General features: G+C 70.8%; 51 protein-coding genes (1 of these 51 running past the window's edge). 19 read left to right on the top strand and 32 right to left on the bottom strand.

Annotation, left to right across the window (positions count from 1 at the left end; all coding sequences use genetic code 11):
• Nucleotides 1-11 precede the first annotated feature (11 nt).
• The gene (locus tag OG623_RS03060; protein ID WP_406144033.1) at nt 12-953 is read left to right on the top strand and encodes a cation diffusion facilitator family transporter; all 942 of its coding nucleotides are present in this window, start codon (nt 12-14) and stop codon (nt 951-953) included.
• Between the two features lie 215 nt (nt 954-1,168).
• Nucleotides 1,169-1,762, top strand: a complete 594-nt coding sequence (gene idi / locus OG623_RS03065) for an isopentenyl-diphosphate Delta-isomerase (RefSeq protein WP_406144035.1) — start codon at nt 1,169-1,171, stop codon at nt 1,760-1,762.
• Nucleotides 1,763-1,789: 27 nt separating this feature from the next.
• On the opposite strand, the gene OG623_RS03070 is transcribed toward idi, so the two are convergent.
• Entirely contained in the window at nt 1,790-2,245 is a 456-nt protein-coding gene (locus OG623_RS03070) for an ATP-binding protein (RefSeq protein WP_362894501.1), read from the bottom strand.
• A gap of 224 nt (nt 2,246-2,469) precedes the next feature.
• Between OG623_RS03070 and OG623_RS03075 the strand changes: the two genes are divergently transcribed.
• Nucleotides 2,470-3,267 carry an enoyl-CoA hydratase/isomerase family protein gene (locus OG623_RS03075; protein ID WP_406144036.1) on the top strand — a complete coding sequence of 266 codons (798 nt, stop codon included), beginning with the start codon at nt 2,470-2,472 and terminating at the stop codon, nt 3,265-3,267.
• Here OG623_RS03075 and OG623_RS03080 read toward each other — a convergent pair.
• On the bottom strand, nt 3,254-3,889 hold the full coding sequence (locus OG623_RS03080) for a DJ-1/PfpI family protein (RefSeq protein WP_406144038.1): 636 nt from the start codon (nt 3,887-3,889) through the stop codon (nt 3,254-3,256). The two genes, OG623_RS03075 and OG623_RS03080, sit on opposite strands and share 14 nt — an antisense overlap.
• Nucleotides 3,890-3,916: 27 nt before the next feature.
• Nucleotides 3,917-4,870 (bottom strand): GlxA family transcriptional regulator, encoded by a 954-nt coding sequence (locus OG623_RS03085; protein ID WP_406144040.1) that lies wholly within the window; start codon nt 4,868-4,870, stop codon nt 3,917-3,919.
• Between the two features lie 134 nt (nt 4,871-5,004).
• Between OG623_RS03085 and OG623_RS03090 the strand changes: the two genes are divergently transcribed.
• Both OG623_RS03090 and OG623_RS03095 read left to right on the top strand, forming a co-directional pair.
• A complete protein-coding gene (locus OG623_RS03090; RefSeq protein ID WP_406144042.1) occupies nt 5,005-5,868 on the top strand; it encodes an SCO6745 family protein in 864 nt (287 codons plus the stop codon).
• A 136-nt stretch (nt 5,869-6,004) separates the two neighbouring features.
• Nucleotides 6,005-8,503, top strand: coding sequence for a Tex family protein (locus OG623_RS03095; protein ID WP_406144043.1), 2,499 nt, complete (start codon nt 6,005-6,007; stop codon nt 8,501-8,503).
• Nucleotides 8,504-8,578: 75 nt separating this feature from the next.
• Here OG623_RS03095 and OG623_RS03100 read toward each other — a convergent pair whose 3' ends face one another.
• Nucleotides 8,579-10,219, bottom strand: coding sequence for an ABC-F family ATP-binding cassette domain-containing protein (locus OG623_RS03100; protein ID WP_406144045.1), 1,641 nt, complete (start codon nt 10,217-10,219; stop codon nt 8,579-8,581).
• Nucleotides 10,220-10,324: 105 nt separating this feature from the next.
• Here OG623_RS03100 and OG623_RS03105 point away from each other — a divergent pair, with 105 nt between their 5' ends.
• Nucleotides 10,325-11,257 (top strand): FAD-dependent oxidoreductase, encoded by a 933-nt coding sequence (locus tag OG623_RS03105; protein ID WP_406151656.1) that lies wholly within the window; start codon nt 10,325-10,327, stop codon nt 11,255-11,257.
• A gap of 24 nt (nt 11,258-11,281) precedes the next feature.
• On the opposite strand, the gene OG623_RS03110 is transcribed toward OG623_RS03105, so the two are convergent.
• Nucleotides 11,282-13,021 carry a BCCT family transporter gene (locus OG623_RS03110; RefSeq protein WP_406144047.1) on the bottom strand — a complete coding sequence of 580 codons (1,740 nt, stop codon included), beginning with the start codon at nt 13,019-13,021 and terminating at the stop codon, nt 11,282-11,284.
• Nucleotides 13,022-13,279: 258 nt separating this feature from the next.
• Between OG623_RS03110 and OG623_RS03115 the strand changes: the two genes are divergently transcribed.
• Nucleotides 13,280-14,329, top strand: coding sequence for a LacI family DNA-binding transcriptional regulator (locus OG623_RS03115; protein ID WP_406144048.1), 1,050 nt, complete (start codon nt 13,280-13,282; stop codon nt 14,327-14,329).
• Here OG623_RS03115 and OG623_RS03120 read toward each other — a convergent pair.
• Complete coding sequence (locus tag OG623_RS03120; protein ID WP_406144050.1) at nt 14,292-15,191, bottom strand: oxygenase MpaB family protein; 900 nt, start codon at nt 15,189-15,191, stop codon at nt 14,292-14,294. The two genes, OG623_RS03115 and OG623_RS03120, sit on opposite strands and share 38 nt — an antisense overlap.
• Nucleotides 15,192-15,340: 149 nt before the next feature.
• Between OG623_RS03120 and OG623_RS03125 the strand changes: the two genes are divergently transcribed.
• On the top strand, nt 15,341-16,300 hold the full coding sequence (locus OG623_RS03125) for an oxygenase MpaB family protein (RefSeq protein WP_406144052.1): 960 nt from the start codon (nt 15,341-15,343) through the stop codon (nt 16,298-16,300).
• An 18-nt stretch (nt 16,301-16,318) separates the two neighbouring features.
• On the opposite strand, the gene OG623_RS03130 is transcribed toward OG623_RS03125, so the two are convergent.
• Together OG623_RS03130 and OG623_RS03135 are read right to left on the bottom strand one after the other, a co-directional pair.
• Nucleotides 16,319-16,951 carry a TetR/AcrR family transcriptional regulator gene (locus OG623_RS03130; RefSeq protein ID WP_406144054.1) on the bottom strand — a complete coding sequence of 211 codons (633 nt, stop codon included), beginning with the start codon at nt 16,949-16,951 and terminating at the stop codon, nt 16,319-16,321.
• 50 nt (nt 16,952-17,001) lie between these two features.
• Nucleotides 17,002-17,478 (bottom strand): macro domain-containing protein, encoded by a 477-nt coding sequence (locus OG623_RS03135; protein WP_406144055.1) that lies wholly within the window; start codon nt 17,476-17,478, stop codon nt 17,002-17,004.
• Nucleotides 17,479-17,610: 132 nt separating this feature from the next.
• Between OG623_RS03135 and OG623_RS03140 the strand changes: the two genes are divergently transcribed.
• Nucleotides 17,611-18,351, top strand: a complete 741-nt coding sequence (locus OG623_RS03140) for a MerR family transcriptional regulator (protein ID WP_406144057.1) — start codon at nt 17,611-17,613, stop codon at nt 18,349-18,351.
• A gap of 25 nt (nt 18,352-18,376) precedes the next feature.
• On the opposite strand, the gene OG623_RS03145 is transcribed toward OG623_RS03140, so the two are convergent.
• From OG623_RS03145 to OG623_RS03160, 4 genes are read right to left on the bottom strand one after another with little or no spacing between them, the layout of a single operon-like run.
• The gene (locus OG623_RS03145; protein WP_406144059.1) at nt 18,377-20,548 is read right to left on the bottom strand and encodes a 3-hydroxyacyl-CoA dehydrogenase NAD-binding domain-containing protein; all 2,172 of its coding nucleotides are present in this window, start codon (nt 20,546-20,548) and stop codon (nt 18,377-18,379) included.
• A gap of 30 nt (nt 20,549-20,578) precedes the next feature.
• Nucleotides 20,579-21,793, bottom strand: coding sequence for an acetyl-CoA C-acetyltransferase (locus tag OG623_RS03150; protein WP_406144061.1), 1,215 nt, complete (start codon nt 21,791-21,793; stop codon nt 20,579-20,581).
• A gap of 28 nt (nt 21,794-21,821) precedes the next feature.
• Entirely contained in the window at nt 21,822-22,964 is a 1,143-nt protein-coding gene (locus OG623_RS03155) for an acyl-CoA dehydrogenase family protein (protein ID WP_406144063.1), read from the bottom strand.
• 37 nt (nt 22,965-23,001) lie between these two features.
• The gene (locus tag OG623_RS03160) at nt 23,002-24,153 is read right to left on the bottom strand and encodes a CaiB/BaiF CoA transferase family protein (protein WP_406144064.1); all 1,152 of its coding nucleotides are present in this window, start codon (nt 24,151-24,153) and stop codon (nt 23,002-23,004) included.
• A 205-nt stretch (nt 24,154-24,358) separates the two neighbouring features.
• On the opposite strand from OG623_RS03160, the gene OG623_RS03165 reads away from it, so the two are divergent.
• Nucleotides 24,359-25,549 carry a saccharopine dehydrogenase family protein gene (locus tag OG623_RS03165; RefSeq protein WP_406144066.1) on the top strand — a complete coding sequence of 397 codons (1,191 nt, stop codon included), beginning with the start codon at nt 24,359-24,361 and terminating at the stop codon, nt 25,547-25,549.
• 28 nt (nt 25,550-25,577) lie between these two features.
• Here OG623_RS03165 and mmpA read toward each other — a convergent pair whose 3' ends face one another.
• The 3 genes from mmpA to OG623_RS03180 all read right to left on the bottom strand — a co-directional run bounded on the left by mmpA (nt 25,578) and on the right by OG623_RS03180 (nt 27,262).
• On the bottom strand, nt 25,578-25,724 hold the full coding sequence (gene mmpA / locus OG623_RS03170; RefSeq protein WP_406144067.1) for a morphogenic membrane protein MmpA: 147 nt from the start codon (nt 25,722-25,724) through the stop codon (nt 25,578-25,580).
• An 81-nt stretch (nt 25,725-25,805) separates the two neighbouring features.
• Nucleotides 25,806-26,468: an endonuclease V gene (locus OG623_RS03175; RefSeq protein ID WP_406151658.1), complete on the bottom strand. Its 663-nt coding sequence runs from the start codon at nt 26,466-26,468 to the stop codon at nt 25,806-25,808.
• Nucleotides 26,469-26,539: 71 nt separating this feature from the next.
• The gene (locus OG623_RS03180) at nt 26,540-27,262 is read right to left on the bottom strand and encodes an SDR family oxidoreductase (protein WP_406144069.1); all 723 of its coding nucleotides are present in this window, start codon (nt 27,260-27,262) and stop codon (nt 26,540-26,542) included.
• Nucleotides 27,263-27,375: 113 nt separating this feature from the next.
• On the opposite strand from OG623_RS03180, the gene OG623_RS03185 reads away from it, so the two are divergent.
• From OG623_RS03185 to OG623_RS03205, 5 genes are all read left to right on the top strand, one after another.
• Nucleotides 27,376-28,224: a LysR family transcriptional regulator gene (locus OG623_RS03185; RefSeq protein WP_406144071.1), complete on the top strand. Its 849-nt coding sequence runs from the start codon at nt 27,376-27,378 to the stop codon at nt 28,222-28,224.
• Between the two features lie 191 nt (nt 28,225-28,415).
• On the top strand, nt 28,416-28,829 hold the full coding sequence (locus OG623_RS03190) for an SsgA family sporulation/cell division regulator (RefSeq protein ID WP_406144073.1): 414 nt from the start codon (nt 28,416-28,418) through the stop codon (nt 28,827-28,829).
• Between the two features lie 228 nt (nt 28,830-29,057).
• On the top strand, nt 29,058-30,704 hold the full coding sequence (locus OG623_RS03195) for an ABC-F family ATP-binding cassette domain-containing protein (protein WP_406144074.1): 1,647 nt from the start codon (nt 29,058-29,060) through the stop codon (nt 30,702-30,704).
• 164 nt (nt 30,705-30,868) lie between these two features.
• The gene (locus tag OG623_RS03200) at nt 30,869-31,846 is read left to right on the top strand and encodes an acyl-ACP desaturase (protein ID WP_406144076.1); all 978 of its coding nucleotides are present in this window, start codon (nt 30,869-30,871) and stop codon (nt 31,844-31,846) included.
• 158 nt (nt 31,847-32,004) lie between these two features.
• On the top strand, nt 32,005-32,895 hold the full coding sequence (locus OG623_RS03205) for a chitosanase (RefSeq protein ID WP_406151660.1): 891 nt from the start codon (nt 32,005-32,007) through the stop codon (nt 32,893-32,895).
• 76 nt (nt 32,896-32,971) lie between these two features.
• Here OG623_RS03205 and OG623_RS03210 read toward each other — a convergent pair whose 3' ends face one another.
• Together OG623_RS03210 and OG623_RS03215 are read right to left on the bottom strand one after the other, a co-directional pair.
• Nucleotides 32,972-33,223 carry a WhiB family transcriptional regulator gene (locus OG623_RS03210; RefSeq protein ID WP_406144078.1) on the bottom strand — a complete coding sequence of 84 codons (252 nt, stop codon included), beginning with the start codon at nt 33,221-33,223 and terminating at the stop codon, nt 32,972-32,974.
• A gap of 116 nt (nt 33,224-33,339) precedes the next feature.
• Complete coding sequence (locus tag OG623_RS03215) at nt 33,340-34,131, bottom strand: VOC family protein (protein WP_406144079.1); 792 nt, start codon at nt 34,129-34,131, stop codon at nt 33,340-33,342.
• A 226-nt stretch (nt 34,132-34,357) separates the two neighbouring features.
• On the opposite strand from OG623_RS03215, the gene OG623_RS03220 reads away from it, so the two are divergent.
• Complete coding sequence (locus OG623_RS03220) at nt 34,358-36,523, top strand: DEAD/DEAH box helicase (RefSeq protein ID WP_406144081.1); 2,166 nt, start codon at nt 34,358-34,360, stop codon at nt 36,521-36,523.
• A gap of 1 nt (nt 36,524) precedes the next feature.
• On the opposite strand, the gene OG623_RS03225 is transcribed toward OG623_RS03220, so the two are convergent.
• On the bottom strand, nt 36,525-37,508 hold the full coding sequence (locus tag OG623_RS03225) for a multicopper oxidase domain-containing protein (RefSeq protein WP_406144083.1): 984 nt from the start codon (nt 37,506-37,508) through the stop codon (nt 36,525-36,527).
• Nucleotides 37,509-37,747: 239 nt separating this feature from the next.
• On the opposite strand from OG623_RS03225, the gene OG623_RS03230 reads away from it, so the two are divergent.
• Together OG623_RS03230 and OG623_RS03235 are read left to right on the top strand one after the other, a co-directional pair.
• A complete protein-coding gene (locus tag OG623_RS03230; RefSeq protein ID WP_406144085.1) occupies nt 37,748-40,243 on the top strand; it encodes a ThuA domain-containing protein in 2,496 nt (831 codons plus the stop codon).
• The gene (locus OG623_RS03235; RefSeq protein WP_406144087.1) at nt 40,240-42,480 is read left to right on the top strand and encodes an OmpL47-type beta-barrel domain-containing protein; all 2,241 of its coding nucleotides are present in this window, start codon (nt 40,240-40,242) and stop codon (nt 42,478-42,480) included. The genes OG623_RS03230 and OG623_RS03235 overlap by 4 nt, the downstream gene beginning before the upstream one ends.
• Nucleotides 42,481-42,497: 17 nt before the next feature.
• On the opposite strand, the gene OG623_RS03240 is transcribed toward OG623_RS03235, so the two are convergent.
• On the bottom strand, nt 42,498-43,580 hold the full coding sequence (locus OG623_RS03240; protein WP_406144089.1) for an ABC transporter permease: 1,083 nt from the start codon (nt 43,578-43,580) through the stop codon (nt 42,498-42,500).
• A complete protein-coding gene (gene ligD, locus OG623_RS03245) occupies nt 43,577-44,587 on the bottom strand; it encodes a non-homologous end-joining DNA ligase (protein ID WP_406151662.1) in 1,011 nt (336 codons plus the stop codon). Before ligD ends, OG623_RS03240 begins: the two co-directional genes overlap by 4 nt.
• A 95-nt stretch (nt 44,588-44,682) precedes the next feature.
• On the opposite strand from ligD, the gene OG623_RS03250 reads away from it, so the two are divergent.
• The gene (locus OG623_RS03250; RefSeq protein WP_406144090.1) at nt 44,683-45,744 is read left to right on the top strand and encodes an ATP-dependent DNA ligase; all 1,062 of its coding nucleotides are present in this window, start codon (nt 44,683-44,685) and stop codon (nt 45,742-45,744) included.
• Between the two features lie 4 nt (nt 45,745-45,748).
• Here OG623_RS03250 and OG623_RS03255 read toward each other — a convergent pair whose 3' ends face one another.
• The 12 genes in view from OG623_RS03255 to OG623_RS03310 are tightly spaced (at most 33 nt apart) and all read right to left on the bottom strand, a layout consistent with a single transcriptional unit that may run on beyond the window.
• On the bottom strand, nt 45,749-46,966 hold the full coding sequence (locus OG623_RS03255) for a lytic transglycosylase domain-containing protein (protein WP_406144091.1): 1,218 nt from the start codon (nt 46,964-46,966) through the stop codon (nt 45,749-45,751).
• A gap of 19 nt (nt 46,967-46,985) precedes the next feature.
• Nucleotides 46,986-47,681 carry a hypothetical protein gene (locus OG623_RS03260; protein WP_406144092.1) on the bottom strand — a complete coding sequence of 232 codons (696 nt, stop codon included), beginning with the start codon at nt 47,679-47,681 and terminating at the stop codon, nt 46,986-46,988.
• 33 nt (nt 47,682-47,714) lie between these two features.
• On the bottom strand, nt 47,715-48,245 hold the full coding sequence (locus OG623_RS03265; RefSeq protein WP_406144094.1) for a nuclear transport factor 2 family protein: 531 nt from the start codon (nt 48,243-48,245) through the stop codon (nt 47,715-47,717).
• Between the two features lie 12 nt (nt 48,246-48,257).
• Entirely contained in the window at nt 48,258-48,842 is a 585-nt protein-coding gene (locus OG623_RS03270) for a hypothetical protein (RefSeq protein WP_406144096.1), read from the bottom strand.
• Nucleotides 48,839-49,360, bottom strand: coding sequence for a hypothetical protein (locus tag OG623_RS03275; protein WP_406144097.1), 522 nt, complete (start codon nt 49,358-49,360; stop codon nt 48,839-48,841). The genes OG623_RS03270 and OG623_RS03275 overlap by 4 nt, the downstream gene beginning before the upstream one ends.
• Nucleotides 49,357-50,595, bottom strand: coding sequence for an MCE family protein (locus OG623_RS03280; RefSeq protein WP_406144098.1), 1,239 nt, complete (start codon nt 50,593-50,595; stop codon nt 49,357-49,359). Before OG623_RS03280 ends, OG623_RS03275 begins: the two co-directional genes overlap by 4 nt.
• Nucleotides 50,595-51,728, bottom strand: a complete 1,134-nt coding sequence (locus tag OG623_RS03285; RefSeq protein ID WP_406144100.1) for an MCE family protein — start codon at nt 51,726-51,728, stop codon at nt 50,595-50,597. The genes OG623_RS03280 and OG623_RS03285 overlap by 1 nt, the downstream gene beginning before the upstream one ends.
• Nucleotides 51,725-52,870 (bottom strand): MCE family protein, encoded by a 1,146-nt coding sequence (locus tag OG623_RS03290; RefSeq protein ID WP_406144101.1) that lies wholly within the window; start codon nt 52,868-52,870, stop codon nt 51,725-51,727. The genes OG623_RS03285 and OG623_RS03290 overlap by 4 nt, the downstream gene beginning before the upstream one ends.
• 1 nt (nt 52,871) lies before the next feature.
• Nucleotides 52,872-53,888 (bottom strand): MCE family protein, encoded by a 1,017-nt coding sequence (locus OG623_RS03295; protein WP_406144103.1) that lies wholly within the window; start codon nt 53,886-53,888, stop codon nt 52,872-52,874.
• Nucleotides 53,885-54,916: an MCE family protein gene (locus tag OG623_RS03300; protein ID WP_406144104.1), complete on the bottom strand. Its 1,032-nt coding sequence runs from the start codon at nt 54,914-54,916 to the stop codon at nt 53,885-53,887. Before OG623_RS03300 ends, OG623_RS03295 begins: the two co-directional genes overlap by 4 nt.
• The gene (locus OG623_RS03305) at nt 54,913-56,238 is read right to left on the bottom strand and encodes an MCE family protein (RefSeq protein WP_406144105.1); all 1,326 of its coding nucleotides are present in this window, start codon (nt 56,236-56,238) and stop codon (nt 54,913-54,915) included. Before OG623_RS03305 ends, OG623_RS03300 begins: the two co-directional genes overlap by 4 nt.
• A protein-coding gene (locus OG623_RS03310; protein ID WP_406144108.1) for an MlaE family ABC transporter permease crosses the window boundary here: on the bottom strand, nt 56,238-56,302 show its 3' portion. The gene runs 739 nt beyond the window's last position; 65 of the gene's 804 nt are visible here — the last part of the coding sequence; its start codon lies off the right edge, out of view; the stop codon is at nt 56,238-56,240. The genes OG623_RS03305 and OG623_RS03310 overlap by 1 nt, the downstream gene beginning before the upstream one ends.

Here is a 56,302-nt window from a genome sequence, read left to right on the forward strand (position 1 = left end):
GAGGCGTTCACATGGGGGCTGGCCACGATCACGGGCACACGCACCACGGCCCGCCCCCGACGGGGACGGCCGCCGCCGCGTACCGGGGCCGGCTGCGCGTCGCCCTGGGCATCACGCTCGGCGTCATGGTCATGGAGATCGTGGGCGGGCTGCTCGCCGACTCCCTCGCCCTGATCGCGGACGCGGCCCATATGGCCACGGACGCCCTGGGGCTCGGCATGGCGCTGCTGGCCATCCACTTCGCGAACCGGCCGGCGGGCCCCAACCGCACCTTCGGCTTCGCCCGCGCCGAGATCCTCGCGGCGCTGGCCAACTGTCTGCTGCTCCTGGGCGTCGGCGGCTATCTGGTCCTCGAGGCCGTCGAGCGCTTCATCACCCCGGCCCAGACCAGGGGTGGACTGGCCATCGCGTTCGCCGCCGTCGGCCTGGTCGCCAACGTGGTCTCGCTCTCGCTGCTGATGCGCGGGCAGCGGGACAGCCTCAATGTGCGCGGGGCCTATCTCGAGGTCGTCGCGGACACACTCGGTTCGGTGACGGTGCTCGTGTCGGCGGGCGTCATCATGGCGACCGGCTGGCAGGCCGCCGACCCCATCGCCTCGCTGCTGATCGGGCTCATGATCGTCCCCCGTACGGTCAAGCTCCTGCGGGAGACGCTGGACGTGCTGCTGGAGTCGGCGCCCAAGGGGGTCGACATGGCCGAGGTACGCGCCCACATCACGGCACTGCCCGGGGTGCTGGACGTCCATGACCTGCACGCCTGGACGATCACCTCCGGCATGCCCGTCCTGTCCGCCCATGTGGTCGTGCACCAGGAGATGCTGGACTCGATCGGCCACGAGAAGCTCCTGCACGAGCTGCAGGGCTGCCTCGGCAGCCACTTCGACGTCGAGCACTGCACCTTCCAGCTGGAGCCCAGCGGGCACGCGGAGCACGAGGCTCGGCTCTGCCACTGAGCCCGCCGCCCGACTGCCTGGCCTGTCGTACGTCGGCGGGATCCGGACGATTCCGTGCCGATTCGGAAGGGCATGATCCACTCTTCGGATGCCCTCGGGGTCGAACGACGGACATGCCAGCACCCGCAGTGCGGACAAGCGGCTTTTGTACGGCAGACTTGACCGGACTCGAGGGCTCCGGCCCCAGAGGCCGGGAACCAAAGCGAAGGATGGGTATGCCGACCACACCAGCCACCGCGGCGAACAGCTCGTCGAACGGCACAGCAGACGCGATCATGCTCGAACTGGTCGATGAGGACGGCACCACCATCGGTACCGCGGAGAAGCTGGCCGCGCACCAGGCCCCCGGCCAGCTGCACCGCGCCTTCTCCGTCTTCCTCTTCGACGAGCAGGGGCGGCTGCTGCTCCAGCGCCGCGCGCTCGGCAAGTACCACTCCCCCGGTGTGTGGTCGAACACCTGCTGCGGCCACCCCTACCCGGGCGAGGCGCCGTTCGCTGCGGCCGCCCGGCGTACGTACGAGGAGCTGGGGGTCTCGCCCTCGCTGCTCGCCGAGGCGGGCACGGTCCGCTACAACCACCCCGATCCGGTGTCGGGCCTGGTGGAGCAGGAGTTCAACCACCTGTTCGTCGGAATGGTGCAGGAGCGGCTGCGGCCGGACGAGGAAGAGGTCGGCGAGACGGCCTTCGTGACCGCCGGTGAGCTCGCGGAGCGGCACGCCGCCGCACCGTTCTCGGCGTGGTTCATGACCGTGCTGGATGCCGCGCGGCCCGCCGTCAGGGAGCTGACGGGGCAGTCCGCCGGCTGGTGAAGCCGTGACGCCGCGTGGCGGGGGCGGTCAGAGCTGCGGCTTCAGGGGCAGCGCCGCCCAGATGATCTTGCCGCCGCCCGCGGTGTGCTCCACATCGCAGGTACCGCCCGCCTCGGCGGTGATCTCGCGCACCAGGAGCAGCCCGCGACCGCCGGTCTGGGCGTAGTCGGTGACCAGCGCCGTGGGGCGGTAGGGGTGGTTGTCCTCGACCGAGACCCTGACCCATTCCGCCCCGATGGCCACCTCGACGGCCAGCTCGGGCGAGAGCAGGGCTGCGTGCTTGACCGCGTTGGTGACCAGCTCCGACACGATCAGCAGCAGGCCCTGGAGGATGTCGTCGTCGACGGGTACGCCCTGCCGGCCGATCAGATCGCGGACCGCGTGCCTGGCCTGCGGCACCGAGGCGTCGACTGCGGGGGCGCTGAAGCGCCACACCCCCTCGTACGACACGGGATGGGCCGGAACACTCCCACGGCTCTCCATGGACCGCCACCCGCTCTCGGCTCGTACGTCACTGACTCTCGCACGTCACTGACTATCGAGTAATAAGTGTCGGGAAGCGCGTGGTCCGGACCGCCGCTCTGACCGTAAATGGCCTCTTCTTAAAGCGATTTGATCGTTTGAGTATGACAGCGTCAGGTGATTGGACACTTTCTCACCTTCTTCCGGCGCCATCTGGTCCAGGCCGTCCGGATAGCATCCGACGCATGGACCTCAGGGAGCAGACGGCACGCACACCGGCGCGGCTGGAGCACGCGGTCGTGGACGGCGTCGCCACCCTCGTCATCAGCAATCCCGCCAAGCGCAACGCCATGACCTCGGACATGTGGCGGGAGTTGCCGGTGCTGCTGGAGGGACTGGCCGCCGACCCCGGCGTACGCGTCCTCGTCCTCACCGGCGCCGGTGACACCTTCTGCGCCGGTGCGGACATCGCCTCGCTCCAGGACCCGGGCGGGCGGACGCAGGCGCTCGCCGTCCAGGCCGAGGAGTCGCTCGCGGCCTTCCCCCGGCCCACGCTGGCCGCCGTGCGCGGATACTGCGTGGGCGGCGGCAGCCAGCTGGCCGCAGCCTGCGATCTGCGGTTCGCCGAGGAGGGCGCCTCCTTCGGCATAACGCCGGCCAAGCTCGGGATCGTCTATCCCTCGTCATCGACACGTCGGCTGGTCACCCTGGTCGGCCCGGCGACCGCGAAGTTCCTGCTGTTCTCGGGTGAACTGATCGGCACGGAACGGGCCCTGCGCACGGGGCTGGTGGACGAGGTCCTGCCGGAGGGCGGGCTGGCCGGGCGGGTGTCCGCGTTCGCCCGTGTCCTGGCATCGCGTTCGCAGCTGACCCAGGCCGCGGCGAAGGAGTTCGCCGACGGCCGGGAGGACCGCGACGCCCACTGGGCACGGCAGGCGGACGGCAGCGGCGACACCGCCGAGGGGGTCGCCGCCTTCCTGGAGCGCCGTACCCCCCGCTTCACCTGGACGACGGGGAGCCCCGGGGCGCCTACCGCAGGATGAACCGGCTCCTGGCCCGCCACTTCTCGACCATGGCCGCCGGGGCCTTGTCCGGTGCTCCGCAGTCGTAGGGCGGCTGGGGGTCGTACTCCGTCAGCAGCTGGACGCTCCGCGCGTGGTCGTCGCCCGCGATCGTGCCGAGCAGGGTGAGGCCCATGTCGATGCCGGACGAGACTCCGGCGGCGGTGACGTACTTGCCGTCGACGACCACCCGCTCGCCCGTCGGCTCGGCCCCGAAGGTCTTCAGTACGTCGAGGGCGAGCCAGTGCGTGGTGGCTCGTCTGCCGGTGAGCAGTCCGGCGGCTGCGAGCAGCAGGGAGCCGGTGCACACCGAGGTCGTCCAGGTGCTGGTGGCGTCCGCCGCCCGCAGCCAGCCGAGCAGCGTCCCGTTCTCCATCTGGTCGCTCTGTCCGGGGCCGCCCGGCACGATCACCAGGTCGGGGGCGGGTACGTCGGCGAGCGCGCGGTCGGCGACGAGCGAGAGACTGCCGCTGTCGTTGCGCACGGCGCCCGGCCGCTCGGCGACGAGGACGGTCTCGGCGCCGGGGGCCCGGCTGAGCATCTCGTAGGGGCCGACGGCGTCGAGCGCGGTGAAGCGGTCGAAGAGCACGATGGCGATCTGCATGGAGGTCCTCACATGGTCGGTGGGTCGTTACGGCTGGGCGCGGAAGCGGCGCCGGTATTCGGCGGGTGCCGTGCCCAGGGTTTTGACGAAGGCCCTGCGCATCGCCTCGGGTGTGCCGTAGCCGCTGGCACGGGAGACGCCGGTGACACCGTCGGCCGTGTCCTCCAGCAGCCGGCGGGCGTGTTCGAGGCGTACGCGCTCGACGTACCGGCCGGGGGCGAGCCCGGTCTCGGTCCTGAAGGCGCGGGCGAAGTGGCGGGGCGAGAGCCTGGCTCGGGCCGCGAGCGCGTCCACCGAGAGGTCGGCGTCCGGATGCTCGGTGATCCAGAGCTGCACCGCGCGCAGGGGTTCACGGACGGCGGTCTGAGCGGTGAGCTGAGCGCTGAACTGGGCCTGGTTGCCCGGGCGTCGCAGGAACACGACGAGATGGCGGGCGACGGTGAGCGCCACGTCCCGGCCGTGCTCCTCCTCGACCAGGGCGAGCGCGAGGTCGATGCCCGCGGTGACGCCGGCCGATGTGGCAAGGCGTCCGTCGCGTACGAAGACGGGGTCCGGGTCCACGCGCACCGCCGGATACGTCCGGGCGAGCGTCTCGCAGACGGACCAGTGGGTGGTCACCCGGTGGCCGTCGAGCAGGCCGGCCTCGGCGAGGAGAAGAGCGCCGGTGCACACCGACACCAGCTGCCGGGCGAGCGGGCCGTGCGTGCGGAGCCAGTCGACGAGACCGGGCTCGGGTGCCCTCGTGCCGGCGCCTCCCGGCACCAGCAGCAGATCAGGCGCGGGAGCGTCCGCGAGCGTGCCGTCGGGGACGAGGGTGAGGCCGCTGGAGCAGCGGACCGGCGCACCGTCCAGTGAGGCGGTGCGCAGCTCGTAGGCGATCCCGGGGAAGCGGGACGCGCCGGCGAAGACCTCCACGGGGCCGCTCACATCGAGGCTCTGGACGCCATCGAAGAGGACGACGAGTACGGATCGCTGCTTCATGTCCGCCATCCTGGGCGGGCTGCCCGATGGCCGCAATGACGAGTTCCCCACCTTTCCTGCCATAAGGACTCCGGGAGCCGTCGGCGGAGGCCCCGGGGCTACCACGCGTACTAACCAGTCGGTAACGTGCGGGCATGAGTACTCTCCCTCCGCGTGCCGGACGCCGCTGCCACAACGCTCTGAACCCGCTGCACTCCTGTGTCTACTTCTCCCCCGACCTCGGCAAGGAGTTCGGGGAGCTCGGCATCGACAACAACAGCCGGGCCTACTTCGCCGCGCGCGGCGCGGCCCTGGGCGCAGTCGGAGCCGGCACGGTCACCGCGGCCTTCTACAACTTCAACCACGAGCTGGTGGCCCGCCATCTGCCCGCGGTCTGGTCGGACATCACCCCCCGGGCGGCGCTCGACGCCCGCCTGCGGGCCGCCGACTCGACGCTGCGCCGGGTACTCGGCGAGGAGACCCTCGCCTCGCCGGAGATGGCCGAGGCGGCCGGGCTCGCCCTGCGGGCCGCCGAGGCGTGCACCCGCCACGCCCGCCCGCTGTACTCCGCGAACGCGGATCTGGACGTGCCGGACCAGCCGCACCTGGCGTACTGGCACGCGGCGACGCTGCTGCGCGAGCACCGCGGCGACGGGCACCTGGCCGGGCTGCTCACGGCCGGGCTCGACCCGCTGGAGGCCCTGGTCAGCCACACCGCCACCGGCAAGGGCACGGCGCCGCGCTGGGTCCTCGCCACCCGTGGCTGGCAGCGCGCCGACTGGGACGCGGCGGTGGAGCGGCTGCGGGGCCGTGGCGTGCTGGACGCCGAGGGCGAGCTGACGGAGGCGGGCACCGCGCTCAGGGCCCAGCTGGAGGAGGCGACGGACCGGATGGACGCCGCGCCGTACGAGCACCTGGGCGCCGAAGGCGTGGCCCGGCTCACCGATCTGGGCCGTGGGTTCCTGTTCGCGGCGGCCTCCGCCGGGGCGTTCCCCGACGACCTGATCGGCAAGGGCTGAGCGGCGTCTTCGAGCAGGTCACGCGACACGGCCCCCGGCCACCCGGCACAATGCAGGCGAAGGGGCGCATGCGGATGTGGACCGCCCCAGTGGCACAGCCAGCACAGCCAGCACGAGAAGGCGAGTCGGTAAAACCGTGACGACGTCCATCGAAGGCAGGATCGCCGAGGAGCTCGGCGTACGTGAGCGTCAGGTGAAGGCGGCCGTCGACTTGCTCGACGGCGGGTCGACCGTGCCGTTCATCGCGCGCTACCGCAAGGAAGCGACCGAGATGCTCGACGATGCGCAGCTGCGCACGCTCGAGGAGAGGCTGCGGTATCTGCGGGAGCTCGAGGACCGCCGCACCGCGGTCCTCGATTCCGTACGTGAGCAGGGCAAGCTCGACGCCGCTCTGGAGGCGCAGATCCGGGCGGCCGACACCAAGGCGCGGCTGGAGGACATCTACCTCCCGTTCAAGCCGAAGCGCCGGACGAAGGCGCAGATCGCGCGCGAGGCGGGCCTTGAGCCCCTTGCCGACGGTCTGCTCGGTGACCCTTCGGTGGACCCGCTCGTCGCCGCCGGGGCGTTCGTCGACGCCGAGAAGGGGGTGGCGGACCCCGCTGCGGCGCTGGAAGGCGCCCGGTCGATCCTGGCCGAGCGCTTCTCGGAGGACGCCGACCTGACCGGCGAGCTGCGCGAGCGCATGTGGTCGCGCGGCAGGGTCGTCGCGAAGGTACGGGACGGCAAGGAGGAGGCCGGCGCGAAGTTCGCCGACTACTTCGACTTCGCCGAGCCGTTCACCGCGCTCCCCTCGCACCGCGTCCTCGCGATGCTCCGGGGCGAGAAGGAGGACGTGCTCGACCTGGTCCTGGAGCCGGAGGAGCCGTCGGAGCAGCCGGGCCCCTCCTCGTACGAGAACATGATCGCCCGCAGGTTCGGTGTCGCCGACCGCGGCAGGCCCGGGGACAAGTGGCTGGGTGACACGGTCCGCTGGGCCTGGCGGACCCGGATCCTCGTGCACCTCGGGATCGATCTGCGGCTCCGGCTGCGCACGGCGGCGGAGGACGAGGCCGTCCGTGTCTTCGCGTCGAACCTGCGCGATCTGCTGCTCGCCGCCCCGGCGGGCACCCGGGCGACGCTGGGGCTCGACCCCGGTTTCCGTACGGGTGTGAAGGTCGCCGTGGTGGACGCGACCGGCAAGGTCGTCGCGACGGATGTCATCCATCCGCATGTTCCGGCGAACAAGTGGGACCAGGCTCTCGCCACGCTGGAGCGCCTCGCCCGGGAGCACCAGGTCGATCTGATCGCCATCGGGAACGGCACCGCGTCCCGCGAGACCGACAAGCTCGCGGGCGAACTCTGCGACAAGCACCCGGAGCTGAAGCTCACCAAGGTGATGGTCTCGGAGGCGGGTGCCTCCGTGTACTCGGCGTCGGCGTTCGCCTCGCAGGAACTTCCGGACATGGACGTGTCGCTGCGCGGCGCGGTCTCGATCGCGCGCCGCCTCCAGGACCCGCTGGCCGAGCTGGTGAAGATCGACCCCAAGTCGATCGGCGTCGGCCAGTACCAGCACGACCTGTCCGAGGTGAAGCTGTCCCGCTCCCTGGACGCCGTGGTCGAGGACTGTGTGAACGGCGTCGGGGTCGACGTCAACACGGCGTCGGCGCGGCTGCTCTCCCGGGTGTCGGGCATCGGCTCCGGGCTGGCCGAGAACATCGTGACGCATCGCGACACGAACGGCCCGTTCCGCTCGCGCCGGGCGCTCAAGGATGTGGCCAGGCTGGGCCCGAAGGCGTACGAGCAGTGCGCCGGCTTCCTCCGGATCCAGGGCGGTGAGGACCCGCTGGACGCGTCGAGCGTGCACCCCGAGGCGTACCCGGTGGTGCGGACGATGGTGAAGCGGACCGGCGGCGACGTCGCTTCGCTGATCGGCAGCACCGACACCCTGCGGTCACTGCGGCCGGACGACTTCGTGGACGAGAAGTTCGGTCTGCCGACGGTCACTGACATCCTCAAGGAGCTGGAGAAGCCGGGCCGCGACCCGCGCCCCGCCTTCCGGACGGCCACCTTCAAGGAGGGCGTGGAGAAGCTCGGCGACCTGGACCCCGGGATGGTGCTGGAGGGTGTCGTCACGAACGTGGCGGCGTTCGGCGCGTTCGTGGACATCGGCGTCCACCAGGACGGTCTTGTCCATGTGTCGGCGATGTCGCGGACGTTCGTGAAGGACCCGAGGGATGTCGTGAAGCCGGGCGACATCGTGAAGGTGAAGGTCATGGAGGTCGACATCCCGCGCAAGCGGGTCTCCCTGACGCTGCGGCTCGACGACGAGGCCGCCGCGGGCCAGGGCGGCGGTGACCAGGGCGGCCAGAAGCGCGAGCGACCGCCCCGGCAGCGTCAAGGTCAGGGCCAGGGGCAGGGGCAGGGGCAGGGGCAGGGGCAGGGGCAGGGGCAGCGTCAAGGTCAGGGGCAGGGTCAGCGTCAGAGCCAGGACAGCCGGCAGGGAGGCGCCGGTCAGCGCCGCGACAGGCGCGGGGGCGGTGGCAGCGGCGGTGGCTCGCCGCGCCCTGCCGCGGCGCCCGCCAACAGTGCGATGGCTGACGCGCTGCGGCGCGCGGGCCTGACGGGCGGCTCCGACCGGGGCGGCTCAGGGCGCTGACCCGGAGCCGCCGGGTCCGGTCCGCCAGACACCCCACCTGCCCGTCCCGGCCCCCGGGGCGGGCAGGGCCGTGTGTCAGCCCGCCTCGGTGACCTTGCCGTCCGACACCTCGACCCGGCGGGTCGTACGCACCGCCTCCAACATCCGCCGGTCGTGCGTGACCAGCAGCAGGGTCCCCGCGTACGCATCGAGTGCGGACTCCAACTGTTCGATCGCAGGCAGGTCCAGGTGGTTCGTCGGCTCGTCCAGGACCAGCAGATTGACGCCCCTGCCCTGGAGGAGCGCGAGGCCGGCCCGGGTGCGTTCGCCGGGCGAGAGCGTGGTCGCGGGGCGCAGCACATGCCCGGCGCGCAGGCCGAATTTGGCCAGCAGGGTGCGGACCTCGGCGGGCTCGGTGTCGGGGACGGCGGCGCAGAAGGCGTCCAGCAGGCTCTCCGTGCCGTGGAACAGCTTGCGTGCCTGGTCGACCTCGCCCACCACGACGCCGGAGCCGAGCGTGGCGTGGCCCGCGTCGAGCGGCAGCCTGCCGAGCAGGGCGGCGAGCAGTGTGGACTTGCCCGCACCGTTGGCGCCGGTGATGGCGACCCGGTCGGCCCAGTCGATCTGCAGGGTGGCAGGGCCGAAGGAGAAGCCGCCGCGGACGACGGCGGCGTCGCGCAGGGTGGCCACGACGGAACCGGAGCGCGGTGCGGAGGCGATCTCCATCCGCAGGTCCCACTCCTTGCGGGGTTCGTCGACGACGTCGAGGCGCTCGATCATGCGCTGCGTCTGCTTGGCCTTGGCGGCCTGCTTCTCGCTGGCCTCGCTGCGGAACTTGCGGCCGATCTTGTCGTTGTCGGTGGCCTTGCGGCGGGCGTTCTTGACGCCCTTGTCCATCCAGCCGCGCTGCATCTGGGCGCGGCCTTCCAGGGCCGAGCGCTTGTCGGCGTACTCCTCGAACTCCTCGCGGGCGTGCGTACGGGCACGTTCGCGCTCCTCCAGGTAGGCGGCGTAGCCGCCGCCGTAGAGGTTGATCTGCTGCTGGGCGAGATCGAGTTCCAGCACCTTGGTGACCGTACGCATCAGGAACTCGCGGTCGTGGCTGACGACGACGGTGCCGGCGCGCAACCCCGACACGAAACGCTCCAGGCGCTCCAGACCGTCGAGGTCCAGGTCGTTGGTGGGCTCGTCGAGGAGGAAGACGTCGTAGCGCGACAGCAGCAGGGAGGCGAGCCCTGCGCGGGCGGCCTGGCCGCCGGAGAGTGCTGTCATCGGGAGGTCGAGGCCGACGGTCAGGCCGAGGTCGGCTGCGACCTCCTCGGCACGTTCGTCGAGGTCCGCGCCGCCGAGGGACAGCCAGCGCTCCAGCGTCTCGGAGTACGCGTCGTCCGCGCCGGGCGCTCCGTCGACGAGGCCCTGGGTCGCGGCGTCCATGGCTGCCTGGGCGTCGGCGACCCCGGTGCGGCGGGCGAGGAACTCCCGTACGGACTCGCCCTGGCGGCGCTCGGGCTCCTGCGGGAGGTGTCCGACGGTCGCGGTGGGCGGGGAGAGCCGCAGCTCGCCCTCCTCGGGGCGGTCGAGCCCTGCGAGCAGACGGAGCAGCGAGGACTTTCCGGCGCCGTTGGCTCCGACGAGACCGATCACGTCGCCGGGCGCGACCACGAGGTCGAGTCCTGCGAAGAGGGTGCGGTCACCGTGTCCTGCGGCGAGTTCATTGGCGACGAGAGTGGCAGTCATCAGGGTGACGATCCTAACGAACCCCGGGGGCTCTCCCGCCCTCCAGGCCGGGGTGCGACCATGGCCTGTCCGGCCCTCGGCACAGGGGGCGACACGAGGACAGGAGTGGGCGCCGTGGCCGATGTGATCGTGGTGGGCGGCGGGGTCAGCGGGCTGACCACGGCGCTGCTGCTGGCGGAGCGCGGCCTGCGGGTGCGCGTCTGGTCCGGGGACCCGGCCTCGGCCACGACCTCGGCCGTGGCGGGTGGGCTGTGGTGGCCGTACAGGATCGAGCCCGAGGCGCTGGTGGGTGACTGGTCGCTCGAAACCCTCCGGGTGTACGTGGAGCTGGCCGCCGAGACCGCCGAGACGGGTGTCCGTATGGTCACCGGGGTGCACGGGGGTGAGCGGCTGTCCGCGCTCGGTCCGTGGGCCCGTGGCCTGCGGGACGTCTCCGAGGTGGCCGAGGGCCTGCGGGTGACGGTTCCGCTGATCGACATGCCGACGCATCTGCGCTGGCTGGAGGAGCAACTGTCGGCTGCCGGGGGCGTGGTCGAGCGCCGTACGGTGCGCGGCTTCGCGGAGGCTGCGGCCGAGGCTCGGGTGGTGGTCAACTGCACCGGGCTCGGCGCCCGGGAGCTGGTGCCCGACCCCGGAGTGCGGCCGGTCAGGGGCCAGTTGGTGGTGGTGGAGAACCCGGGTGTCGACGAGTGGTTCGTCGAGGCGGATCCCGCGTCGAGCGCGACCACGTACTTCATCCCGCAGCCGGGCGGCCTCGTGCTGGGCGGCACGGCGGAGACCGACGACGCCCGCACCGAGCCCGATACGCGCACGGCCCAGGAGATCGTGGCGCGGTGCTCGCGGATACGGCCGGAGATCGCGGGGGCGCGGGTCATCGGTCACCGGGTGGGACTGCGGCCTGCCCGGGACGCCGGGGTGCGCATCGAGGCCGATGAGCTGCCGGGTGGCGGACTGCTGGTGCACAACTACGGCCACGGCGGCGCCGGGGTGACGGTGGCCAGGGGGTGCGCGCGGGCCGCGGCCCAGCTGGTGGGCTGAGCCGCGGCCGGCCGGCCCGCGCGGTCAGGCCGGCGGGTCCTGCTTGTGGCGCTCGTCGGTGGTGATCTCCGTGGCACCGGGGCCGATCCGGATCTCGAAGTCACCGTCGTATCTGGCGTGCCCCTCGATGACCGCGGATTCGACGGCCTCCACGCCGAACTCCTGGCGGACGATCATCGGGTCGTGGCGCAGGTCCCTCATCAGGGACACGCACATGCCGATCATGACGATCGTGAACGGCGCGGCCACGAGAATGGTCAGATTCTGCAGACCTGCCAGCGCGTCGCCCTGACCGTTGCCGATGAGCAGCATGACGGCCGCGACGGCTCCGGTGACGACACCCCAGAAGATCACAACCCACTTGGCGGGTTCGAGAACCCCCTTCTGGGAGAGGGTGCCCATCACGATCGACGCGGCGTCGGCGCCCGAGACGAAGAAGATCCCGACCAGGATCATCACCAGGATGCTGGTGACGGTCACGATCGGGAACTGCTGCAGGACGCCGAAGAGCTGTGCCTCCTGGGTGTCGCCGACACCCTTGAGGTCCCCCGCCTCCTCCAGCCGGATCGCCGACCCGCCGAAGACGCAGAACCAGATCAGGCTGACCGTGCTGGGCACCAGGATCACGCCGCCGACGAACTGACGGATCGTCCGGCCCCGGCTGATCCGGGCGATGAACATGCCGACGAAGGGCGTCCACGAGATCCACCACGCCCAGTAGAAGACCGTCCAGCTGGCGAGCCAGTCGGCCACGTCCCCCTCGCCGGTGGCCTCGGTGCGCCCGGCGAGCTGGGCGAGGTTGCCGAAGTACGCGCCGATGGAGGTGGGCAGCAGGTCGAGCACGATGATGGTGGGTCCCACGACGAAGACGAAGACCACCAGGAGCAGCGCGAGCACCATGTTGATGTTGGACAGCCACTGGATGCCCTTTTCGACCCCGGACACGGCGGAGGCGACGAAGGCCACGGTCAGCACGGCGATGATCGCGACCAGGAGGCCTGTGCCGGTCTTCTCCATCCAGCCCAGCTCATGGAAGCCGCTGCCGATCTGGAGCGCACCGAGCCCGAGCGAGGCGGCGGAGCCGAAGAGGGTGGCGAAGATGGCGAGGATGTCGATGACCCGGCCGATCGGTCCGTGGGCGCGCTTCTCACCGATGAGCGGCACGAAGACCGAGCTGATCGTCTGCCGCCTGCGCCTGCGGTACGCGCTGTAGGCGATGGCGAGCCCGACGACCGCGTAGATCGCCCAGGGGTGCAGGGTCCAGTGGAAGAGGGTGGTGGCCATCGCCGTCTGCATGGCCTCGGCGGCGTCATCGGGGCGGGTGCCGGGCGGCGGCTCCTTGAAGTGGGAGAGCGGCTCGCTGACGCCGTAGAACATCAGGCCGATCCCCATGCCGGCGCTGAACATCATCGCGACCCAGGAGACGGTACGGAATTCGGGTTCCTCGCCCTCCTGTCCGAGTGAGATCTTCCCGTAACGGCTGATCGCGAGCCACAGGGCGAAGACGACGAAGCCGGAGGCCGCCAGCATGAAGGCCCAGCCACCGTTGTGGATGAGACCGTTGAGCAGTGTGTTCGAGACGCTTTCCAGCGAGTCGGTCGCCGTGGAACCCCAGACCACGAAGGCGACGGTGAGCACCGCCGTGACCCCGAAGACCACCCGGTCGGTCGTGGGGCGCCGGCCATGGTGCGGCTCGGCGGGTAGATCGGCCGTGACGGGGAGATAGTCTCCCCGCCCGGCCTTTCCCTGCTCGTCGTGTGTCACAGATGGCACCTTTCACGCAGTGCGAAATTTCGCTCTCCGTAGGCAGTACCACACACAACGTACATCTCCCGGGACCAACAAGCTGTTGCCTCTCAACCGCATATGCACCGCTATGCCCTCGATTGAGGGCCGATGACCTGTCCGGTCGGCCGGACAGGCGGTTAGGCTGACCGCGTTCGCGCCGGGCCCTGGTCCGTTCGCGCCGAACCCGCCGGTTCCAGCCGTTCCCTGACGGGGCGCGTGTACGAGGAGGCACCCTTGCCCGACCCGACGACCGATCCGCACCCGGACGTCCGGCCCACCCTGGAGGCCGTGGCGGCCCGCGCCGGTGTGTCACGGGCGACGGCGTCCCGCGTCGTCAACGGCGGTGCGGGTGTACGTCAGCCCCTGGTGGACCAGGTGCGAAGGGCCGTCGACGAGCTCGGCTACATCCCGAACCACGCGGCGCGGACGCTGGTCACCCGGCGCAACGGCGCGGTCGCCGTGATCATCGACGAGCCCGAGTTCCGGATCTTCTCCGACCCGTTCTTCTCCCGCCAGATCCGCGGGATCAGCCGCGAGCTCAACGCCCACGACGCCCAGCTGGTCCTGCTCCTGGTGGAGGGCAGCGGCGACTTCGACCGGGTCACCCGCTATCTGGCCGGTGGCCATGTGGACGGCGTACTGGCCTTCTCGCTGCACACCGACGACGAACTGCCCGCCATCATCCGGCGGTTCAGGGTCCCCACGGTCTACGGAGGCCGGCCGGAGCGCCCGGTGGCGGGCGCGGACACCCCTCAGGTGCCGTACGTCGACTGCGACAACCGGGGCGGCGCCCGGGAGGCCGTACGCCATCTGGTCTCGCTCGGCCGACGGCGTATCGCGCACATCGCGGGGCCGCGCGACCAGACGTCGGCGCTCGACCGGATCGACGGATACCGGGACGTGCTCCCGGACGCCGGGCCCGAACTCGTCGTCGAGGGCGACTTCACCGCGGAGGGCGGAGTCCGGGCCATGGGGACCTTGCTGGACACCTGTCCGGACCTCGACGCCGTCTTCGTCTCCAACGACCTGATGGCGTCGGGTGCGCTGCGGGTGCTGCGTGAGCGGGGCATCCGGGTGCCGCGGGACGTGGCGGTCGTCGGGTTCGACGACATGACGTCGGTGGCCGAGGCCGCCGTACCGCCCTTGACTACGGTCCGCCAGGACGTGGAGGACATGGGGCGGTTGATGGTGCGGGTGCTGATGGAGCGGCTGAACAGCGACACCGGGACCTGGCCCGAGTCCGTGATCACCCCGACCGAGCTGGTCCGCCGGGCCTCCGCCTGAACCTCGGTCCGCCCGGCCGTCCACCGGCGGCCCGCCACTCGGCGCGGGCCGATCCGGCGAACGGCAGATAGCGCAGCCGCTCGGGGAGCAGGGGCACGGTCCGCCGCACCACGGCGCCGAAGCGCCGCAGCCTGCGCTCCTGCTCCGGGGTCCAGTCGAGCCCGATGGCCTCACGGGCGTCAGGCGGCATCAGCCCGATCGTGAGGAAGCGGCGGAATCGGGCCAGTGGCGGGAGCAGTACCGGCCACAGCACCTTCAGGGCGAGCGGCCCGCGGTCGGGCGGCGGCACGGGAGCGTCCGTGGCCACCAGTTCGCGTACGACGACGGTGGCCTCCACCTCGTCGGCCAGCATCCTGCGGTAGTAGGGCCAGAACTCCTCGATCGTCTGCGGCATGTCCCGGTCGTGGATGCCCAGGATCCGGCCGACCTGGAGCCACTCGCGGTACAGGGCGCGCTCCTGGGCATCGGTGAAGGGGCGGACCAGATAGCGCGAGGCGTGCTGGTAGACGGGGAAGCCGGTGGCGTGCACCCATGCGTAGTGCGCGGGGGTGAGCGCGTGGTAGCGGCGGCCCCGGGCGTCGGTTCCCTGGATCGTGCGGTGCAGCTTCCTGAGCCGTCGGCCCTCCTCCGCGGCGGCCTCGCCCCCGTACACCCAGAGCTGGAGCGATCTCAGGGACCGTTCACCGCGCCCCCAGGGGTCCGTGCGGAAGACGGAGTGGTCGTCGACTCCGGCGCCGACGGCCGGGTGGGCGACCTGGAGGGTGAGGGCCGCGGGCAGCATCAGCACGCCCCTGACATCACCGGCGAGGCTCCACAGAACGCCGCCGGGCGGGGGTGGTGCGGGCTCTCCCGCGCTGGTCATGCGGGTGCTCCCAGGACGTCGGCTGCTCGGGCCCGTGGCGGGCCCACGCACGTTCCAGTATGCGACGCGTCGGCGGTGTTGACGATCCCCGTGAAACACATCAATAGTATTTGTAACTTTGACTCTCAGGACGAGAGGGGTGAGCACGCATGGGCCGCTACAGCCGACTGCGCGAGATCCGCCGGATGGACCCCCTGCACGACTGCGCCGAGATAGTCCGCCTGATGACCCGGTACGAGTTCCCGTGGGACTACCGGCAGGGCATCGGTGTCGCGTTCCTGCGCGACTACGGCGTGCCGAGGATCTCCGTACTGCTCGACCGCACCCAGGAGTTCGAGCGCAACGGCCAGAAGCGCTACGACGACACCGTCCTGTTCGGCTACGAGATGGCGGCCGAGGGCTTCGATTCGGAGCGGGCACGGGCGGCGGCCCGCCATCTCAACCGGATCCACGACAAGTACCGCATCCCGAACGAGGACTACCTCTACGTGCTGGCCACCACGGTCGTCGGCCCCAAACGCTGGATCGACCGCTTCGGCTGGCGACCCCTGTGCGCGCAGGAGGCCGGGGCGCTGGCCGAGGTGGGCCGGCGGACGGCCGGCCTGATGGGCATCGAGGGCGCCCCGGGCACCTACGAGGGTTTCGAGGAGCTGCTCGACTCCTACGAGGAGCGGATGTTCGCCTACGACCCGGCGAACCGCCGGGTCGCCACCGCCACCTTCCGGGTCATGGCCGCCTGGTATCCCGCCCCGGTACGCCCCCTGGTGGCCCGGCTCTCGCTCGCCCTGCTGGACGAGCCGCTGCTGCGGGCCCTGGGCTTCCCGGCGCAGCCCGGGTGGCTGCGGGCTGCGGCCGTGACACTGGTGCGCGGCCGGTCGCACGGCGTGCGGCTGCTGCCCGCCCGGCCCGGGTGGCTGCCATCCCGCCCCCGGCCGCGCAGCTACCCCTTCGGATACGAGCTCGACGACCTCGGTCCGCACTGGGCGCAGAGCCGTCCGCTGGAGCCCCTCCCCGCGGAGCGGACGGAGCGGTCGGAGGGGCCGAAGCGGTCGGAGGGGCCGAAGCGGTCGGAGGGGCCGAAGCGGTCGGAGCGGTCGGAGCGGCCATGAGGGAGGAGGGCCCCGCGGTCACACCGCGCTGAGCAGCGGCACCAGATAGCGGCGCGCGAAGGCGCCGACCTGCTCGTCGTCGTCCAGCTCGAAGCAGCTCACCGGGTTGAGGAGGAAGGAGACCGTGATCCGCACCATCAGTTCGGCGACCGGTGTCGGGTCCGTCTCCGGCCGCCCTTCCGCGCGCCGGGCGTGGCGGAGCCGGTCGGCCAGATATCCGCGTATCGCCAGGAAGGCCGGGCCGCTCTCCAGCGTGAGGAAGGGCAGCATGATCTCGGGCTCCAGCCGCAGCAGCCCGCCCACCAGCGGATGTTCACGGATGTGCTTGAGGACGGCGACGAAGCCTGCGACGAGCCGGTCCTCCACGGTGGGCAGCGCGGCCACCGCGTCGTCGACGTCCACGACGAATCTGCGGTACTCGCGCAGCAGGCAGGCGGAGACCAGGCTGTCCTTGTTGCCGATCCGTCGGTACACGGTGACCCGCGAGACCTTGGCGCGCTTGGCCACGTCGTCGACGGTCGAGCGGCGCAGGCCGAAGGTCATGAACTGCTCGCGCGCCGCGTCCAGGATCTGCTCGCTCAGCGCGTCGGACGGTGGCCTCTCGGCGAGCGCCCTGGCCAGCAGTGTCCCGTCGGTACCCGATGCCGCCACGAGCCCTCCCGTCCGTTGTCCACCACTCAACCATAGGGCTGACCAGGCGCTCAGCCGAAGTCGTACACCGTCACCTCGATGCCCCGGCTCACCAGCCGGTCGGTGATGAGGGGTTCGACCCTGGACCAGGTGCCGCCCGCAAGCCCGCAGCCGATCCGCGGCATGTGGACGGAGGCCCCCAGCTCGGCGGCCTTGGCGGCCACCTTGTCCAGACCGGCGTCGATGGCCTCGTAACGCACGGGCACGCCCTTGCTGCCGGTGCGTATCCCCCGCTGGCCCACCAGGTTGGCGACCCAGACATACGGCTCGGCCTGGACGAACTGCACGGCGCCCAGGCCGAAGTCGTTGCCCGCGCGCTCCCGGTGCCAGCGACGGTACGCGGCCTCGGGCTCGGGCCAGCGGCGGGAGAGGGCCAGGACGAAGCCCTTCCCCCAGCCGCCCAGGTCGTTGCAGCAGTGCACGATCAGCTTGACGCCCTTGCCCTGGGGGCTGGTGGCGTCGCCCTGTACATAGGTGACTTCCGACATGTCCTCACCGTACGGGCCCGCACCGACATCGGGCTGAGCACTTTCACAACAGTGGTGAGACAGCAATACTGCTGAACCTGATCGGTACATCGGTACACAGGCGCGGCAGTGCCCCGGCAATGAGGAGTGGACATGACGACCGGGACCGAGGAGCCGGCGCTGACCGTCGACGAACTGGCGGCGCGTGCCGGAGTCACCGTGCGCACCGTGCGCTTCTACAGCACCCGCGGTCTGCTGCCCCCTCCGGTGATCGGGCCCCGGCGCGTCGGGCACTACGGGCACGAGCATCTCTCCCGGCTGGCCCTCATCGAGGAACTTCAGCACCAGGGCATGACGCTGGCCGCCATCGAGCGCTATCTCCAGCAGCTGCCGCCCGATCTGAGTGCGCAGGACCTGGCGATCCACCGCGCCCTGGTGGCGTCGTGGGCGCCGGACTCGGCCGAGGACATGGAGCGCGCCGAGCTGGAGCGCCGGGCGGGCCGGCCCCTCGGCGAGCAGGACATGGACCGGCTGGCGGCGATGGGAGTCCTGGAGCGTCCAGGGAAGCCCGACGGGCCCTTCCTGGTGGACCCCGGCCTGCTGCGGCTCGGGGTGGAGCTCCTGGACGTGCCCATCGCCCACGAGACGATCCTCGCGGCGCGCACGGTCCTGCTCGAGCACACCCGCTCGGCCGCACACGAACTGACGCGGCTGTTCCGGGACGAGGTGTGGAACCCGTACCGGGAGCGGGAGTCGGACCCCGAGCATGTGAAGGCGATGAAGTCCCTGTCGGCCCATATGCAGCCGATGGTGCTCCAGGCGCTGGTGACGGCCTTCCAGCGGTCGCTGAAGGAGGAGCTGCGGGCCGCGTTCACCGCCGGTGAGGAGGGGTGAACGCGGCCCGCGGGGGGCGCCGCCGTCAGTCGTGGAAGGTCTCGCCCCTCTCCGCCTTCTCCAGCAGGAGCCCGGAGGGCAGGAAGCGGTCTCCGTAACGCTCGGCGAGCTGCCTGGCGCGCGCCACGAAGCCGGGCAGGCCGCCTTCGTAGCCGTTGATGTACTGGAGCACACCGCCGGTCCAGGCGGGGAATCCGATGCCCATGATGGAGCCGATGTTGGCGTCGGCGACGGTCATGAGGACGTTCTCCTCCAGGCAGCGGACGCTGTCCAGGGCCTCGGAGAAGAGCATCCGCTCCTGCATGTCGGCGAAGGGGATGTCCGTGTCCGGCTTCGTGAAGTGCTCACGCAGGCCCGGCCACAGCGGACCCCGTCCACCGTCCTCGCCGTACTCGTAGAAGCCCGCTCCCCCGCTGCGTCCGGGGCGTCCGAACTCGTCGACCATCCGGTCGATGACCGCGTCGGCGGGGTGCACGGCCCAGGTGCCGCCCGCCTCCTCGACGGCGCGCCGGGTCTCGTCGCGGATCTTGCGGGGCAGGGTGAGCGTCAGCTCGTCCATGAGGGAGAGCACCTTGGCGGGGTAGCCGGCCTGCGCCGCCGCCTGCTCGACCGACGCGGGCTCGACGCCCTCGCCGACCATCGCCACGCCCTCGTTGATGAAGTGGCCGATGACGCGTGAGGTGAAGAAGCCGCGGGAGTCGTTGACGACGATCGGGGTCTTCTTGATCCGGCGCACCAGGTCGAAGGCGCGGGCCAGGGCCTCGTCCCCGGTCTTCTCCCCCTTGATGATCTCGACGAGCGGCATCTTGTCGACGGGCGAGAAGAAGTGCAGCCCGATGAAGTCCACCGGCCTGCCGACGCCGTCGGCGAGGGCGGTGATGGGCAGCGTCGAGGTGTTGGAGCAGAGCAGGGCGTCGGGCTCGACGATGTCCTGGATCTCCTGGAACACCTTGTGCTTGAGCGCGGTGTCCTCGAAGACCGCCTCGATCACGGCGTCGCAGCCCGCGAGTTCGGCGGGGTCTCCGGTCGGGGTGATGCGGGCGAGCAGCTCGTCCCGCTTCGCCTCGGTCGTACGGCCGCGGGAGAGCGCCTTGGCGAGGAGCTTCTCGCTGTAGGCCTTGCCCTTGGCCGCCGCCTCGGTGGAGACGTCCTTGAGGACGACGTCGAGGCCGGCACGTGCGCAGGAGTAGGCGATGCCCGCGCCCATCATCCCGGCGCCGAGTACGGCCACCTTGCGGACCTGGCGCTCCTCGACGCCCTCGGGGCGGCTGGCGCCGGAGTTGACGGCCTGGAGGTCGAAGAAGAACGCCTGGATCATGTTCTTGGCGACCTGGCCGGTGACGAGCTCGGTGAAGTAGCGCGCCTCGATGGTCTGCGCGGTCTCGAAGTCGACCTGCGAGCCCTCGACAGCGGCGGCCATGATGTTGCGGGGCGCGGGCATGGGCGCGCCGGCGAGCTGCTTCTTCAGGTTGGCCGGGAAGGCCGGCAGGTTGGCCGCGAGCTTCGGGTTGGACGGGGTGCCGCCGGGAATCCGGTAGCCCTTGACGTCCCACGGCTGCTGGGACTCGGGGTGGGCGTCGATGAAGGAGCGGGCCTTGTCGAGCATCTCCTCGCGGGTGGCGGCCACCTCATGGACCAGGCCGTTGTCCAGGGCCCGCCGCGGGGTGTACTGGGTGCCCTGGAGCAGGACCTTCAGCAGGGCGTCCGTGATGCCCATCAGCCGTACGGTCCGGGTGACCCCGCCGCCCGCGGGCAGCAGGCCGAGCGTGACCTCGGGCAGGCCGATCCGGGAGCCGGGGGCGTACAGGGCGATGCGGTGGTGCGCGGCGAGCGCGATCTCGTAACCGCCGCCGAGCGCGGCGCCGTTGATCGCGGCGACGACCGGCTTGCCGAGGGTCTCGATGCGGCGCAGCGAGTTCTTGATGGCGGTTCCGGCGTCGAACGCGGCCTGGGCGTTCTCGGGACCGATCTTGATCATGTCCTTGAGGTCACCGCCCGCGAAGAAGGTCTTCTTGGCGGAGGTGTAGATGATGCCCCGGATGGAGTCCTTCTCGGCCTCGGCGCGCTCGGCGACGGCGGCGATGGAGTCCTTGAAGCCCTGGTTCATCGTGTTGGCGGACTGGTCGGGGTCGTCGAGTACGAGGGTGACGACGCCGGTCTCGTCCTGTTCCCAGCGGATGGTCGTGCTCTCGGTCATGGGTGCTGTTCTCCGTAAGCAGGGGGACGGTCAGAGACGCTCGACGACGGTGGCGATGCCCATGCCGCCGCCGACGCAGAGGGTGGCGAGGCCGTAGCGCTTGTCCTGCCGTTCCAGTTCGTCGATGAGCGTGCCGAGGATCATCGCGCCGGTCGCACCGAGCGGGTGGCCGAGCGCGATGGCGCCGCCGTTGACGTTGACCTTGTCGAGGGAGAGGCCCATGTCCCGGGCGAAGCGCAGGACGACCCCGGCGAAGGCCTCGTTGATCTCGACGAGGTCGATGTCGTCGATGGTGAGCCCGGCCTTGGCCAGCGCCTTGCGGGTGGCGGGTGCGGGCCCGGTGAGCATGATGGTCGGCTCGGAGCCTGAGACGGCGGCGGAGACGATCCGGGCGCGCGGGGTGAGGCCGTAGCGCTCGCCGGTCTCCTTCGAGCCGATCGCGACAAGGGCGGCGCCGTCGACGATTCCCGAGGAGTTGCCCGCGTGGTGGACGTGGTCGATCTTCTCGACCCAGTGGTACTTCTGGAGCGCGACGGCGTCGAAGCCGCCCATCTCGCCGATCGTGGCGAACGAGGGCTTGAGTGAGGCCAGCGAGTCGGCGGTGGTGCCGGGGCGCATGTGCTCGTCGTGGTCGAGGACGAGCAGGCCGTTGCGGTCCCTTACGGGGACGACGGACCGCGCGAAGCGCTCCTCCTTCCAGGCCACCGCGGCGCGTTCCTGGGACAGGGCGGCGTACTCGTCGACGTCACGGCGTGAGAAGCCCTCGACGGTGGCGATGAGGTCGGCGCCGATGCCCTGCGGGGCGAAACCTGTCTCGAAGCTGGTCATCGGGTCCATGGCCCAGGCGCCGCCGTCGGAGCCCATGGGCACCCGCGACATGGACTCGACCCCGCCGGCCAGGACGAGGTCCTCCCATCCCGAACGGACCTTGGCGGCGGCCAGGTTGACGGCTTCGAGGCCGGAGGCACAGAAGCGGTTCTCCTGGACGCCGGCGACGGAGTCCGGGAGCCCCGCGGCGATGGCGGCGATCCGGGCGATGTCGGAGCCCTGGTCACCGAGCGGACTGACGACGCCGAGGACGATGTCGTCGATGGCGGCCGGGTCGAGGCCCGGGAAGCGGTCGCGGATCTCGTGGATGAGGCCGACGACGAGGTCGATCGGCTTGGTGCCGTGCAGGGCGCCGTTGGCCTTGCCCCGGCCGCGCGGGGTGCGGATCGCGTCGTAGACGAATGCTTCGGTACTCAAGGCTGCTGCCTTTCGGGTTCGGTGCGGGTCAGGAGAGCAGAGAGCGGCCGATGATTTCCTTCATGATCTCGGTCGTGCCGCCGTAGATGGTCTGGATACGGCCGTCGGTGAAGGCCTTGGCCACGCGGTACTCCGTCATGTATCCGTAGCCGCCGTGGAGTTGGAGGCAGCGGTCGGCGACGCGCTTCTGCAGTTCGGTGGCCCACCACTTGGCCATCGAGGCGTGGACCGCGTCGAGGGTTCCCTCGGAGTGATCGACGATGCAGCGGTCGATGAAGGTACGCGTGACGGCACACTCGGTGGCCATCTCGGCGATCTCGAAGCGGATGTGCTGGAGCTTGGAGAGCGGCCTGCCGAAGGCCTCACGCTCCTTGACATACTCGGTGGTGATCTCCAGGAGGTGTTCGGCGGCGGCGATCCCGGCGACCGCTATGCCCATCCGTTCCTGGGCCAGATTGGTCATGAGGTGCAGGAAGGCGCCGTCGAGCTCGCCGATGAGGTTCTCCTTGGGGACGCGTACGTCGTCGAAGAACAGCTCGGCGGTGTCCTGGGACTTCTGCCCGATCTTGTCGAGGTTGCGGCCCCGCTCGAAGCCCTCGGCACCGCGCTCGACGGCGAGCAGGGACAGGCCCTTCGCCCCGCCCTCCGGTGAGGTCTTCGCGACGACGATCACCAGGTCGGCGAGGATGCCGTTGGAGATGAAGGTCTTCGAGCCGTTGAGCAGCCAGTGGTCGCCCTTGTCCTCGGCGCTCGTACGGATGCCCTGGAGGTCGGAGCCCGCGCCGGGTTCCGTCATGGCGATGGCGGTGATGGTCTCGCCGCTGCAGAAGCCGGGCAGCCAGCGCCGCTTCTGCTCCTCGGTGCCCAGGCCCGTGAGGTAGGGGCCGATGATGTCGTTGTGCAGCCCGAGGGCGAGACCGGGCGCCCCGGCCCGGGTGAACTCCTCGGCCAGTACGGCGCTGTAGCGGAAGTCGGTGTTCCCGCCGCCCCCGTACTCCTCGGGGACCGCGAGGCCGAGCAGCCCCTGCCGGCCGGCGGCGAGCCAGGCCTCACGCGCGACGATGCCGTCCTGCTCCCACTGCTCGTAGTACGGGAGTACCTCCTTGGCCAGGAAGGTGCGGACGGTCGCGCGGAACGCGTCGTGCTCATCGGTGAAGATCTGCCGCTGCATTCTCAAGCCCCCTGGAGCCGGTTCTCGACGGTGGACATCAGCCGGTCGTTTCCTTCCCTGTGGTCAGCAGACCCGGCAGACCCCACGCGTCGGCGACGGCCTCGGTGTCCGCGCCCGGCAGCGCGGGTCCGGTGCGCACGGAGGCGGGCGTCGCCGAGAAGCGGGGTGCGGGGGCGGGCTGGGTGAGGCCGCTGTGCTCCACGTAGGTGGAACGGGCGGCGATGTGGGGGTGGCCCGGCGCCTCGCGGAGCGAGAGGACGGGGGCCACGCAGGCGTCCGTCCCCTCGAAGACCTCGGTCCACTCGGCGCGCGTACGGGCGGAGAACCGGTCGGCGACCAGGGTGCGCAGCTCCTCCCAGCGGCCGGGGTCGCCACGGTCGGGGGCCTCGTCCCCGAGCCCGAGCAGCGTGGTGAACTCCTCGTAGAAGCGCGGCTCAAGGGCGCCGACCGCCATGTACTCGCCGTCGGAGGTCGCGTAGGTGCCGTAGAAGGGGCAGCCGCCGTCGAGGAGGTTGGCACCGCGCCGGTCCTGCCAGCTGCCGGCGGCCAGCATGCCGTGGATCATCGTGGCGAGATGGGCCGCGCCGTCGACGATGGCCGCGTCGACGACCTGACCGGTCCCGCCGGGCGTACGGGCGTGCTGGAGGGCGGCGAGCACACCGACGACGAGGTAGAGCGAGCCGCCCGCGTAGTCACCGACCAGATTGGCGGGCACCGTGGGCGGTTCGCCGGATCCGCCGATCATCGACAGGGTGCCGGTGAGGGCAATGTAGTCGATGTCGTGGCCGGCCTGACCGGCCAGCGGACCGTCCTGGCCCCAGCCGGTCATCCGCCCGTAGACCAGCCGCGGGTTGCGTTCCAGACAGGCGTCGGGGCCGACACCGAGACGCTCGGCGACGCCGGGCCGGTAGCCCTCGATCAGGACGTCGGCGCGCTCGACGAGGTCGAGGACCTGGCCTGCTCCGCCTTCGGCCTTCAGATCGACCAGGACCGAACGCTTGTTGCGGTTGGTGAGGTCGAAGGCGGGGTCGATGCCGATCGCCGGGCCTCCCGGCCGGTCGACACGCACCACGTCGGCCCCGAGATCGGCGAGGAGCATCGCGGCGAAAGGCCCGGGGCCGATGCCCGCCAGTTCGACGACGCGCACCCCGGTCAGTGGGCCCTGCGACCCCTGTCCTGTCGTTGCCATCAAGCCCCCAGCGGTATGACACAACTGATGTAACATCGATGATGCTAAGAACGGACCGCGCCCCGCACAACCCTTTTGGCCGAGCAAGCGCTTAGTTCTCTCACTTCTCAGATCCTCTCGCACCTGGGCCCGCCCGGCCGTACGACGCCACGGGCGCCTCCGCTAGCCTCTGGCTGCCATGACGGCGGCGGCAGACGGAGGACCCATGAACAGGCAGAACGGGGCGGACCGCCCCTACGACGTCGTCCTTTTCGGAGCCACCGGCTTCGTGGGGGCGCTCACGGCCGAATACCTCGCGGCACACGCGCCGGACGGCTGCCGCTGGGCCCTGGCGGGCCGCAGCCGCGGCAAGCTGGAACAGCTGCGCGAGCGTCTCGCCTCGCGCGACCCGCGCTGCGCCGGGCTGCCGCTGCTGACCGCCGACGCGGACGACACCGACGCGCTGCGTGCACTCGCCGAGTCCTCGCACGTCGTGGCGTCCACGGTCGGACCGTACGTGCGCTACGGCGAGAAGCTGGTCGCCGCCTGCGCGGAGGCCGGGACCGACTACGCCGACCTCACGGGTGAGGCGGAGTTCGTCGACCGGATGTATCTGGAGCACGACAGCCGGGCCCGCGAGACGGGATCACGCCTCGTGCACGCCTGCGGTTTCGACTCCGTACCGCACGACCTCGGCGCCTACTTCACCGTCCAGCAGCTCCCCGAGGGTGTGCCGCTGACCGTCGACGGCTTCGTGCGCACCAACGCGGCTTTCTCCGGCGGTACGTTCACCTCGGCGCTCACCGTGATGGGCCGGGGCCCGCAGATGGCACGGGCCGCGCGGGAGCGACGTCTGCACGAGCCGCGCCTGGTCGGCCGCAGGGCCCGCGCGCCGCAGGGGGCACCGCACTTCAGCGCGGGGACCGGCACCTGGGCGCTGCCGCTGCCGACCCTGGACGCCCGGGTCGTGGAGCGGTCCGCACGGGGTCTTGAGCGTTACGGTCCCGACTTCCGCTACCGGCACTTCGCCTCGGTCAAGCACCTGCCGGTGGCGCTCGGCGGCACCGCCGCCGCGGGCCTGCTGGCGGGGGCCGCGCAGATCCCGGCCGCGCGGAACTGGCTGTCCGCCCGGTTCGAACCCGGCACGGGACCCGACGAGCGGCGCAGGAGGCGCAGCTGGTTCACGGTCCGCTTCATCGGGGAGGGCGGCGGCCGGCAGGTCCGCACGGAGGTCTCGGGCGGCGACCCCGGCTACGACGAGACGGCGAAGATGCTGGCCGAAGCGGCTCTGGCGCTCGCTCTCGACGACCTGCCGGCGACGTCGGGTCAGGTCACGACGGCCGTGGCGATGGGCGATGCGCTGCTGGAGCGGCTGAGGGCGGCCGGGGTGCGCTTCCGGGTCGCAGCGGTGCGCTGAGTCCCGGCGGGCGGTGGCAGCCGGCCGGTCAGAGCATCCAGGTCACCAGCGTGACGACCATGGAGACGGTCCAGGCTGCTCCCGCCAGGACGCCCAGGGTCATGCCCACGGCGACGCCGCGCTGGGAGAGACGTACGGTTCCTGTGCTCATCTGAGGTGCGTGGTGGTCGATCATGCGTACCAGCCTGCCCCTGATGTTCGACAAACAACATCCGTATTTGTACTCAGTCGGCAACAGATCTGGATCGGGTGCCGCTCAGCCGACCGCTTCCCGGAGCGCGGACCGGCACAGGGCGTCGGCCCTGCGCGTGGTCTCGGGCTGGCGGAAGTCGCGGGCCAGCGCGAGCGTATGGGCGCAGGCGTTGTCCAGGCCGGTGCGGTGGCCGACGGAGACGAAGACGGGCTTGGTGGCGTCCTGCGTGCGCAGGGCACGGCCGACTTCCTCGTCCCCGTCCAGAAGCGGGGTGAAGTCACCGCGCAGGGGTGCTGGTTGCGCGAAGCGGAAGGTGAAGGGGTTCTTCGCCACCCCGATGACCGGCAGCCCGGTGAGGACGCCGAGATGGCTGGCGAGGCCGAACCTGCGCGGGTGGGCCCGGCCGTAGCCGTCGCAGACGACGAGCCCCGGGTCCACGGACAGGCCGTCCAGCGCCGCCAGGACGGCCGGGAGCTCGCGGAAGGCGAGGAGGCCGGGGACGTACGGAAACGTCACCCGGCCTTCGGCGGTGGAGCGGGCCACCACCTCCAGGGTCGCCGCGTCCAGGACGACGGCCGCCGCGACGACGAGGTCGCGCTCGTCGTCGTAGGCGACATCGACACCGGTGACCCGGCCGGTCCCGGGCGGCGGGCCCGCCTCGTCCAGGATCACCCGCCCACGCAACTCGTCCTGGACGGCGCGAGCTTCGGCCTCGTCGGCGGGCATCCGGAAAGTCGTCGTCATGGTGGGTCAGTGTAGGGAGAGCCTCCCGGCCTGCCTCCGCCGGTTCCTGGCCGTCACCAGGGCACCTCTCCCGCGTCGTCGAAGAACCCGCCGCTCGGGCCGCCGTCGGGCAGGGTCGCGAGCCGGATCGCGGTCGCGGCGCCCTGTTCCGGGGTGCGGACGCCGTGGAAGGCGTTGAGGTCGGTCGCCACGTACCCGGGACAGGCGGCGTTGATCAGGATGTTCGTGTCGCTCAGTTCCTTGGCGTACTGGATCATGACCGCGTTCAGGAACGATTTCGACGGTGCGTAGGCGACGGAGATCGGCCCCGTCTCCGCGCCGGGTGTGGTCTGCAGGGTGAGCGAGCCGACACTGCTGGACACGTTCACGATCCGCGGGGACGTCGAGCGGCGCAGCATCGGCAACATCGCGTTGGTCACGCGGATGACACCGAGGACGTTGGTGTCGACGGCCGCCCGCACCGTCTCGAGGTCGACCGTGCTGGGCTCCTGCGGCATGCCGCCGGTGATCCCGGCGTTGTTGACGAGCGCATCGAGACCGCCGCCCTCCTCGATCAGACGGGCAGCGGCGGCCACACTCCCTTCGTCGGTCACGTCGAGCGGTACGCCGAACACGTCCACGCCTGCGTCGCGGAGCTTCGCCACCGCTGCCTCGCGCCGCTCGTCGTTCCTGGCGCCGAGTCCGACCCTCCAGCCGAGGGCGCCGAGCCCGGCCGCGATCTCGTGACCGATTCCCTTGTTCGCGCCTGTGACCAGCGCGGTCTTCTGTTCACTCATGCCTCGATGATGTTCGGCCGCTGCCGAAGGCGCCAAGACCGTTCGGGTGGGCGCCGATACCCTGCGGGTATCGATACGAGGTGGGGGCCTCGACACGCGGGTATTCTGCGGGTATGGAGACGCGCGAGTTGCGGTATTTCGTCGCTGTCGCCGAGGAGCTGCACTTCGGCAGGGCGGCGGAGCGGCTGGGCATCGCGCAGCCGCCGCTGTCGCGGGCGATCGGCAAGCTGGAGCGGCACCTCGGGGCGGTGCTGCTCGAACGCAGCAGCCGCGCGGTCACGCTGACGGAGGCCGGGGCGGTGCTGCTGCGGGAGGCGCGGGCGGCACTGGACGCGATGGAGGCCGCGGAGCGCCGCACCCGCCGGGCCGCACCCGCCGCGCCCGGTCAGGCGGGTGTCGTGCTCGCGACGAAGGCGGGTGCGTCGAGCGAGTTCCTGGCGAAGCTGCTGGACGCCTATGCGGCGGAGCCCGGCGCGGTCACCGTGGATCTGCTGCTGTGCGGGATCGGTGAGCAGGAACAGCTGCTGCGGGACGGCCGGGCCGATGTGGCCCTGCTGCACCGGCCGTTCGACACGACGGCCGGGTTCGACACCGAGGAGGTCTCCACGGAGGGGCAGGTCGCGATCCTGCCCGTCCGGCACGACCTGGCCGGGCGCTCGGGTGTGCACCTGGCGGAGGTCTCCGCCCTGCCCGGACTGCCGCTGCCCCGGTGGCCGCGTGCGGACGGGACGTATCCGGACGGTTCGGGCCCGGAGGTGCACGACCACACCCAGCTGCTCCAACTCGTCGCGCTGGGCCGTGCCGTGATGATCGCCCCGGAGTCGTGCCGGGCTCAGCTCGGGAGCGACCTGGCGGCTGTCCCGGTGCTGGACGCGCCGTCGGTCACGACCGTCATCGCCTGGCCGCCGCAGAGCCGGTCCGTGGCCGTGGCCGGCCTCGTCCGCACGGCTGCCCGTCTCTGAACCTCACCGTGGCGCGCCTCGGCCCCCGGCGGACGCGGGCATCCGGGGTGTGCGGCGCCGAACGGGGCAGGTGACCCGGGACGGGTGGCGCGGTGACGCAGCTCACTCGGCCCGCCGGTGCACGGATCGAGGCGTTCCGTCGTCTACTCCAATGCCGGGAACCGTTCGTCCGAGGCGAGAGGGAGCAGGTCTTGTCCAGCGTTATCGAGCAGTCCGTGCAGGCCCGTATGGTCGCGTCCGCGCCGCGTATGGAGACTCTGCCCGCCACACTGCACTACGACCTCAGGGACCCTTTCGCCGTCCGGATGGCGTTCCCGGCGCCCGCGACCCTCGAAGGCGCCGAGGTGTCCTGGGAGTTCTCGCGTGAGCTGCTCGCCACAGGCGTGGACGCGCCGGCCGGCCTCGGCGACGTGCGGGTCAGGCCGTTCGGGTACGACCGTACGGTGCTGGAGTTCCACGCCGTCGAGGGCATCGCCATGGTCCATGTCCGCTCGTCGGAGCTGCGGCGCTTCCTGAAGCGGGCGCAGGAGCTGGTCCCGGTGGGCGACGAGCACCGCTTCATGGACCTGGACGGCGATCTGAGTGATCTCCTGGGCGGCCCCTGAGGCCGATGTCCCCGGCCGCACCGAGCCGGGGACGAATTCGGTTGCGTGACCACAGGGCGCGCTCGTAGCGTTTCGGGTGTCCCTGTTGTCGTCGGATCGGAGAAGGACGTTGCTCCACATCTGAGGTGTCCGCACACCGTGCCGCGTGCCGTCCCGCACGCGTGCCTCCGCGTGACCCCAGTGTCCGAGCCGTTCTCCGTGATTCCTCGACGCAGCCGGGAGACCCTTGTGCCTGCTCGCACCACGCATGTCCACTGCACCTCACTCTCGTTCGCCTGGCCCGACGGGAGCGAGGTCTTCGACGACTTCCACCTGGCCGTGGGACCCGGCCGGACCGGTCTGATCGGTCTCAACGGCTGCGGGAAGTCCACTCTGCTTCGGCTGATCGCCGGTGAACTCACGCCGACGGCCGGGCACATCAGGACAGCGGGCTCCATCGGCCACCTCGCCCAGGACCTCGTCCTGGACACGGCTCTGCGGGTGGACGAGGCCCTGGGTGTCGCCACGACCCGGGCGGCACTCCACGCCATCGAGGCGGGCGACGCCCGCGAGGAGCACTTCGCCGCCGTCGGGGACGACTGGGACGTCGAGGAGCGGGCCCGGGCCGCGCTCGACCAGCTCGGCCTGTCCTCCATCGGGCTCGACCGGACCGTCGGCGAGCTGTCCGGCGGCGAGTGTGTGCTGCTGCGCCTGGCCGCCCTGCTGCTGGAGCGCCCCGCCGTTCTGCTGCTGGACGAGCCGACCAACAATCTCGACCTGCGCGCCCGCGGGCAGCTGTACGCCGCGGTCGACGCGTGGCCGGGCGTACTGGTCGTGGTCAGCCATGACCGGGAGCTGCTGGAGCGGGTGGACCGGATCGCGGATCTCCGCGACGGCACGGTCACCTGGTACGGCGGCACGCTGTCGGCGTACGAGGAGGCGCTGGCCGTGGAGCAGGAGGCGGCCGAGCGGATGGTGCGGGTCGCCGAGGCCGACGTACGGCGGCAGAAGCGCGAACTCTCCGACGCCCACGTCAAGCTGTCGCGGCGCAAGCGGTACGGACAGAAGATGTGGGACACCAAACGTGAGCCGAAGGCCGTGATGGCCCAGCGCAGGCGGACCGCCCAGGAGTCGGCCGGCAAGCACCACATCATGCACAGCGAACGTCTGGCGGAAGCGGAGGACCGTCTCGACGAGGCGGCCGACGCGGTACGGGACGACGAGGCGATCCGGATCGAACTCCCGCACACCCGGGTCTATCCCGGCAGTGCCGTGCTGCTGCTGCGCGATCTCGAACTCGCCCACGGGGTACGGGTGCGGGGTGAGTGGGATCTGCGCGGGCCGGAGCGGATCGCGCTGATCGGACGCAACGGTGCGGGGAAGACGACACTCCTGCGCACGATCGCGGGCGAGCTGGACCCGGTGTCGGGCGAGGCCACCGCCCAGGTGCCCGTGGGATTCCTGCCGCAGCGTCTGGACGTACTCGACGACGCGCTGTCCCTGGTGGACAATGTGGCACGCGCCGCGCCCGGCACCACGGACAACGGCATCCGGGCACGGCTGGCCCATTTCCTTTTCAAGGGTGCGCGTGCCGACCGGCCCGCCGGTACGCTCTCGGGCGGCGAACGTCTCCGGGCCACGCTTGCGGCACTGCTGCTGGCGGACCCGGCGCCCCGGCTGCTGATGCTGGACGAGCCGACGAACAGCCTTGATCTTTCGGGGGTGGACCGTTTGACGTCGGCGCTGGCCGCGTACCGGGGAGCGCTGATCGTGGCGAGCCACGACACGCCGTTCCTGAAGTCGCTGGGGATCACCCGGTGGGTGCTGCTGGACGCGGGCGCACTGCGGGACATCGCCCCTGGGGAGCTCTCGGAGCTCCGGGGTGAGGCCATCTGACCTGCTCCCCCGCAGATACGTATGACCCGCTATGACCTGCACGGATAACAGGATGTGAGCGGGTTCCGCGAGGACCGGGCTTGGCTGCGGCCTTACTGCCGCCTTAACCTACGGTCACGTAACCTACGAAGCCGTAGGTAATTCTCCCGTCCCCAGGAGCCCCCGTGACGATCACCTCTCCCCACACCGGCAGTTCGACGGCATGGACCGACGCCCAACTGCTCTACGCGCTGGAAGAGGTGGTGGAGAAGGAGCTCAACCGCCATCTCAAGGTCGCCAAGGACTGGATGCCCCACGAGTACGTGCCGTTCACCGACGGCCGTAACTTCCCCGGCTTCTTCGAGGACGGGCAGGAGTGGGAGACCGGTCAGTCCAAGGTCACCGACATCGGCCGTACCGCCCTCGTCGTGAACCTGCTCACCGAGGACAACCTCCCCAGCTACCACCACGAGATCGCCTCACTCTTCGGGCGCGACGGCGCCTGGGGCACCTGGGTGCACCGCTGGACCGCGGAGGAGGGCCGGCACGGCATCGTGATGCGCGACTACCTGCTGACCTCGCGCGCCGTGGACCCGGACAAGCTGGAGCAGTTCCGGATGGCGCACATGTCGGAGGGCTTCGAGTCCGACAACCGCCACTCGATGCTGCACTCCGTGGCGTACGTCGCCTTCCAGGAGCTGGCCACCCGCGTCTCGCACCGCAACACCGGACACCAGTCGGGCGATCCCGTCTGCGACCGGATGCTGGCCAGGATCGCGACCGACGAGAACCTGCACATGGTCTTCTACCGCAATCTGCTGGGCGCGGCCTTCGACCTCGCCCCTGACCTCACGATGCAGTCGGTGCGCGATGTCGTCGTGAACTTCCGGATGCCGGGACACGGCATGCCCGGCTTCGAGCGGGCCGCCGCGCAGATGGCGATCGGCGAGATCTACAACATGCGCATCCACCACGACGACGTGATCCAGCCCGTCCTGCGGTACCTGAAGGTCCTCGACATCGACGGCCTGGGCCCCGAGGGCCTCAAGGCGCAGGAGGAGCTCGGGCTGTACATGAACGGCCTGGACGCCGAGGCGTCGAAGTTCGACGAGAAGCTGGCCGCCCGCAAGGCCCGTCTGGCGGCCAGGGCCGCGCAGCGCTGATCCCCCGCTGATCCGCCCGGCCGGGCTCGGGATCCGCTCCCCGAGCCGGGCCGGACAGCGGCGGCGCACGCAGCACGTGTGCGCCGCCGCTCTGCACACGGGGCACACATGGCTCCCCCCACAGCTTCACAGAACGTACTCTGTGGCGGGTGAAACCTGTGACGCGTCTTGTTCTTTTCGGTGCACCGATCGCCATAGCCGCTTCGATCCTGTTCAGCCGTGGCGACTCGGAGCCGCCCACGGTCGTCCAGCAGGCGACCGGCTCCGAGGAATCCGGTACGGCGGCGCCCGCCGCGGCCGAGCAGGCCGACGAGCAGGCCGACGAGATCGACGACCTGCCGCCCGGCCTCGCCGCGCCCGCGATGAAGGAGACCGCGTCCCGCCTGGTCGCCAGCGCCGAGGCCTCCACCCTGGACTGGCGCAGCCAGTACGGTGCGATCGAGGACGTCGGCGACGGCACCGGCTACACCGCCGGCATCATCGGCTTCTGTTCCGGCACGAACGACATGCTTCAACTGGTCGAGGCCTACACCGAGAAGCACCCGGACAACCCGCTGGCCTCCTACCTTCCCGCCTTGCGCGCCGTGGACGGCACCGATTCGCACGAGGGCCTCGACCCCGGCTTCACCGACGCCTGGCACCTGGCCGCGAAGGACCCGGCCTTCCGGAAGGCCCAGAACACGACGCGCGACAAGCTGTACTTCGAGCCGGCGGTCCGGCTGGCGAAGATGGACGGGCTCGGCACCCTGGGGCAGTTCATCTACTACGACGCGATGGTGCTGCACGGGCCAGGCATCGAGGCGGACGGCTTCTACGGCATCCGCGACACCGCGATGGAGGCGGCGGACACTGCCTCGGAGGGCGGCGACGAGACGGCATATCTGAACGCCTTCCTCGACGCGAGCCGGGCAGCGATCAAGAACCGCACGGTGCAGCGCGACACGACCCGGATCGACACCGCGCAGCGGGTCTTCCTGCGCGAGGGCAACCTCGGGCTGAAGAAGCCGCTGGTGTGGAAGGTCTACGGCGAGACCTTCCACATCGACTGACGTGGGGCCGTCCCCCCGCGCCCCCGTCCCCGCGCACCCGTCCCCGCGCACCCCCGTCGCCCGCGCGCCCCGGTGCTCAGCCGCTGCCGGAGCGGCCTCTGCGCAGCCGCTCCCGCTCCTTCTCGGAGAGCCCGCCCCAGACACCGAAGCGCTCGTCATGGGCAAGCGCGTACTCCAGGCAGGCCACCCGGCCCTCGCAGGCGTTGCACAGCTGCTTGGCCTCCCGGGTGGAGCTGCCCGGAGCCGGGAAGAAGAACTCCGGCCCGGTCTGTGCGCACAGCGCGCTCTCCTGCCAGGTGGGCTCGTCGGTCGAGGTGTTGATCGGCATGGGGCAACCGTGCCCGGTCGCGATAAACGAGTGATCAACGACCGGTCAACGCCCTCGTCGGCCCGGCCCTGCCGCCCTGGCCACCCTGCCTGCCGGACCTACCGCGTCGGCCCGCCCTACTGCCTCGGTGCCGGCTTGATCACCGCGAACGCCGCGCCCGCGGGGTCGGTGAAAGTGGCGACCCGTCCGACCTCCGGCACATCCGTGGCCCCCGTGGTGGCCCGACCGCCCAGGCGTTCGGCGGTGGCGACCGTCGCGTCGGTGTCCTCCACCGCGAAGTACGGCAGCCAGTGCGGCCCGGCCTCGGCCTGGCCCGGCACCGAGTCGATGGGCACGATCCCGCCGAAGGCGGAGTCGCCGCTCTCACCGTCGGCGGGGCGGACGATCGTGTACGCACCGCTGGGGAAGGACATGGCGTCCGTCTGCCATCCGAAGACGGTGTGGAAGAACGCGGCAGCCGCGGGAACGTCCGGGGTGTGGAGCTCGGACCAGATGAACGCGCCGGGCTCCATGATCATGCCGAGGCCGGTATTCGTCCCCGGCTGCCAGACGCCGAAGTACGCACCGGCGCTGTCCGTGAAACCGCCCATCCGTCCGTAGTCCAGGACGTCCGTGGGAGGAAAGGCCGCAGTGCCTCCGGCCTGTTCGACCGTCCGCGCGGTGGCTTCGGCGTCGGGGGTCTGGAAGTAGACCGACCACGACGGCTTTCCCTGGCCCTCCGGCACGGTCATGACACCGGCGACGGTCCTGCCCCGCAGCTGGTACGTGCCGTATCCACCGGTCTCGGGGCCGCCCGGCACCAGGTCCCAGCCGAACAGGCCGTTGTAGAAGGCGGTGGCGGCGTCGATGTCGGGGGTACCGAGGTCGATCCAGTTGGGTGCGCCGGTGACGAAGGACGGGTCGAGCATGGCGGCTCCTCGGGCGGCTCCTGGCATCTCGCGTGTCGCCCACGCCAGACGTTTCCCTGACCCTTTGAGTCTTGCACCGGGCACTGACAACCGCAGTGCAGGGCGCCCGCCGGGTGAGGAGCGGCACCGCACCGCGCCCGTGGCACGATGGGAGGCGCCCGGGAGGGCTACGGCCGCCGGTCGCGGAGGGGCGGCGGGGCACGGGGACAGAAGGACGTGGACGTACATGACTCGGGCGGGGTCCACGGGAAGAGCCGCACGTGAGGTGCTCGACGACGCCCGGACGCTCGTCGAGGCGGCCCGGTCGGTGCTGGACGACCACCACGCCGCCGTCGAGGCCGTGCGCGCCGCGCTCGCGCCCGTGCTGGACTCCCTGGTCGGCCTCGAACTGGCCGCGATCCCCATCGCCCGGCTCGCGGACGTCACCGAGGGGCGGGTGCGGCTCGGCGCGCTGGAGCAGGCGGGGTACACGACGGTCGGCCGGGTCCACGGAGCCGGGCGTTACGAGCTCCGCCAGATCCCCGGCGTCGGCGCGCAGACGGCGGACCAGGCGCTGGCAGCCGCGCGGCAGATCGCGCACGCGGTCCGGGACACCGTCGCCGTACGGATAGACATGGATGCGCCGGAGGCGACCACACCGGCGCTGCTCATCGCCCTGCACCGGCTGGTGGAGGGCGGCACCGACGTGCGCCGGGCGGTCGACGCCGCCCGCCGTCTGGCCGCGGAGCTGGAGCCGCTGCTCGTGGCGGCCGCGCCGGCGCGCAGCCGGCTGCGGATGCTCTTCGCCGGGCGGGCGGCCGGCAGCCGGGCGCCGGCCGCTGTCGTCTCCGTGCGGGAGGTGGCGAGGGACGCCGACGCACGCGGACTGCGGACCCTGTTCGGGCAGGTCTCCGTCGACCTGCTGCGCGGCCCCGCGTCGGAGGCGGAGGCCTGGGTCGATTTCGAACTGCGCTCGGCCGAGTACTACAGCCTGCTCGCCGAACTGTCCGGCAGCGGGCCCGACCGGGACGCGGCGGAGGGCTTCCTGCCCACGGGCATCGCGGAGCGGGTGCGCGGGCTGCGGCTCGACGACGCGCATCTGCGGGTCTCGCTGCGCGGCTACCAGTCGTTCGGCGCCCGCTTCGCGCTGGCCCAGAAGCGGGTGATCCTCGGGGACGAGATGGGGCTCGGCAAGACCGTGCAGGCCATCGCCGCGCTGGCCCATCTCGCGGCCGGCGGCGAGCGGCACTTCCTGGTGGTGTGCCCGGCGAGCGTCCTGATCAACTGGCGGCGCGAGGTCACCGCACGCTCCACGCTGCGGGCCGTCCCGGTGCACGGCCCCGAGCGGCAGGGGGCGTTCGACGAGTGGCGCGAGCGTGGCGGGGTCGCCCTGACCACCTTCGACGCGCTGTACACGCTGCCGGGAGGCCCGGAGTCCGGGGTGCGCCCCGGCATGGTGGTGGTGGACGAGGCCCACTTCGTGAAGAACCCCGAGACCCGGCGCTCCCGGGCCGTGAGCGGCTGGACGCGGCACACCGAGAGGGTGCTGTTCCTGACCGGCACCCCGATGGAGAACCGGGTCGAGGAGTTCCGGAGCCTGGTGCGCCAGCTGCGGCCCGAGCTGGCGCCGCTCGTGACCTCCACGCACGGGGTCGCGGGGTCGCAGGCGTTCCGCAGGGCCGTCGCCCCCGCCTATCTGCGCCGCAATCAGGAGGACGTCCTGGGCGAACTCCCGGCGCTGGTACAGGCCGACGAGTGGGAGGAGTTCTCGGAGGCGGACCTCGACGCGTATCGCGAGGCGGTCCGCTCGGGGCAGTTCATGCGGATGCGCCGTGCCGCGTACGCCCGCCCCGGGACATCGGCGAAGCTGAACAGGCTGCGCGAGCTGGTCGCGGAGGCCGAGGCCAACGGCCTCAAGGTCGTCGTCTTCTCGTACTTCCGCGAGGTGCTCGCCGCCGTCCAGGAGGCCCTGGGCGACGGAGTGTTCGGCCCCGTCTCCGGCAGGGTACCGGCCGCGCGCCGGCAGGAGCTGGTCGACTCCTTCGGCGCGGTGGACGGGCACGCGGTGCTGCTGAGCCAGATACAGGCCGGCGGCGTCGGCCTCAACATCCAGGCGGCGTCCGTGGTCATCCTGTGCGAGCCGCAGATCAAACCGACCATGGAGCATCAGGCGGTGGCGAGGGCGCACCGCATGGGGCAGATACGGACCGTGCGGGTCCACCGTCTCCTGGCTGTGGACAGTGTGGACCAGCGGATGCTGGACATCCTGGCGCGCAAGGACCGGCTCTTCGACGCGTACGCGCGACGCAGCGATGTCGCCGAGGCGACGCCCGACGCCGTGGACGTGTCGGACGGGGCGCTCGCCCGGCGCATCGTCGAGGAGGAGCAGCGGCGGATGGCCGCCGGCGTGTGAGTCAGTGCTCGTGCGCCTTCGCCGCGTGCTGGTGGGGTGGGTCGTAGGCGGGCACGGTGCCGTCCGCCTTGGCGACGAGCAGCAGCCCTGCCATTCCCTGGTCGGAGTGGCTCTGGACGTGGCAGTGGTACATCCAGGCGCCCGCGCCCACGTGTTCGCCGGCGATGATCTGGAAGCCGAAGGACTCGGCCGGTCCGCAGATCTTCGTGTCGACCACACGGCTGGGGTCGTCGGGGCCGGTGAGCAGCCCGGTCCTGTTGTCGGCCCATCGGTGCCCGTGGATGTGGAACGTGTGGTAGTACTCGCCGTGCGTGATCATCACGACCTCGACCCGGTCGCCGACGGTGGCCTCGAAGTTCGGACTCTCGTCCGGGGCCTTGTTGTTGATGGTCATGTCGTTGAAGACGATCGTGATCGTCTTGTCCGGCAGGACATCTCCCTCGCGGCGTACGACGAGTGGGCCGTACAGGCCCTTGCTGAGGCCACCGGTGCCGTGGTCCGTGCCGACGACATGGTCGTGGTAGTGCCAGTAGCCCGCGCTGCCCGCCTGCCAGGTGCCGTCCTTGCGGCGGCCCGGGGCGTGGGTGCGCCAGGTGTAGGTGCGGGTGCCGCCCGGTTCGACATGGCTGCGGTTCATCCGGGTGCCGTCGCTGGCGATGTCGTAGTCGACACCGTGCACATGGAGGCTGACGTCGGCGTCCGTGGTGTTCTCGAATTCGATGTGCAGCGTGTCGCCCTCGGTGATCTCGATGAGCGGCCCGGGGATCGACGCCTTGCCCTTCTCCAGGCCGTACCCGAGCTGACCGTCCGCCAGCTTCTCGGCGTACAGCTTGAGATGGCGCACCGCCCCTCCGGCGGGGGCCGTCTTCGCCGGGTTCTCGGCGGACGTGGCCTGTACGGCGCCGAGCGACATCGATGTCACACCGGTCGCCGCCACCACTCCGCCGCCCACCAGCATCCGGCGGTTGAAGGTCCTTCGGTCCATGTCGAACTCCCCACTGCGTGACGGAAACTGACGCGTTGACGCATTGACCCGTGGACGGCCCACACGGTAGCCGGGGCCCGTTGGTTTATCCACACTCAGGACAAAGTTCGTTCGATTGCTGCCATAGCTATTGGCGAGACACGAAAAGGGGTCTAGCTTCGTGCGCTGTCGCAGTGACCACAGAGGTGCGATGACGAGAGAAGTGACCGGAGAAGTGACCCAGAGGGGTGGGTGACCACATGCAGCGCACACCACATCACAGGTCCAGATCGCGCCGCGGTATCGCGGCGGCCGTGGCAGCGGGCGCCCTGACCGCGTCCCTGCTCGGTGGCAACGCGGCCACCGCCAGCTCCCAGCCGGATCAGGAGCTGAAGGAACGGATGGCGACAACGTTGTCCCTGCCCACGCCGCCCGGCGGGGCGGATGTCAGGGTGCTGGTGTTCCACGCCACGGCCGGCGAGGAGTCGCCGACCGTGGACGCGGGCATCGCGGCCATCGAGAAGATCGGGCTCACCGGCCCGGAGTCCGGGCGCTTCGAGACCGTCGCCACCGACGACGCCGGGGTCTTCACCGACAAGAAGCTCGGCAAGTACAACGCGGTCGTCTTCCTGACCGGCGGCGGCGATGTGCTGGACCCGGAGCAGGAGGCGGGCCTCGAGGCGTACATGGAGGCCGGTGGCGGCTTCCTCGGCATCCATGACGCGGCGCGCACCGAGCCGTACTCCGACTGGTTCACCGGTCTGGTCGGCGCCCGCCCGGCGGCGGACAGCCCGAAGGACGTCCAGCGTGCCACCGTGGAGATCGGCGACCGGCAGCACCCGGCGACGAAGAACCTCCCGCTGGAGTGGAAGCGCCCGGACACCTGGCTGAACTGGGAGAACAACCCGTCCGGCGATGTGCACACCGTGGCGCGTGTCCGCGAGCTGACCTACGACCCGGGCAAGAGCGCCAACGGCTGGGACCACCCGGTCTCCTGGTGCCGCGACTACGACGGCGGCCGCTCCTTCTACACCGCCATGGGCGGTACGGCGGCGAGCTTCTCCGAGACCGACTTCCGTGACCATCTGCGCGGCGCGCTCGACTGGACGAGCCGTACCTCGCAGGCCGACTGCAAGGCCACCATCGACTCCAACTACACGGCCGAGCGGGTCACACAGCCCAACCAGCCGGGGCAGAACGACCAGATCGGCGAGCCGCACGGTCTGGTGACCGCGAAGGACGGCCGGATCTTCTACATCGGGCGTGGCGGCACGGACAGCAGCGTGCCCGTGGTCACCGACTGGGACGACCCGGACGTCGGCAAGGGCGAGGGCGAGATACACGTCTACGACCCGAAGACGAAGGAGGTCACCCTCGCGGGCAAGCTGAGCGTCTTCGGCAACAAGGGCGGCGGCGACGAGCTGGTCAAGGTCGAGGAGGGGCTGCTCGGGATCGAGCTGGACCCGGACTTCGCGACCAACGGCTGGGTGTATCTGCACTACACCCCGCACGCGAAGATCGACCGCGACAAGCAGATGGCGGTGCGCCAGGTCTCGCGCTTCACCCTCGACCAGGCCACGAACAAGCTGGACCTGGACTCCGAGAAGGTGCTCCTGGAGTGGCCGGTCCAGATCCACAGCTGCTGCCACGCGGGCGGCGGCATGGCCTGGGACTCCGAGAACAACCTCTACATCGCGACCGGGGACAACAACTCCTCGCAGTTCAGCGACGGTTACTCCGGCAACAACCCGGAGCCGAACTACAAGGGCGTGTCCTTCTCCGATGCCCGCCGCACCGCGGGCAACACCAACAACCTCAACGGGAAGATCCTCCGGATCCACCCCGAGGACGACGGCACGTACACCCTGCCCGAGGGCAACCTCTTCACCGGCAAGGAGCCGGACGAGGGCGGCGGCAAGACCCGCGGCGAGATCTATGTGATGGGCGTGCGCAACCCGGCCCGTATCTCGATCGACACCGCGACCGACACGCTGTACGCGGGCTGGGTCGGCCCCGACGCGGGCGAGCCCAGCACGACCTGGGGTCCCGCCAAGTACGACACGTTCGCGGCGATCACCAAGGCCGGCAACCACGGCTGGCCGTACTGCATGGGCAACAAGCAGCCCTACAGGGACCGCAATCTGCCCGATCCCACCAAGCCGCTGGACTGGTACGACTGCGACGCCCCGAAGAACGAGTCGCCGAACAACGACGGCCTGGTCAACCTGCCGCCGGTGACCGGCAACACCATCTGGTACTCGCCCCAGGGCGGCGGCGTCGACTACCCGCGCGACGAGAACGGCGTCCCCAGCTACAAGGTCGAGGAGCAGAAGGAGCTCCTGCCCTGGCTCAAGGGCGGCGGCCAGGCCACGATGAACGGCCCGGTCTACCGCTACGACGAGTCGAGCACCAGCGAGGCCAAGTGGCCCTCGTACTGGGACGGCAAGTGGTTCGTCGGTGACTTCTACGACGACAGCCAGCCGCGTCACGCCGTGCTGACCGACCCGAAGACGGTCGGCAAGGGCGGCCTGCCGACGCACGCCGAGTCCCTGAAGAAGATCATCCCGGTCGGTGAGGGCGGTATCCGCAACCTCATGGACTGGAAGTTCGCCCCGGACGGCTCGCTCTACGTCCTGGACTACGGGCGCGGCTTCTTCACCTCCGACTCCGAGTCCGCGCTGTGGCGCGTGACGTACAAGGGCGGCGGTCCGACCCCGGCCGCCGCAGACCTGGCCAGGAAGGCGGCAGCGCAGTGAGACACCCTTCCCTTCTCGCGCGACGGCGGTACGGGCCCGCCCGGTGGTGGCTCGCCCTGCTCGGTTCGTTCCTGATGGTCCTCGGGCTGTCATCGACGGCGGCGTACGGTCGTGACACCGACCGGGCGGCGGCCGCCGACCAGGTCCTCACCTGGACCGCGGGCGACCCCATCGACCACTATCTGACCGCTCCCGAGACCGCGGTGGCCGGTCCCGCGACCCTCGTCTTCGAGAACAGCGCGGCCACCGGCAACACGACGAGCATGCCGCACACGCTGACGTTCAGCGTCTCGGACCCGGAGCACAACAGCGATGTCCAGGTGAACATCCTGGCCAATCCGGGTGACAGCGAGGGCGGCAAGCACAGTGTCGAGGTGACCCTCACCCCGGGCACCTACCTCTACCACTGCACGATCCCCGGCCACACCTCGATGAAGGGTGTCCTCACGGTGACCGAGGACGGTGGTGGCGGCGACGACGACACCACCGCCCCCGAGACCTCGGCGACGGTGGACGGCGACCAGAACGCCGACGGCGCGTACATCGGCCAGGCCACCGTGACGGTGGCTGCGACCGACGCGGACTCGGGTGTGGACACCGTCGAGTACGCGATCGGGGCGGACGGTGAATGGCAGCCGTACACCGCACCGGTCGTGGTCGACGAGGTGGGCGAGCACTCCGTCCGCTACCGCGCCACCGACAAGGCGGGCAACGCGGCCGAGGAGAAGTCGGCCGACTTCGAGGTGGCCGCGCCGCCGACGGACGACGAGACCCCGCCGGAGACCTCGGCGACCGTGTCGGGCGAGCAGGACGACGCGGGCGCCTACCTGGGGATGGCCACGGTCACCGTGACCGCGTCCGACACCGGGTCAGGCGTCAACACGATCGAGTACGCGATCGGGGCCGACGGCGACTGGCAGACCTACACCGCACCCGTGATGGTGCACGAGGTGGGCGAGCACAGCGTCCGCTACCGTGCCACCGACAGGTCCGGGAACGTGGCCGATGAGAAGTCCGTGGACTTCACCGTCGTCGAGCCTCCGTCGCAGGACCAGACCCCGCCGGAGACCTCCGTGGCGCTGGCGGGCGACAAGAACTCGGACGGCGCGTTCATCACGAGCGCCGAGGCCACCCTGACCGCGACCGACGACGACTCGGGCGTGGACAAGGCCGAGTACTCGCTCGACGGCGGCCCGTATCTGGAGTACTCGTCCCCCGTCATCGTCGACCGCGTGGGCTATCACACCTTCGCCCACCGGGCGACGGACAAGGCGGGCAACACGTCGGAGGCGAAGCAGTCCTCGTTCACCGTCGCGGCGGGCGGGGGTGTTCCCGCGCCCAACTGCCCCGAGTTCGACGAACGGCACACCGTGATCGTCGGCACGGTCGACACCGGTGTGCCCAACCGGATCACCGGCAACCGCTGCACGATCAACGAGCTGATCGAGGACGAGAAGGACTGGTCGTCGCACGCCCTGTTCCTCAAGCACGTCGACACGCTCCTGGACAAGCTGCTGGCCGACGGGGTCATCGACAAGCGTGAGCACAAGACCGTCTACAAGGCGGCCAAGGAGTCCGGCATCGGGAAGCCGGGCCAGGACGAGGGCTACCGCAAGCTCTTCGACGGCACCGCCGCGTCCCTCGCCAAGTGGGAGCAGGTCGGCGGCGGAGCGTTCGCGCTGAACGAGGAGGAGGGCTCGATCACCAGCTCCACCACGGTGGACGGCATGGGGATGCTGTGGTTCCCGTCCCGGCAGTACGGGGACTTCTCGCTGAAGCTCCAGTGGCGGGACGACGCCCCTGGGGACGGCAACGCCAACGGCGGGGTCTTCGTCCGCTTCCCGAACGTCCACGACCACCCGGAGGAGTCCCGTCCGGAGTGGGTCGCCATCAACTACGGCCATGAGATCCAGGCCTACGACGGACCCGCCGGCGACATGTACAAGACCGGATCCGTCTACGGGTTCGACCGGGTCGGCCTCGGCGGTGCCGGGGTCACACCCAAGGGGACCTGGAACGACTACGAGATCCGGGTGGTGGACCAGCACTACCAGGTCTACCGCAACGGTGCCCTGATCAACGAGTTCGACAACAACGGCGGTCAGCTCTTCGAGCCGCCGCGGGACGGCGACCCGGGCACCGACGGCCGGCGGTACGCCTCCGGTTACATCGGGGTCCAGGTCCACAGCACCTCGGACGTGATCTCGTACCGCGACATCCGCATCAAGGAGTTGTAGGCACGGGACAACCGCTCTCAGGAGGCCGCGGCCGCATGCTCAGGCGTGCGGTCGCGGCCTCCCGGGTGCCGGTGGCGCCACACCCAGAAGACCGTGCAGGACACCAGGGCCCAGGCAGCCAGCACGAGATACGGGAAGACGAACTGGTGGCCCTGGTAGTAGACCGCCGTGTGCTGGGCGTTGATCGAGGCTCCCGGCGGCAGCCAGCGCCCGATGTGCCCGAGCAGCGAGGGCAGCAGCGGCCAGGACACGGCGCCGCCCGAGGACGGGTTGCCCAGCAGCACCATGACACCCCAGGTGGGAATCATGGCCCAGCGGCCGATCAGGGTGTTGAACATCGTGAAGACCATGCCGGAGGTGAACATCGTGAACGCCAGGATCATCCAGGACTCCACGAACGGCAGTTGGAGGGCGCCGAGCATCCAGTCCACGACGGCGGCGATCGTGAACCCGCCGAGCAGGGCGTAGGCCGCGGTGAACAGGATCCGCTCCAGCGGGAGCAGTGCGCGGGCGTGCACGCTCAGCTGGATCGCCCCGACGAAGCCGATGATGACGGCGGCCAGCGAGATGTAGAAGAGCGCGAGGCCCCGTGGGTCGCCCTTCTGGAGGGGTTTGAGGTCCGTGACGGTGAGGGGGACGCCGACATCCTTCGCGACCTTCTTCCCGGTCTGGGCCAGGAGTTCGGAGACGGTGGCGCCGGATGCCGAGGCGAGTTCCATCACCACACCGTCGCCCTTGCTCCGCAGGATCACGAAGACCTTCTGGTCCGCCACCGCGGTGCGGGCCCGCTTCTCGTCCGGGTAGCGGTGGAGTTCGAGGGACGCGTCGAGCGCCGTCTCCATCCCCTGGACGAACTGGTCCGCGTACGGCGTCCTGGGGCCCTCGACGACCGCTGCCGGGATCCGGTGCGGAGTGGGGTTGGCCATGGCGTAGGTGTAGGAACCCGCGAAGAGACCGGCCGCGGCGGCGAGGATGAAGAGCAGCACCACGGCGGGGACGAAGGGCGACTTCTTGTACTCCTCCCACTTCTCGCGCCGTGTCGACGGCCTGCTGTGCGACCCGTGGACCGGCGGCTCGTCCCCGGTTTCCTCGCTGCTCATGCCCGCTCCCCGTCGTCGCTCCTGGCGCGGCTGGGCTGCACCCGTTTCGGCTCGCCCGGCATCTTCGGGTACTCCGGCGGATAGGGCAGGTCGCCGAGCCTGTGTTCGTGCTCGTCGCGCCGCGCCAGCTCCAGCACCTGGTCGAGGCGGAAGGCGTGGTCGTCCATCTCGGCGTGCAGGTCGCCCACATCGGCGTAGCGCGCGGGCATGGTGCGCAGGTCGAAGTCGCGGGGCTCGGCGTCACCGATCTCCTCCCAGCGCAGGGGCGCGGAGACCGGGGCGTGCGGGAAGGGGCGTACGGAGTAGGCGGAGGCGATCGTGCGGTCGCGTGCCGTCTGGTTGTAGTCGACGAAGATCCGCTCGCCGCGCTCCTCCTTCCACCAGGCGGTGGTCACCCGGTCCGGCATCCTGCGCTCCAGCTCCCGCCCGACCGCGATGGCGGAGCGCCTGACCTGGGTGAAGGTCCACTCGGGTACGAGGGGGACGAAGACATGGATCCCGCGTCCGCCGGAGGTCTTGGGCCAGCCGCGCAGTCCGTGGTCGTCCAGGACGGCGCGCAGTTCGCGTGCCGCCCTCACCGCGTCGGCGTAGTCGGTGCCTGGCTGCGGGTCGAGGTCGATGCGCAGCTCGTCGGGGTGGTCGGTGTCGGCCCTGCGCACGGGCCAGGGGTGGAATGTCAGGGTGCCGAGGTTGACCGCCCAGAGGACGGCCCCGAGTTCGGTGGGGCACATCTCGTCGGCGTGCCGGCCGCTGGGGAACTCGATACGGGCGGTGGGGGTCCAGTCGGGGAGGTTCTTCGGTGCCCGCTTCTGGTAGAAGAAGTCGCCCTCGACCCCGTCGACGAAGCGCTGGAGGGTGGTCGGCCGCTCGCGCAGCGCACGGAGGATGCCCGGGCCGACGGCCTGGAAGTAGGCGGCCACGTCCTTCTTGGTGTAGCCCTTCTCGGGGAAGTACACCTTGTCCGGGTTGGACAGCCGTACGGTCCGTCCGTCCACGTCCAGCTCCACCGCTGCTCCTGCTCCCATGTCGGCCACCGTAGGCCGGGCCCACATATGGCGCATATCGGAAGACGTGCCCGGTGCGGTGGCCGAGAATCGGGGCCATGGACCTTCCGGTGATGCCTCCTGTGAAACCGATGCTCGCCAAGTCCGTGTCCGCGATTCCCCCGGGGATGCAGTACGAGGCGAAGTGGGACGGCTTCCGGGCGATCGTGCACCGGGACGGTGACGAGGTGGTGATCGGCAGCCGAACGGGCAAACCCCTCACCCGCTACTTCCCCGAGGTGGTCACCGCCGTACGGGACAATCTGCCGGAGCGGTGTGTGATCGACGGCGAGATCGTCCTGCCGTACGAGGGGCGGCTGGACTTCGACCGGCTGAGCGAGCGCATCCATCCGGCCGATTCCCGGGTGCGGATGCTGGCCGAACAGATCCCGGCGAGCTTCGTCGCCTTCGACATCCTCGCCCTGGACGACACGTCCTTGCTCGGCGCCGCGCAGACCGAACGGCGGGCGGCCCTGGAGGGCGCGCTGGCGGCCGCATCGGCGCCCGTCCATCTCGCGCCGTCCACCACGGACCCGGACCTGGCGCGGGAGTGGTTCGACCGGTACGAGGGCGCGGGTCTTGACGGGGTGGTCGCCAAGCCGCTCGATCTGCCGTACCGGCCCGACGCACGGGTCATGTACAAGATCAAGCACGAGCGGACCGCCGACTGTGTGGTGGCCGGCTACCGCTTCCACAAGAGCGGCCCGGTGGTCGGATCGCTGCTGCTCGGCCTGTACGACGCCGGGGGCGCCCTCCAGCACGTGGGTGTGTGCGCGGCCTTCACGATGAAGCGGCGCGCGGAACTCCTGGAGGAGCTGGACCCGCTGCGGGTCGACCCTGCCGAGCACCCGTGGGCGGCCTGGGCCGAGGCGGCGGCGCACGAGGGTGCACGGCTGCCGGGGGCGCCGAGCCGCTGGTCGGGCAAGAAGGACCTGTCCTGGGTGGCGTTGGCACCCGAACGGGTCTGCGAGGTGGCGTACGACCACATGGAGGGTGACCGCTTCCGGCACACCACCCAGTTCAGGCGGTGGCGGCCCGACCGCACCCCGGCGAGCTGCTCATACGCACAGCTGGAGGAAGTGGTGCGGTACGACCTCTCCGAGGTGCTGGGCGGCCGTTGACCCGTCAGGCGGACGGGGTGGGGTCGGGGGTGGCACAGGGCTCGTCGGACGGTGCGTCCGTGGGGCCGCTCTCCTGCGTCGGCGTCGGGCAGGCGGGGTCGGTGGTGGGGTCCGGGCCGGGCGTCGTCGTGGGGTCCGAGGTGGTGGGGCCGGGGTCCGGGGTCGTGGTGGGGTCCGGGGCGTCCGTCGGGTCGGCCGAGCCGCTGTCGGTGGGGTCGGGGACCGGGTCCGTGGGACCAGGTGATCCGCCGGGGCCGCCGGAGTCCGTGGGGGTGGGGCCGGGTGAGGTGGAGGGTGAGGGGGTGCGGGTGGGCTGCGGGCCCACGACGATGCCGCCGCCCTCGCTCGGGCTGCCCGGGCCGCCGACCGGCGCCTTCGGGGCGTGGGTGCCTCCCGCGCCCGGGCTCTTCGGGATCACGCCCTTGCCGTCGGTGACGGGGTGGACGCCCTTGCGGTAGAAGTCCAGCCAGGACAGGACCGTACGCAGATAGGTGTCCGAGTGGTTGTAGCTGAGGACCGCACGGTCCAGATCCGCTTTCACGGACAGGTCGCGTGGCCCGGCGCAGAGGTAGTGGCCCGCCGAGAGCGCCGCGTCCATGACGTTGCCGGGGTCGGCCCGTCCGTCGCCGTTGCCGTCCTTGCCCCAGTACGCCCAGGTGGACGGGATGAACTGCATCGGCCCGACGGCCCGGTCGTAGCGGGTGTCACCGTCGAGTGCGCCGCCGTCGGTGTCCGGGATGTTCGCGAAGCCCGCTCCGTCGAGCACGGGGCCCAGGATCGGGGTGAGTGTGGTGCCCGCGGCGTCCACCTGTCCGCCTCGTGCGTGGCCGGACTCCACCTTGCCGATCGCCGCGAGCAGTTGCCAGGGCAGATGGCAGCGGGGGTCGCTGCGGCCCAGTACGCGCTCCGCGTTGCGGTAGGCGGCCAGGACGGTAGCAGGGATGCCCGCCTCGGCCCAGGCCCGGGTGGCGGCGGGGGCGGGCCGCTTCTTCCCTGTGCTCTTCGGGGGCTCGGGGGATTCCAGGGGCGGCAGCTCGGTGTGGTAGCTGTCGTCGTTGGGCACCTCGGTCCAGACGACGTCGTCCGATGCCACGCTCTTCACGCCGTCACCGCCGTCACCGCCGGTGAGCCCGGGGGCCTGGGACGCGGTGAGCGCCGCCATGGCGGCGACCGCGGTGACGGTGCCGGTGAGTCCGCGGCGCATGGTCCCTTCGAGCCTCATGTGTCCTGCCTCTCCTGGGTCAACGCGTGAACGTGTCGATGGCCGCGATCCGCCAGGTGTCGCCCCGGCGTACGGCGTCCACGGCGAACATGGCCGCCGCGTACGTCGTCTCCTCCTTCTTGCCGGTGCGGGTGTTGCTCTGGTCGGCGAAGACGAGCAGCCGGGCCCGGTCGCCGTCGAGCAGCTCGACTCCGCTGTGGGTGACGGTCGTGGTGAGGACGAGCTTCTGCTCGGGCGCCTGTGCGCGGACCTCGGCGAGCATGTCCTTGTGCTGCTGGACCGCTTTGCCGGTCAGATGTTTCTTCGCCGCGTTGTCGGACTTCGCGGGCGATGCGTAGTCGTAGGAGAAGACCGCGCCGACGGCCTCGGTGATCTGTCCCTTGACCTCGCTGGTGCTGCCGATGTCGGTGAGGGCCGTGTTCTGCCGGCTCGGTTCGTCGCGCAGAGTGCCCGCCGAGGTGAACGACCAGACGGCGAAGGCCCCGAGGAGCAGTGTCGCGGCGCACAGGACGGCGGGCAGCCGGACGCGCGGGAGGCGCGGAAGGCGTCCGCGCGCGGGCGCGTCACCGGGAACGGCCTCGTCCGCGGGCGCCGGCTCCGGATCTACGGACGTGGGAGCGGGCCGGGTCGCCGTGGCCGTGCGCGGTGGTGCGGCCGTCGCGGCGACGGTCGCGAGCCGGCGGCGACGGTTGACCAGATGGCGGGTCGTGGACATCTCGGTGGTCCTCTCGAAGGCGGTCGGTCGGGATCAGCCGGCGGTGTTGCCGACGGGCGCCTGGCCGAGCGCGCTGAGCTTCCATCCGCCGGAGGTGCGGGCGAGCTGCCCCAGCATCCGGCTCTCCTTGACCGCCGGTTCGCCCTTGGGAGCGGTCACGGTGACGCGCAGCGCCACCATCACGCCGGCCTTCCCCTGTCGTTCGTCCAGCTCCGTCACGGCTCCGGACAGCACCTTGGCGGTGCTCACCGTCCCGGCCGACTCGATCTGCTTGGCGAACGCGTCCCGCCCGTCGACGAGTTGCTGGTGCAGATCACCGGTGGTCGACTCCTCCCAGCTGTCGAGCCCTTCGTCGAGCTCGGCGTGGTCGAGCGTGTTCATGTTCTGCACGGCCTGCTCCCCGGCCGCCAGTGCGTCGTCGCGTGCCTGCGCGTACGCCGCCGAGTCGTCGTGCCCTGCGTCGTAGCGGGACCACCCTCCCCAGCCCGCGGCGACGGCCGCCACGACCGTCAGCGCGACCGCTGCCACCCGCAGCGGTTCGGTTGTCCTGGGTACCCGTGCCATCGGTGCTCTCCCCTACCTGGAGGTGATGTCGACGATCCGCCAGTGCCCGTCCCGCAGTTCGGCGGTCACGGACAGCTGTGCGGCCGCGGTGGTGGCGGCCTTCCCCTCGCGCTCGTAGACCTGGTCGAGGAAGACGAGGAGGTGGGCGCTGCTGCCGGTGAGCCGGGTGACTCCGGTGCGGACGGCCTGGCTGGTGAGTGTCAGCTTCTGGTCGGCGGCCTGCTTCTCGACCTGTCCGAACAGGGCCGCGTACTGCTGGAGCGCCCGGCCCGCGAGGAGTTGCTTCGCCGATTCCTTGGTGGCGCCGGTGGCCCCCGGGCTGTACGAGAAGACCTTGCCCAGGGCGCTGCTCACTTCGCCCGCGACCTGGCTGGTCGCCGCGGAGTCGGTCAGGGCGCGGTCGGACGTGGCGGGGGTGTCCCGCAGCTGCCGCCCCTGGACGTACAGGGTGCAGCCGACACCCAGCAGGACGACGGTCAGCAGCACCGCGACAGGGCGGGTCCACCTGCGGTGGGCGGGGGGCTGATCGGGTTCGGGGTCCGCCGCGGGACCGGGGTCGTCCGGCTCGACGGTCGCGGTTCCGGTGCTCTGCTTCATGAGGCACCTCCGACCGGCAGCGCGTCGAGCGCCTTGACCTTCCAGCCGTCTCCCGTGCGGGCGAGGGTCGCCTCGAAGCGTTTGCGCTCCGTGCCGGCCTTGCCGGTGCGCGGGGTGACCTCGACTTCGACGGTGGCGATGAGCGCCGCCGTACCGGCCCGGTCGTCGAGCGCGGTGAGCGCGGCGTCGGTGACCTTGCCGCGTACGGTGGCGCCGGACTCGGTGAGCTCGCGTGCGTCCTTCGTGCGGGTGCTCTCCAGCCGGTCGTGCAGCGGTCCGGCCGAGGCGGTGAGCCAGGCCTTGAGCCCGGACTTCACTCTGGCCGCGCTCGTGCCGTCCATGCTGGTCAGCCGGGTGAGGTGCTGCCTGCCATCGGCGAGCGCGGCGTCACGGCTCTTCGCGTACGCCAGGGTGTCGTCGCCCCTGGCCCGGGCGTACGACCAGGTGCCGAACGCACAGACCAGCACGGCGACGAGCAGTGCGGCCCGGCCGGTCCAGGTCCTCGTACGGCCGCTCATGAGCCGCTCCCCAGGCCGAGCAGTCCCGCCATGCCGTCGGCGCGCGGGGTCCCGGTGGCTCCGGTGGTGCCGCGTGATGTGTCGGGGAGGAGGCCGGAGCCGGGCTCGAACGGTTCGGGTACGGGGCCGCCCCGGGGTGCGTTGGCGCTGCCTCGGACGTTGATGCCGGTGCCGGGCGATGAGGCACAGCGTGCCTCGGTGTTGGTGGCGGGGGCGGTCGAGACGTCGGTGCCGGGGCGGTAGGTGGTGGCGCCGTATCCGGCGGTGCAGGGCAGAGGTTCGAAGAAGGTGACCGACATGCCGAACCTGGCGCCGTCCGCGTCGACGGCGCTCGCGCCGGCCGCCGCGACCGCGGGGAGTTTCACGAGGAGTTCCTCCAGTCCGCGCTGGCGGGTGACGGCGACCTCCGATGTGGTGAGGAGGTTGGCGACGACCACCCCGAAGGCGGGGTCGAGGTCGCGCAGCAGTCCGCTGATCTGTTCGGTGGCGTCGGGCGCTGCGGCGATGAGGCGGCGCAGATCGGCGTCGGATCCCTTGAGTTCGGCGGCGAGTTCGGCGGCGCCGGATGCGAAGCCCTTGAGCGCTTCGCCCTGTTCGTTCTGGGTCCCCAGCACGGTCTCTCCGTCGGTGATCAGCTTCGTGGTGGTCGGCAGTGCCTCGTCGGCGGCCTCGATGAACTCGCTTCCGGTGTCCAGCAGGACCTGGAGGTCGTCGCCGCGTCCGCTGAAGGCGGTGCCGAATTCGTCGACGACCGTGCGCAGGGATTCGGTGTCGACGGATGCTGTCAGGTCGTTGACGCTGGTGAGGACGTCGGTGACGGGTGCGGGGATCGTGGTGTCGGCCTGGCCGATGACCGAGCCGTTCGCCAGGTAGGGGCCGTCGGTGCGGGTGGGCCGCAGGTCGATGTACTGCTCGCCGACCGCCGAGAGACTGGCGACGACGGCGTGGAGGTCGTCGGGGATGGGAGGGGCGTCCTTCTCGATACGCAGTTCGGCCTCGACCCCGTCGTCGGTGAGTTCGATCGGACCGACCCTGCCGACGGAGACACCTCGGTAGCTGACATCGGAATGGGTGAACAGACCGCCTGTCTGCGGGAGTCGCACCGTGACGGTGTAGTAGTCGCGCAGCCCGACGTAGTGCCCGAGGTCGGCGTAGCGCACCCCGAGGAAGCCGAGGACGAGTACGGCGACGACGAGGAAGGCGATGTTCTTGAGCCGGATGGCAGGAGTGATCATCAGCGGGTGCCCTCCGTCGTGGTGACCGGGGGCAGCGGCAGGGGCAGCGCCGCCCCCGTCTCCTGGCCGCCTGCCGTCGTGGGCGGGGTGAGTGCGGGGATGATCTGGGTGCCGGGCTGGGCCGTCACGTCCAGATAGACGTTGAGGTAGTCGCCCTTCACCCCGCGGAGCACCTCGTCGGTGAACGGGTAGGTGAAGAGCACCTGGAGGGAGTCGGGCAGGTCGTCACCGGAGTCGGCGAGCGCGGTGAGCGTGGGTGCGATGGCCTTGAGGTCGGCGACCAGGTCGGCCTTGCTCCTGTCGATCGTGTCGACGGCGACCGTGGAGAGTGTGTCGAGCGAGCGCAGCATGGTCAGGAGCGAGCCGCGCTGCTTCTCCAGGACCTTCAGGCCTGGGGTGAGCCCGGTGAGGACCGTACCGACGTCCTGTTTGCGGGTGGCGAGGGTGGCGGAGAGCCGGTTGACGCCGTCGAGTGCCTGGGTGATGTCCTCCTTGTGGTCGTCCAGATCGGTGACCAGTGTGTTCACCCGCTTCAGCATCGAGCGGATCTGCGGTTCCTGGCCGGCGAGTGCCTTGTTGAGCTCGGTGGTGATGGTCTTGAGCTGGCTGACCCCGCCCCCGTTGAGGAGCAGCGACAGGGCGCCGAACACCTCTTCCACCTCCGGGTTGCGGTTGGTGCGGGCGAGCGGGATGCGGTCGCCGTCCGCGAGTGCGCCCCGGGCGGTGCCGGCGCCCGGGGGCGAGAGCTGGACGAACTTCTCACCGAGGAGGCTGGACTGTTCGAGGTGGGCGTAGGCGTTGGCGGGCAGGTCGACCTTCCCGTTGACCCGCATCGTGACCTTGGCGGTCCAGCTGCCCGGGGTGAGGGAGATCTTGGTGACGCGGCCCACGGCCACGTCGTTGACCTTCACGGACGACTGCGGGGCGAGGCTCAGGACATCGCCGAACTCGGCGGTGATCTCGTACGGGTGGTCTCCGAGGTCGGCGCCGCCGGGCAGGGGCACCTGGTCGAGGCTTGCGACCGATGGCAGACCGGTGGTCGTGATCAGGAGCACGAGGCCGACGCAGGCGGCGGTCAGGGCGCCGAGGCCCGCGAGCGCGCGGGTGCCGGGTCTGCGCAGGGCGGGGCTCATGGGGTCGCCTCCTTCTTCGTGTCCGGCGTGGCCTTCTTCTTCGTCGCCGTCTTCTCCGGGGTGCCGTAGACGGTGCCGACGGCGGGCAGCGGCAGGGCGGGAAGTGCCTTCCGGCGGGCGGTGTCCACCGGGGCAAGACCTTGCAGTCCGCCCGTGGCGGTCCCCGGCGCGGTGAGGGGGCCGCCCATCGACAGCTCGTTGAGGTCGGTGCGGCCGTTGAGGGTGCGGTTCGCCGGGTCGTAGGCGTTGAGGACGTTGCCCGCCGCGAGCGGCAGCGTGTCGAGGGACTCGGCGAGCGAGGCACGCTGGTCGACCAGGGTCTGGGTGAGCGGAACCAGCAGGTCCACGTTCTCCTTGAGGGCGCCGCGGTTCTTCTGGATGAAGCCCTTGACCTGGCCGAGCGCCTTGCCCAGTTCCTTCAGGGCCGCGCTGAGGTTCTTCTTGTCGTCGGCGAGGAAACCGGTGACGGTGTTCAGCTGCTGCTCGGCAGCCCGCACATTGCCGTCGTTGTCCTTCAGCATCGTGGTGAAGGTCTGGAGGTAGGACAGCGTGTCGAAGAGGTTCCCGCTGCTCTTGTCGAGTGTCTTGGTCGCCTTGCCGAACTGTTCGACGGAGTCCCCGATGGCCTTCCCGTTGCCGTCGAGGTTCTTCGCCCCGGTGTCCAGGAGCCTCGCGAGCGCCCCGTCCGCGTTGGCTCCGTCCGGGCCGAGCGCGGTGGAGAGCTCGGTGATCGACTCGTACAGCTGGTCGACCTCGACGGGCGTGGCGTTGTTCTCGGCGGGCAGTACGGCGCCGTCCCCGAGCCGCGCTCCCCCGCTGTAGGCCGGTGCGAGCTGTACGTACCGGTCGGCGACGAGGCTGGGGGCCACGACGACGGCGTGCGCCGTCTTGGGGACCTCCACGCCCTCGTCGAGCCGCAGGGTGACCTCGACCTCCTTGCCGTGCGGTTCCACGGACTCGACGGTGCCGGCCCTCACCCCGAGGATCCGCAGGTCCGATCCGGCGTACACACCGGTGGCCTGGTCGAAGTAGGCGGTGACGGTGGTCGTCCCCCGGTCGTCGGTCGCCATCACACCCGAGGTCGCGGCGACCGCCACGACGGCGAGCCCGGCGCCGATGCCCATGACGCGGGTGCGTCTCATGTCAGCGCCCTCCCTGCTTCGGTGGCATGCAGTCGCCCGTGGGGGGCGTGTCCGCGGGCAGGTAGCTCTTCGGGACGACTCCGCAGACGTAGTTGTCGAACCAGCGGCCGTTGCCCAGGGTGTTGCCGACGAGACGGTTGTAGGAGCCGGCCAGGGAGAGCACCTTGTCCAGGCTCTTGCGGTTCTTCACCAGGACCGTGGTGACCCGCCCGAGCGACTTCAGGGTGGGCCCCAGCTGTTTGTTGTTGTCCTCGACGAGCCCGGTGAGCTGGGTCCCCAGGTCCCGGGTCCCGGTGAGCAGCAGGTGGATGGAGTCACGGCGCGCCTGGATCTCGCCCAGGAGCAGATCACCGTCCTCAAGGAGGGTCTCGAAGCTGCTCTTCTTGCTCGCGAGTGTCTTGGTGAGCTTCTTGCTGCCCTTGAGGAGGGTGGCGAGCTGGGCGTCCCGCCCCGACACCGTCTTCGACAGCGCGGACAGCCCATCGGCCGCGCTGCGCACATCGGCCGGTGAGTCCTTGAAGGTGTCGGAGATGGTCTCGAAGCTCTCCGCGAGCCGGGCGGTGTCGATCTCCTCGATCGTCTCGCCGAGCCCGTTGAACGCCTGGGTGACGTCGTACGGGGAGGTGGTACGGCTCGCGGTGATACGGGAGCCGGGGTCCTGGGCGGCGTCGCCCAGCGGGTCGACGGCGAGGTACTTCTCGCCCAGGAGCGTCTTGATGGCGATGCCGACGGTGGATGAGTCGCCGATCCAGGCGTCCTTCACCTTGAAGTCCACCTTCACCTTGGCGCCGTCGAGCGAGACGCCGGTGACCTCGCCGACCTTCACTCCGGCGATCCGCACCTCGTCGCCCTTGTCGAGGCCGGCCGATTCGCTGAAGTCGGCGCTGTAGGTGGTGCCTGCGCCGATGAAGGGCAGTGCGTCGGCGCGGTAGGCGGCCAGACCGACGAGGGCCAGGAGGAGCAGTCCGACGATGCCGACGGCGACCGGGTTGCGTTCCCGTACGGGCTTGATCCTCATGCCTGGCACCTCGGTCCGCCGATCGTGACGCCGGTGGGCGGGACGCTTCCGTCCTCGGTCGTCACACCGCTGACCTTCGCCTCGCAGAGGTAGAGGTTGAGCCATGAGCCGTACGAGGTGAGCCGGGTGATCGCCTCCATCTTGGCCGGGGTCTTCTCCAGGAAGCTCTCGATCTGGGGGGCGTTCCTGTCCAGCTGTCCGCTGAGACGTCCGAGTTCGGCGATGTCGTCCTTGAGCGGTTTGCGGCCGTCCTCGATGAGGTCAGCGGTGACGGTGGTGAGCGCGCCCATCGCCGTGACGGCCTCGCCGAGCGGCTTGCGGTCGCCGGAGAAGCCCGTGACGAGCTTCTGCAGGGTGACGACGAGGTCGTTGAAGCCCGCCTCCCGGTCGTTGACGGTCTTCAGGACCGTGTTGAGGTTCTTGATCACCTCGCCGATCACCTTGTCCTTGGCAGCGATGGTCCCGGTCAGCGATCCGACGTGGGAGAGGATGCTGTCGACGGTGCCGCCCTCGCCCTGGAGCACCTGGACGATCGATCCGGCGAGCTGGTTGACGTCGGGGGGCGACAGTCCTTCGAAGAGCGGCTGGAAACCGTTGAAGAGCTGGGTGAGGTCGAGGGCGGGTGTGGTGCGGGAGAGCGGGATGGTCGATCCCTGTCTAAAGCTCTCGCCGACGGGTCCGGCGCCCTGGTCGAGGTCGATGTAACGCTGGCCGACCATGTTGAGGTACTTGATCGAGGCGGTCACCGAGGCCGGCAGCTTGCGCCCCTTGCGGACGGCGAAGCCGACCTCGGCCAGCCGCTTGTCGGCGACCTCGATGGATTCGACCTGGCCGACCTTGACGCCGGCGATCCGGACGCTGTCGCCGACGACGAGCCCGGTCGCGTCGGTGAACCTCGCCTTGTACGGCGTGGTGTCGCCCACGCCCCTGTCGGCGATGGCCAGCCCGAGGACGGTGGTGGCCAGGGCCGTGACCACGACGAAGACGATCGACTTGACCAGGGGTCCCGCGAGGGAGCGGCGTTTCACTTGAGCTTCACCTCCGCGCCGCGGAAGGCCGGACCGATGAGCACGCTGCTCCAGTCGGGCAGGATCTGTGGCCGCACCTTCAGGGAGGAGGCGACCAGTTCGTTGACGAGTCGGCTCTCCTCGGGGGAGTTGGGCATGCCGAGGGCGGTGTCGGTGCCTCCCGCCTCCTCGGCGCGAGGAGCGCGGTCCGTGCCGGCGCCGTCCTTGCCGTGGGCGCCGTCCTTGCCGGATGCGCTCCGGGTGTCGGCGGTCGGTGCCGGGGTCCCGGTGTACGGCACCGAGTAGCAGTGCGGTCCGCCGGTCGCGTCGTACACCGGGGTGTCCTTGCCCGCCACGTACTTCCCTCTGGACTCCACGGGCCTGAGCGTGACGTGAAGGCCCGGCTGATCGGTGCCCTTGCCGAGTGCCTTGTCCATGGCGGGCACGAAGCCCGCCATGGTGCGCAGGGTGCAGGGGAAGGAGTCCGAGTACTTCGCGAGGAGTTCCAGGGTCGGCCTCCCCGAGGCGGAGAGCCGGATGAGGTTGTCCTTGTTCTTGCGCAGGAAGGAGGTGATGTCCTGGGCCGACGCGGTGGTGGAGCCGTACAGGTCGGCGAGTTCCGCCTGCTGTTCGGCGATGGTGCCGCTGGTGGTGGTGAAGTCGGTGAGCGCGTCCAGGACCTCGGGGGCGGCGTCCGCGTAGAGCGAGCTGACCTTGACGAGTTCCTTGATGTCCGCGTTGAGCGTGGGGAGTTGCGGGTTGAACTCCTTGAGGTGGGCATCGAGGGTGATCAGCGTGTCGCCGAGCTTGTCGCCGCGCCCTTCGAGCGCCTGGGACACCGCGTTGAGGGTGGCGGCCAGCTTCTCGGGCTTGACGGCGGTCAGCATCGGCAGGACGTTGTCGAGGACCTCCTCCAGCTCGATGGCGTTGCTGGAGCGGTCCTGCGGGATCTCCGCACCGGCCTCCAGCGCCTGCGCGGAGGGGACCGAAGGCGGCACGAGGGCCACGAACCGCTCACCGAAGAGGGTGGTGGGCAGCATCTGGGCGGTGACGTCGGCGGGGATCCGCCCGAGCCGGTCGGGCTCGATGGCGAGGGTCAGGCGTGCCCCGTCCCCGTCCGACTCGATGTCGCGTACCTCTCCGATCACCACACCGCGCAGCTTGACCTCGGCGTTGTCGTGCATCTCGTTGCCGACGCTCGTGGTGCGTACGGTCACCGTGGCGTCGTGTGCGAAGTCCTTCCGGTACACGGAGACCGACAGCCATATGAGCAGGGCGGGCACGAGCACGAAGGCCACGCCGGCGAGTCTGCGGCGCACCGTCCGCGCCGTGGAGGAGTGCATCAGCCGGCCACCTTCACCGTTGTCGTCGCGCCCCAGATGGCGAGCGAGAGGAAGAAGTCGGTCA

The organism is Streptomyces sp. NBC_01012 (assembly GCF_045162755.1).
Lineage (GTDB): Bacteria > Actinomycetota > Actinomycetes > Streptomycetales > Streptomycetaceae > Streptomyces.

Coding starts and splice junctions, on each gene's coding strand:
- OG623_RS03060 (WP_406144033.1), top strand. CDS start 12: ATGGGGGCTGGCCACGATCACGGGCACACGCACCACGGCCCGCCCCCG.
- idi (WP_406144035.1), top strand. CDS start 1,169: ATGCCGACCACACCAGCCACCGCGGCGAACAGCTCGTCGAACGGCACA.
- OG623_RS03070 (WP_362894501.1), bottom strand. CDS start 2,245: ATGGAGAGCCGTGGGAGTGTTCCGGCCCATCCCGTGTCGTACGAGGGG.
- OG623_RS03075 (WP_406144036.1), top strand. CDS start 2,470: ATGGACCTCAGGGAGCAGACGGCACGCACACCGGCGCGGCTGGAGCAC.
- OG623_RS03080 (WP_406144038.1), bottom strand. CDS start 3,889: ATGCAGATCGCCATCGTGCTCTTCGACCGCTTCACCGCGCTCGACGCC.
- OG623_RS03085 (WP_406144040.1), bottom strand. CDS start 4,870: ATGAAGCAGCGATCCGTACTCGTCGTCCTCTTCGATGGCGTCCAGAGC.
- OG623_RS03090 (WP_406144042.1), top strand. CDS start 5,005: ATGAGTACTCTCCCTCCGCGTGCCGGACGCCGCTGCCACAACGCTCTG.
- OG623_RS03100 (WP_406144045.1), bottom strand. CDS start 10,219: ATGACTGCCACTCTCGTCGCCAATGAACTCGCCGCAGGACACGGTGAC.
- OG623_RS03120 (WP_406144050.1), bottom strand. CDS start 15,191: ATGACCAGCGCGGGAGAGCCCGCACCACCCCCGCCCGGCGGCGTTCTG.
- OG623_RS03125 (WP_406144052.1), top strand. CDS start 15,341: ATGGGCCGCTACAGCCGACTGCGCGAGATCCGCCGGATGGACCCCCTG.
- OG623_RS03135 (WP_406144055.1), bottom strand. CDS start 17,478: ATGTCGGAAGTCACCTATGTACAGGGCGACGCCACCAGCCCCCAGGGC.
- OG623_RS03140 (WP_406144057.1), top strand. CDS start 17,611: ATGACGACCGGGACCGAGGAGCCGGCGCTGACCGTCGACGAACTGGCG.
- OG623_RS03145 (WP_406144059.1), bottom strand. CDS start 20,548: ATGACCGAGAGCACGACCATCCGCTGGGAACAGGACGAGACCGGCGTC.
- OG623_RS03155 (WP_406144063.1), bottom strand. CDS start 22,964: ATGCAGCGGCAGATCTTCACCGATGAGCACGACGCGTTCCGCGCGACC.
- OG623_RS03160 (WP_406144064.1), bottom strand. CDS start 24,153: ATGGCAACGACAGGACAGGGGTCGCAGGGCCCACTGACCGGGGTGCGC.
- OG623_RS03165 (WP_406144066.1), top strand. CDS start 24,359: ATGAACAGGCAGAACGGGGCGGACCGCCCCTACGACGTCGTCCTTTTC.
- mmpA (WP_406144067.1), bottom strand. CDS start 25,724: ATGATCGACCACCACGCACCTCAGATGAGCACAGGAACCGTACGTCTC.
- OG623_RS03175 (WP_406151658.1), bottom strand. CDS start 26,468: ATGCCCGCCGACGAGGCCGAAGCTCGCGCCGTCCAGGACGAGTTGCGT.
- OG623_RS03180 (WP_406144069.1), bottom strand. CDS start 27,262: ATGAGTGAACAGAAGACCGCGCTGGTCACAGGCGCGAACAAGGGAATC.
- OG623_RS03185 (WP_406144071.1), top strand. CDS start 27,376: ATGGAGACGCGCGAGTTGCGGTATTTCGTCGCTGTCGCCGAGGAGCTG.
- OG623_RS03210 (WP_406144078.1), bottom strand. CDS start 33,223: ATGCCGATCAACACCTCGACCGACGAGCCCACCTGGCAGGAGAGCGCG.
- OG623_RS03215 (WP_406144079.1), bottom strand. CDS start 34,131: ATGCTCGACCCGTCCTTCGTCACCGGCGCACCCAACTGGATCGACCTC.
- OG623_RS03220 (WP_406144081.1), top strand. CDS start 34,358: ATGACTCGGGCGGGGTCCACGGGAAGAGCCGCACGTGAGGTGCTCGAC.
- OG623_RS03225 (WP_406144083.1), bottom strand. CDS start 37,508: ATGGACCGAAGGACCTTCAACCGCCGGATGCTGGTGGGCGGCGGAGTG.
- OG623_RS03230 (WP_406144085.1), top strand. CDS start 37,748: ATGCAGCGCACACCACATCACAGGTCCAGATCGCGCCGCGGTATCGCG.
- OG623_RS03240 (WP_406144089.1), bottom strand. CDS start 43,580: ATGAGCAGCGAGGAAACCGGGGACGAGCCGCCGGTCCACGGGTCGCAC.
- OG623_RS03250 (WP_406144090.1), top strand. CDS start 44,683: ATGGACCTTCCGGTGATGCCTCCTGTGAAACCGATGCTCGCCAAGTCC.
- OG623_RS03255 (WP_406144091.1), bottom strand. CDS start 46,966: ATGAGGCTCGAAGGGACCATGCGCCGCGGACTCACCGGCACCGTCACC.
- OG623_RS03260 (WP_406144092.1), bottom strand. CDS start 47,681: ATGTCCACGACCCGCCATCTGGTCAACCGTCGCCGCCGGCTCGCGACC.
- OG623_RS03265 (WP_406144094.1), bottom strand. CDS start 48,245: ATGGCACGGGTACCCAGGACAACCGAACCGCTGCGGGTGGCAGCGGTC.
- OG623_RS03270 (WP_406144096.1), bottom strand. CDS start 48,842: ATGAAGCAGAGCACCGGAACCGCGACCGTCGAGCCGGACGACCCCGGT.
- OG623_RS03275 (WP_406144097.1), bottom strand. CDS start 49,360: ATGAGCGGCCGTACGAGGACCTGGACCGGCCGGGCCGCACTGCTCGTC.
- OG623_RS03280 (WP_406144098.1), bottom strand. CDS start 50,595: ATGATCACTCCTGCCATCCGGCTCAAGAACATCGCCTTCCTCGTCGTC.
- OG623_RS03285 (WP_406144100.1), bottom strand. CDS start 51,728: ATGAGCCCCGCCCTGCGCAGACCCGGCACCCGCGCGCTCGCGGGCCTC.
- OG623_RS03290 (WP_406144101.1), bottom strand. CDS start 52,870: ATGAGACGCACCCGCGTCATGGGCATCGGCGCCGGGCTCGCCGTCGTG.
- OG623_RS03295 (WP_406144103.1), bottom strand. CDS start 53,888: ATGAGGATCAAGCCCGTACGGGAACGCAACCCGGTCGCCGTCGGCATC.
- OG623_RS03305 (WP_406144105.1), bottom strand. CDS start 56,238: ATGCACTCCTCCACGGCGCGGACGGTGCGCCGCAGACTCGCCGGCGTG.